Annotated in this window: 57 protein-coding genes, 2 tRNA genes and 1 other RNA gene (2 of these 60 cut by a window edge); 16 read left to right on the top strand and 44 right to left on the bottom strand. The window is 42.8% G+C overall.

The annotated features are described in order from the left end of the window. The 11 genes from I2F76_RS05345 to I2F76_RS05295 form a co-directional block, all read right to left on the bottom strand. Window positions 1–829: the 5' portion of a glycoside hydrolase family 1 protein gene (locus I2F76_RS05345; protein WP_195487397.1), read on the bottom strand. 557 nt of this gene lie to the left of the window's left edge; the window shows 829 of its 1,386 coding nt (coding positions 1–829); the start codon lies at window positions 827–829; its stop codon lies off the left edge, out of view. A gap of 134 nt (window positions 830–963) precedes the next feature. Continuing rightward, complete coding sequence (locus I2F76_RS05340; RefSeq protein WP_021154354.1) at window positions 964–1,659, bottom strand: gamma-glutamyl-gamma-aminobutyrate hydrolase family protein; 696 nt, start codon at window positions 1,657–1,659, stop codon at window positions 964–966. A gap of 178 nt (window positions 1,660–1,837) precedes the next feature. Further along, entirely contained in the window at window positions 1,838–3,358 is a 1,521-nt protein-coding gene (locus I2F76_RS05335) for an ABC transporter permease/substrate-binding protein (protein WP_195487396.1), read from the bottom strand. Then, window positions 3,351–4,079 carry an ABC transporter ATP-binding protein gene (locus I2F76_RS05330; protein WP_195487395.1) on the bottom strand — a complete coding sequence of 243 codons (729 nt, stop codon included), beginning with the start codon at window positions 4,077–4,079 and terminating at the stop codon, window positions 3,351–3,353. Before I2F76_RS05330 ends, I2F76_RS05335 begins: the two co-directional genes overlap by 8 nt. Beyond that, the gene (locus I2F76_RS05325; RefSeq protein ID WP_195487394.1) at window positions 4,072–4,926 is read right to left on the bottom strand and encodes an SDR family oxidoreductase; all 855 of its coding nucleotides are present in this window, start codon (window positions 4,924–4,926) and stop codon (window positions 4,072–4,074) included. Before I2F76_RS05325 ends, I2F76_RS05330 begins: the two co-directional genes overlap by 8 nt. Window positions 4,927–4,944: 18 nt before the next feature. Then, a complete protein-coding gene (locus tag I2F76_RS05320; protein WP_155169350.1) occupies window positions 4,945–5,394 on the bottom strand; it encodes a MarR family winged helix-turn-helix transcriptional regulator in 450 nt (149 codons plus the stop codon). A gap of 306 nt (window positions 5,395–5,700) precedes the next feature. Further along, window positions 5,701–6,114 carry a YjdF family protein gene (locus I2F76_RS05315; protein ID WP_070674722.1) on the bottom strand — a complete coding sequence of 138 codons (414 nt, stop codon included), beginning with the start codon at window positions 6,112–6,114 and terminating at the stop codon, window positions 5,701–5,703. A 141-nt stretch (window positions 6,115–6,255) separates the two neighbouring features. Then, window positions 6,256–7,488, bottom strand: a complete 1,233-nt coding sequence (locus tag I2F76_RS05310; protein ID WP_173018886.1) for an acyl-CoA thioesterase/bile acid-CoA:amino acid N-acyltransferase family protein — start codon at window positions 7,486–7,488, stop codon at window positions 6,256–6,258. A 56-nt stretch (window positions 7,489–7,544) separates the two neighbouring features. Further along, window positions 7,545–8,000: a MarR family winged helix-turn-helix transcriptional regulator gene (locus tag I2F76_RS05305; RefSeq protein WP_070674717.1), complete on the bottom strand. Its 456-nt coding sequence runs from the start codon at window positions 7,998–8,000 to the stop codon at window positions 7,545–7,547. A gap of 96 nt (window positions 8,001–8,096) precedes the next feature. Then, window positions 8,097–10,598 carry a leucine--tRNA ligase gene (leuS, locus tag I2F76_RS05300; protein WP_195487393.1) on the bottom strand — a complete coding sequence of 834 codons (2,502 nt, stop codon included), beginning with the start codon at window positions 10,596–10,598 and terminating at the stop codon, window positions 8,097–8,099. Window positions 10,599–10,721: 123 nt separating this feature from the next. Continuing rightward, a complete protein-coding gene (locus tag I2F76_RS05295) occupies window positions 10,722–12,698 on the bottom strand; it encodes a peptide ABC transporter substrate-binding protein (RefSeq protein WP_195487392.1) in 1,977 nt (658 codons plus the stop codon). A 165-nt stretch (window positions 12,699–12,863) separates the two neighbouring features. Between I2F76_RS05295 and I2F76_RS05290 the strand changes: the two genes are divergently transcribed. Continuing rightward, window positions 12,864–14,186 carry a DUF1958 domain-containing protein gene (locus I2F76_RS05290; RefSeq protein WP_195487391.1) on the top strand — a complete coding sequence of 441 codons (1,323 nt, stop codon included), beginning with the start codon at window positions 12,864–12,866 and terminating at the stop codon, window positions 14,184–14,186. 58 nt (window positions 14,187–14,244) lie between these two features. On the opposite strand, the gene I2F76_RS05285 is transcribed toward I2F76_RS05290, so the two are convergent. Both I2F76_RS05285 and I2F76_RS05280 read right to left on the bottom strand, forming a co-directional pair. Beyond that, window positions 14,245–15,336 carry a glycerol dehydrogenase gene (locus I2F76_RS05285; RefSeq protein ID WP_070674705.1) on the bottom strand — a complete coding sequence of 364 codons (1,092 nt, stop codon included), beginning with the start codon at window positions 15,334–15,336 and terminating at the stop codon, window positions 14,245–14,247. Between the two features lie 404 nt (window positions 15,337–15,740). Then, a complete protein-coding gene (locus I2F76_RS05280) occupies window positions 15,741–17,636 on the bottom strand; it encodes a M13 family metallopeptidase (protein WP_195487390.1) in 1,896 nt (631 codons plus the stop codon). Between the two features lie 148 nt (window positions 17,637–17,784). Between I2F76_RS05280 and I2F76_RS05275 the strand changes: the two genes are divergently transcribed. The 4 genes from I2F76_RS05275 (at window position 17,785) to tpx (ending at window position 20,869) form a co-directional block, all read left to right on the top strand. Continuing rightward, window positions 17,785–18,507: a metal ABC transporter ATP-binding protein gene (locus I2F76_RS05275; RefSeq protein ID WP_195487389.1), complete on the top strand. Its 723-nt coding sequence runs from the start codon at window positions 17,785–17,787 to the stop codon at window positions 18,505–18,507. Then, window positions 18,504–19,346 (top strand): metal ABC transporter permease, encoded by an 843-nt coding sequence (locus I2F76_RS05270; protein WP_195487388.1) that lies wholly within the window; start codon window positions 18,504–18,506, stop codon window positions 19,344–19,346. The genes I2F76_RS05275 and I2F76_RS05270 overlap by 4 nt, the downstream gene beginning before the upstream one ends. An 11-nt stretch (window positions 19,347–19,357) precedes the next feature. Then, window positions 19,358–20,287 (top strand): metal ABC transporter substrate-binding lipoprotein/fibrin-binding adhesin FimA, encoded by a 930-nt coding sequence (gene fimA / locus I2F76_RS05265; RefSeq protein ID WP_195487387.1) that lies wholly within the window; start codon window positions 19,358–19,360, stop codon window positions 20,285–20,287. Between the two features lie 87 nt (window positions 20,288–20,374). After that, the gene (gene tpx / locus I2F76_RS05260; protein WP_023027611.1) at window positions 20,375–20,869 is read left to right on the top strand and encodes a thiol peroxidase; all 495 of its coding nucleotides are present in this window, start codon (window positions 20,375–20,377) and stop codon (window positions 20,867–20,869) included. Window positions 20,870–20,978: 109 nt separating this feature from the next. Here tpx and I2F76_RS05255 read toward each other — a convergent pair whose 3' ends face one another. Beyond that, a complete protein-coding gene (locus tag I2F76_RS05255) occupies window positions 20,979–22,004 on the bottom strand; it encodes a DUF3114 domain-containing protein (protein WP_195487386.1) in 1,026 nt (341 codons plus the stop codon). A 140-nt stretch (window positions 22,005–22,144) separates the two neighbouring features. On the opposite strand from I2F76_RS05255, the gene I2F76_RS05250 reads away from it, so the two are divergent. Then, complete coding sequence (locus tag I2F76_RS05250) at window positions 22,145–22,798, top strand: metal-dependent transcriptional regulator (RefSeq protein ID WP_006595072.1); 654 nt, start codon at window positions 22,145–22,147, stop codon at window positions 22,796–22,798. A 293-nt stretch (window positions 22,799–23,091) separates the two neighbouring features. Here I2F76_RS05250 and dtd read toward each other — a convergent pair whose 3' ends face one another. The 8 genes from dtd to I2F76_RS05210 form a co-directional block, all read right to left on the bottom strand. Continuing rightward, window positions 23,092–23,535, bottom strand: a complete 444-nt coding sequence (gene dtd, locus I2F76_RS05245) for a D-aminoacyl-tRNA deacylase (protein ID WP_195487385.1) — start codon at window positions 23,533–23,535, stop codon at window positions 23,092–23,094. Between the two features lie 372 nt (window positions 23,536–23,907). After that, a complete protein-coding gene (locus I2F76_RS05240) occupies window positions 23,908–26,127 on the bottom strand; it encodes a RelA/SpoT family protein (RefSeq protein WP_061564675.1) in 2,220 nt (739 codons plus the stop codon). Between the two features lie 251 nt (window positions 26,128–26,378). Next, window positions 26,379–27,128 (bottom strand): 16S rRNA (uracil(1498)-N(3))-methyltransferase, encoded by a 750-nt coding sequence (locus tag I2F76_RS05235; protein WP_195487384.1) that lies wholly within the window; start codon window positions 27,126–27,128, stop codon window positions 26,379–26,381. A gap of 1 nt (window position 27,129) precedes the next feature. Further along, window positions 27,130–28,080 (bottom strand): 50S ribosomal protein L11 methyltransferase, encoded by a 951-nt coding sequence (gene prmA, locus I2F76_RS05230; protein ID WP_195487462.1) that lies wholly within the window; start codon window positions 28,078–28,080, stop codon window positions 27,130–27,132. A 137-nt stretch (window positions 28,081–28,217) separates the two neighbouring features. After that, window positions 28,218–28,691, bottom strand: coding sequence for a GNAT family N-acetyltransferase (locus tag I2F76_RS05225; RefSeq protein ID WP_195487383.1), 474 nt, complete (start codon window positions 28,689–28,691; stop codon window positions 28,218–28,220). Then, entirely contained in the window at window positions 28,688–29,122 is a 435-nt protein-coding gene (locus I2F76_RS05220; protein WP_195487382.1) for an NUDIX hydrolase, read from the bottom strand. Before I2F76_RS05220 ends, I2F76_RS05225 begins: the two co-directional genes overlap by 4 nt. A 49-nt stretch (window positions 29,123–29,171) precedes the next feature. Beyond that, window positions 29,172–29,714, bottom strand: a complete 543-nt coding sequence (locus tag I2F76_RS05215; protein WP_195487381.1) for a hypothetical protein — start codon at window positions 29,712–29,714, stop codon at window positions 29,172–29,174. A 53-nt stretch (window positions 29,715–29,767) separates the two neighbouring features. Next, complete coding sequence (locus I2F76_RS05210) at window positions 29,768–30,238, bottom strand: DUF3013 family protein (RefSeq protein WP_195487380.1); 471 nt, start codon at window positions 30,236–30,238, stop codon at window positions 29,768–29,770. A gap of 114 nt (window positions 30,239–30,352) precedes the next feature. On the opposite strand from I2F76_RS05210, the gene I2F76_RS05205 reads away from it, so the two are divergent. The 8 genes from I2F76_RS05205 (at window position 30,353) to I2F76_RS05170 (ending at window position 35,610) form a co-directional block, all read left to right on the top strand. Continuing rightward, the gene (locus I2F76_RS05205; RefSeq protein WP_070590342.1) at window positions 30,353–31,624 is read left to right on the top strand and encodes a replication-associated recombination protein A; all 1,272 of its coding nucleotides are present in this window, start codon (window positions 30,353–30,355) and stop codon (window positions 31,622–31,624) included. Between the two features lie 66 nt (window positions 31,625–31,690). Then, a non-coding RNA gene (gene ssrS / locus I2F76_RS05200) (6S RNA) lies at window positions 31,691–31,883 on the top strand. Between the two features lie 5 nt (window positions 31,884–31,888). Next, a tRNA-Lys gene (locus I2F76_RS05195) sits at window positions 31,889–31,961 on the top strand. Between the two features lie 96 nt (window positions 31,962–32,057). Next, entirely contained in the window at window positions 32,058–32,471 is a 414-nt protein-coding gene (locus I2F76_RS05190; RefSeq protein ID WP_081103087.1) for a helix-turn-helix domain-containing protein, read from the top strand. Between the two features lie 322 nt (window positions 32,472–32,793). Continuing rightward, a complete protein-coding gene (locus I2F76_RS05185) occupies window positions 32,794–33,804 on the top strand; it encodes a YeiH family protein (protein ID WP_031576934.1) in 1,011 nt (336 codons plus the stop codon). A 519-nt stretch (window positions 33,805–34,323) separates the two neighbouring features. Then, window positions 34,324–34,737: a helix-turn-helix domain-containing protein gene (locus tag I2F76_RS05180; RefSeq protein WP_227038370.1), complete on the top strand. Its 414-nt coding sequence runs from the start codon at window positions 34,324–34,326 to the stop codon at window positions 34,735–34,737. 222 nt (window positions 34,738–34,959) lie between these two features. Further along, complete coding sequence (locus tag I2F76_RS05175; RefSeq protein ID WP_042361342.1) at window positions 34,960–35,475, top strand: HdeD family acid-resistance protein; 516 nt, start codon at window positions 34,960–34,962, stop codon at window positions 35,473–35,475. A 62-nt stretch (window positions 35,476–35,537) separates the two neighbouring features. After that, a tRNA-Lys gene (locus I2F76_RS05170) sits at window positions 35,538–35,610 on the top strand. Window positions 35,611–35,747: 137 nt separating this feature from the next. On the opposite strand, the gene I2F76_RS05165 is transcribed toward I2F76_RS05170, so the two are convergent. The 3 genes from I2F76_RS05165 to I2F76_RS05155 form a co-directional block, all read right to left on the bottom strand. Next, window positions 35,748–36,836 carry an AI-2E family transporter gene (locus I2F76_RS05165; RefSeq protein ID WP_195487379.1) on the bottom strand — a complete coding sequence of 363 codons (1,089 nt, stop codon included), beginning with the start codon at window positions 36,834–36,836 and terminating at the stop codon, window positions 35,748–35,750. A gap of 9 nt (window positions 36,837–36,845) precedes the next feature. Further along, window positions 36,846–38,135 (bottom strand): DUF308 domain-containing protein, encoded by a 1,290-nt coding sequence (locus I2F76_RS05160; RefSeq protein WP_125330279.1) that lies wholly within the window; start codon window positions 38,133–38,135, stop codon window positions 36,846–36,848. A gap of 647 nt (window positions 38,136–38,782) precedes the next feature. Further along, window positions 38,783–39,442 carry a hypothetical protein gene (locus I2F76_RS05155; protein ID WP_195487378.1) on the bottom strand — a complete coding sequence of 220 codons (660 nt, stop codon included), beginning with the start codon at window positions 39,440–39,442 and terminating at the stop codon, window positions 38,783–38,785. 245 nt (window positions 39,443–39,687) lie between these two features. Here I2F76_RS05155 and I2F76_RS05150 point away from each other — a divergent pair, with 245 nt between their 5' ends. Next, window positions 39,688–40,218, top strand: a complete 531-nt coding sequence (locus I2F76_RS05150) for a hypothetical protein (RefSeq protein ID WP_195487377.1) — start codon at window positions 39,688–39,690, stop codon at window positions 40,216–40,218. 160 nt (window positions 40,219–40,378) lie between these two features. Here the strand turns inward: I2F76_RS05150 and I2F76_RS05145 are convergent, their stop codons facing one another. The 19 genes from I2F76_RS05145 to I2F76_RS05055 all read right to left on the bottom strand — a co-directional run bounded on the left by I2F76_RS05145 (window position 40,379) and on the right by I2F76_RS05055 (window position 56,621). Continuing rightward, window positions 40,379–41,086, bottom strand: coding sequence for an ABC transporter (locus I2F76_RS05145; protein WP_195487376.1), 708 nt, complete (start codon window positions 41,084–41,086; stop codon window positions 40,379–40,381). After that, window positions 41,083–41,763 (bottom strand): ABC transporter ATP-binding protein, encoded by a 681-nt coding sequence (locus I2F76_RS05140; RefSeq protein ID WP_195487375.1) that lies wholly within the window; start codon window positions 41,761–41,763, stop codon window positions 41,083–41,085. Before I2F76_RS05140 ends, I2F76_RS05145 begins: the two co-directional genes overlap by 4 nt. Window positions 41,764–42,052: 289 nt before the next feature. Then, window positions 42,053–43,339, bottom strand: coding sequence for a sensor histidine kinase (locus I2F76_RS05135; protein ID WP_229289690.1), 1,287 nt, complete (start codon window positions 43,337–43,339; stop codon window positions 42,053–42,055). Between the two features lie 31 nt (window positions 43,340–43,370). Beyond that, window positions 43,371–44,105: a response regulator transcription factor gene (locus I2F76_RS05130; RefSeq protein ID WP_195487373.1), complete on the bottom strand. Its 735-nt coding sequence runs from the start codon at window positions 44,103–44,105 to the stop codon at window positions 43,371–43,373. Window positions 44,106–45,134: 1,029 nt separating this feature from the next. Next, complete coding sequence (groL, locus tag I2F76_RS05125) at window positions 45,135–46,760, bottom strand: chaperonin GroEL (protein ID WP_003004647.1); 1,626 nt, start codon at window positions 46,758–46,760, stop codon at window positions 45,135–45,137. Between the two features lie 21 nt (window positions 46,761–46,781). After that, window positions 46,782–47,063, bottom strand: a complete 282-nt coding sequence (groES, locus tag I2F76_RS05120; protein ID WP_024055367.1) for a co-chaperone GroES — start codon at window positions 47,061–47,063, stop codon at window positions 46,782–46,784. A gap of 129 nt (window positions 47,064–47,192) precedes the next feature. Continuing rightward, window positions 47,193–47,486, bottom strand: a complete 294-nt coding sequence (locus tag I2F76_RS05115) for a hypothetical protein (RefSeq protein WP_003004348.1) — start codon at window positions 47,484–47,486, stop codon at window positions 47,193–47,195. A 101-nt stretch (window positions 47,487–47,587) separates the two neighbouring features. Continuing rightward, window positions 47,588–48,442, bottom strand: coding sequence for a PTS system mannose/fructose/sorbose family transporter subunit IID (locus I2F76_RS05110; RefSeq protein ID WP_037585172.1), 855 nt, complete (start codon window positions 48,440–48,442; stop codon window positions 47,588–47,590). After that, entirely contained in the window at window positions 48,426–49,268 is an 843-nt protein-coding gene (locus tag I2F76_RS05105; RefSeq protein ID WP_003004789.1) for a PTS mannose/fructose/sorbose/N-acetylgalactosamine transporter subunit IIC, read from the bottom strand. Before I2F76_RS05105 ends, I2F76_RS05110 begins: the two co-directional genes overlap by 17 nt. Before the next feature lie 56 nt (window positions 49,269–49,324). Then, window positions 49,325–49,819 (bottom strand): PTS system mannose/fructose/N-acetylgalactosamine-transporter subunit IIB, encoded by a 495-nt coding sequence (locus I2F76_RS05100; RefSeq protein WP_000261775.1) that lies wholly within the window; start codon window positions 49,817–49,819, stop codon window positions 49,325–49,327. Between the two features lie 14 nt (window positions 49,820–49,833). Next, entirely contained in the window at window positions 49,834–50,271 is a 438-nt protein-coding gene (locus I2F76_RS05095) for a PTS sugar transporter subunit IIA (protein ID WP_031572670.1), read from the bottom strand. A 140-nt stretch (window positions 50,272–50,411) separates the two neighbouring features. After that, entirely contained in the window at window positions 50,412–51,710 is a 1,299-nt protein-coding gene (locus tag I2F76_RS05090; protein WP_195487372.1) for an ABC transporter substrate-binding protein, read from the bottom strand. Beyond that, window positions 51,707–52,390: a response regulator transcription factor gene (locus I2F76_RS05085; RefSeq protein ID WP_070664840.1), complete on the bottom strand. Its 684-nt coding sequence runs from the start codon at window positions 52,388–52,390 to the stop codon at window positions 51,707–51,709. Before I2F76_RS05085 ends, I2F76_RS05090 begins: the two co-directional genes overlap by 4 nt. Continuing rightward, on the bottom strand, window positions 52,387–53,712 hold the full coding sequence (locus tag I2F76_RS05080; RefSeq protein ID WP_195487371.1) for a sensor histidine kinase: 1,326 nt from the start codon (window positions 53,710–53,712) through the stop codon (window positions 52,387–52,389). The genes I2F76_RS05085 and I2F76_RS05080 overlap by 4 nt, the downstream gene beginning before the upstream one ends. Further along, complete coding sequence (locus I2F76_RS05075; RefSeq protein WP_195487370.1) at window positions 53,712–54,695, bottom strand: substrate-binding domain-containing protein; 984 nt, start codon at window positions 54,693–54,695, stop codon at window positions 53,712–53,714. Before I2F76_RS05075 ends, I2F76_RS05080 begins: the two co-directional genes overlap by 1 nt. Window positions 54,696–54,883: 188 nt before the next feature. Further along, complete coding sequence (locus I2F76_RS05070) at window positions 54,884–55,279, bottom strand: single-stranded DNA-binding protein (protein ID WP_003004675.1); 396 nt, start codon at window positions 55,277–55,279, stop codon at window positions 54,884–54,886. A 101-nt stretch (window positions 55,280–55,380) separates the two neighbouring features. After that, window positions 55,381–56,007: a YtpR family tRNA-binding protein gene (gene ytpR / locus I2F76_RS05065; RefSeq protein ID WP_195487369.1), complete on the bottom strand. Its 627-nt coding sequence runs from the start codon at window positions 56,005–56,007 to the stop codon at window positions 55,381–55,383. Window positions 56,008–56,016: 9 nt separating this feature from the next. Then, window positions 56,017–56,334, bottom strand: coding sequence for a thioredoxin family protein (locus tag I2F76_RS05060; protein ID WP_013904499.1), 318 nt, complete (start codon window positions 56,332–56,334; stop codon window positions 56,017–56,019). After that, entirely contained in the window at window positions 56,331–56,621 is a 291-nt protein-coding gene (locus I2F76_RS05055) for a DUF4651 domain-containing protein (protein ID WP_003004245.1), read from the bottom strand. Before I2F76_RS05055 ends, I2F76_RS05060 begins: the two co-directional genes overlap by 4 nt. A gap of 142 nt (window positions 56,622–56,763) precedes the next feature. Between I2F76_RS05055 and pepA the strand changes: the two genes are divergently transcribed. After that, window positions 56,764–57,671, top strand: partial view of a glutamyl aminopeptidase gene (gene pepA / locus I2F76_RS05050; RefSeq protein WP_014712788.1) — the 5' portion only. 157 nt of this gene lie beyond the right edge of the window; the window shows 908 of its 1,065 coding nt (coding positions 1–908); it begins with the start codon at window positions 56,764–56,766; its stop codon lies off the right edge, out of view.

The following is a 57,671-nucleotide window of genomic DNA, read 5'->3' as shown; positions in this document are numbered from 1 at the left end:
CATAATCTGGCAAGAGATCACGCTCCCGCAAGATCTCCACTAATTCTTGAGGATAATGGCCAAGAACAGAAGGATCTAAAAAAGATTTGGCTTGGAAGAGCTCGGCGATACGAGCGGCTTTCACATCTTCTGGATGCTGGCTCCGAGGGTAGGCTGGTGTCAGATTGAGCACAATCCCGATCCGGGAATTGGGATCCACCTCGTGACAGGCCTTGACCGCTAGAGAGCTTGCTAACTGGGTGTGGTAGGCTACTTTTACAGCTGTAGCTGCATCTACCTTATGAGGAAAATGGGCATCATAAAAATAACCAAATTCTACAGGGACAATAGGTTCATTAAAGGTGATCCACTGATCGACCAGATCTCCATAGGTCTTGAAACAAAAACGCGCATATTCCTGGTAAGCATAGGCGGTTTCTTTATTTTCCCAACCATCCCCTTGCTCTTGAAGAGCCATCGGTAAATCAAAATGATAGAGGTTGACCAAGAGGTGAATCCCTTTTTCTTTAATCTTTTCAAAGACACGGCGGTAGAAATCAACACCTGCTTGATTGATCTCCCCTCGTCCTTCTGGGAAAATACGTGACCACTGGATAGAGGTTCGAAAGGCCGTGTGGCCGGTTTCTAACAAGAGGTCCAGATCTTCTTCCCAGTGTTCATAAAAAGTCGATGTTTTCTCTGGTCCTTGCCCTTGATAAAAGCGGTTGGGCTCGACCCTATACCAGTAATCCCAGAGATTGTCTCCCTTTCCATCCTGGGCTAGACGTCCTTCTGTTTGAGGCCCCGAGGTCGAACTCCCCCATAAAAAATCCTTTGGAAATTGATACATGTCCTAATCCTCCTCATTCTACTAGCTCTATTGTAGCGCATCCTCCTCCAAAACCTAGGCACAATTTACAGTCTTTCTTACGCAGATTAAAGAAAAAGCCCCTTAGGAAAAATTCCTAAGGGAGCTGGTCCTCTTTATAATTGAGTCACGACATATTCAAAGAGCTTGCGATCTGCTGGGCTCTTGTCAAAACGTAGTTCTGGATGCCACTGAACTCCGAGGAAACGGCTCTCATCTGTGGATTGAACGGCTTCTATGATGTCATCTTTAGGATCCCGCGCGATTACTTCTAAGCCATCTGCCAAGTCTTTAATACTTTGATGATGGAAAGAATTGATGCGACTGGTCTTACCATAGATCTCTTGCAGGACCGTCTGATCCTTGGTCACCAACTCTTGACTGGTGTACTGACCTGGATTGTCCTGCCAGTGGTGTTCAATATCTTGATACAGAGTTCCCCCTAGAGCGACATTATAGAGCTGGGTCCCACGGCAAACGGTAAAGATAGCTTTTTTAGCCGCACGCGCTTCTTCAATCAAGGCCAACTCAAAGAGATCGCGTTTCAAGAGGTAGTCATCACTGTCGATGGTGATTTCTTCTCCGTAAAACTTGGGCAAGACATTTTGTCCACCGGTGATGATGAGCTTATCAATCATCGATATGTAGTCTTTGGCCAAGGCCGCATCTCCAATCGGCAAGATCAAGGGAATCCCTCCTGCCTCTTTGACCGCTTCGACAAAACCAGTCGCCGCATAGCTCATGTTCGCGTCTGGATCATCTGGGAAGGGTCTTTCATTTCCTGTAATTCCAATCACTGGTCTTATTTTCATGCTTATTTCCATATTCTTTCATTCATCTTCAAGGCTTATTGTAACACAATTTTAAGCCAGACTCAATGGAGTTTTTTTGAAGAGAAGGTCTCTCCCTCTATAACAAAAGCTTGCTGAAAGGGGTTAAAATTGCTTTCTATCAAAAAATCCTCAAGTGCGAAGACTTGAGAATTGTTTGTTAATTTTTAATAAACCCTTCTTTTACCAAAAAGTCACGCGCCACTTGAGCAGCAGACTTGCCTTCTACTCCGACTTGGTAGTTCATTTGGCTCATTTGCTCTGCTGTGATTTTACCAGCTAACTGATTGAGAACAGCTTCCAATTCAGGGTGTTTCTTAAGAAGAGCTTCTTTCATGAGGGGAGCCCCTTGATAAGGTGGGAAGAGTTGCTTGTCATCTTCAAGGACCACCAGGTCATAACGAGCCAGCTCGGCATCTGTTGAGTAGGCATCCGTTATTTGAATATCCCCAGACTGGATCGCCTGGTAGCGAAGGGCTGGCTCCATGGTGGAGACTTGTAAGTTGAGACCATAGATCTTCTGCAAGCCTTTGTTTCCGTCCTCTCGGTCGTTAAACTCAAGCGTAAAGCCTGCCCTGAGTTGTCCTTCCACCTTTTTCAAATCTGAAATAGTCTTGAGTCCATACTCTTGGGCAATCTTTTTAGGGACTGCAACAGCATAGGTATTTTGATAAGCCATAGGTTTGAGCAAGGCCAGGTCGTCTTGTCGTTTGATCCCATCTCGGGCAGCTTTGTAGACTGTTTCTGGATCATGACTGACTTGTGGTGCTGGCTTGAGGAGACTTTCGGTCACCGTACCTGTAAACTCTGGATAGATAGCGATATCCCCTTTTTTCAGGGCTTCATAGAGGAAGGTGGTCTTGCCAAAATTCGGTTTGACAGTCACTGTCATGTCCGTATTTTCCTCGATCAAGATCTTATACATATTGGCGAGAATTTCAGGTTCAGGACCCAACTTCCCAGCAATGACCAGATTTTCTTTTTTCGGTTTGGGAAGTAGACTTGGCGTATAAGAAGCTCCTAATCCAATAACCATCACAGCAAAGGCTGCAAAGATGGTCCGCAATTTGGCCTTTTCCATCCATTTGAGAAGAAGGTTAAATGCGATGGCTAAGAAGGCAGAAGATAGGGCACCGATCAAAATCAGACTGGCATTATTGCGGTCAATCCCTAGGAGGATAAAGGAACCGAGTCCCCCAGCTCCAATCAAGGCAGCTAGGGTAGCTGTCCCAATAATCATCACGGCTGCCGTGCGAATCCCAGACATAATGACGGGCATGGCCAAGGGAATCTCGAACTTCTTGAGTCGCTCCCACTTGGTCATCCCAAAGGCGATTCCTGCTTCTTCAAGGCTTGGATCAATCCCCTGTAAACCGGTGATGGTATTTTGAAGGATGGGGAAAATGGCATAGATGACAAGAGCTGTTAAGGCCGGAAGCGTTCCGATTCCCATGATGGGTATGAAGAGGCCGAGAAGGGCCATGGAAGGAATGGTCTGGAAGATCCCAGCTAGCTGTAAAACCCAGTTGCTTGTTCTTTTGTGGATACTCAAATAAATAGCTAGAGGAACAGCCAGAAAAATCGCAAGGAGCAAGGTCAGTAATGACAGTTGCAAATGTTGCCCCAGTGCAGCGAGCCAGTCCCCAAAGCGTTCTTGAAAGGTTGCAAGTAGTTTAGACATGGTGAGCACCTCCAAATAGATCTGCAACAAAGTCGTTGGCTGGCTGGTCTAAAATGGACTCAGAATCCGCCACTTGTACAATCTCTCCTTCTTGCAGTACTGCAATCCGGTCGCCTAATTTCAAAGCCTCGTCTGTGTCATGGGTCACAAAAATAGTGATCATGCCGAATTCTTTATGCAATTCTTTTGTAAGAGCCTGCAACTGCTTGCGAGAGATGGCATCCAAGGCTGAAAAAGGTTCGTCCATCAATAGAATCTTTGGTTCCCCAATGATAGCCCGCACAATACCAATCCGCTGTTGCTCACCACCAGATAACTCGCTTGGTAAACGATGAGCATAATCTGCAGCAGGTAGCCCCACCTTGGCCAAGAGTTCTTCTGTTTTAGAAGCAATTTGTTCTTTAGTCCAGCCCTTCATCTCAGGAATGAGAGCAATATTTTCCGCAACGGTCAAGTTTGGAAATAGGGCAATGGCTTGAAGGACATAGCCGGTACTGAGACGTAACTCCCGTTCATCATAGTCCTTGATACGTTTCCCATCCATATAGATATTGCCATCTGTCGGCTCCAAGAGACGGTTCACCATCTTGATCATGGTGGTCTTTCCAGATCCTGAAGGTCCCACAAGAACCATAAATTCTCCATTTTCAATGCGGAGATTGACATCTTTCAAAATGTCCTTTTCCGTGTAGCGCAAGGCTACATGTTTGTATTCAATCATATTTTTCCTCAATAAGTTTTCTGTCTCTAAGAATATCCAATAGACTACTTGCTGGATGCCCTAGGACTTTTTCGACATCTGTTGAAACCCCAGCTTGTTCACCAGCTTTAATCGCTGTATAGGTACTGACCCAGGCATCATACTCCCAAGTTTGTGCTGGCCATTTTTTCCGTGACTCATAGGCTTCTTCTACTGATTCATCCACATACGCGATGGTCTTACCGGTCTCTTTTGAGAGAAGCGCTACGATTTCTTCCATGGAAAGATCCTCTGGCCCTGTCAGATTCAAGGTTTGATTTTCCCACTCCTTAGGATTTAAAAGAATTTCTGCTGCAACCCTAGATGTGTCCTTACGGGCAACAGCTGACACCTGCCCACTGCCAGCCGGACCACGAATCTCTCCATTTTCAAGCGCCATATCAATCAAGAAGTCCAAGTAAAAATTATCTCTCAAAAAAGTGTAGGTGAATCCTAACTCCTTGATATAGGCTTCCGTCTGGGCATGATCTCGAGACAAGGTAAAAGTTGCCTTCTCATCTGCCCCATAAAAGGAGGTATAAACAATATGCTGCACCCCCGCCAGCTTTGCAGCATCTAAAAACTCCTTGTGCTCCTTGACACGCTCTGGATTTTCCCGAGTAGAGACCATCAATAAGACATCGATACCCTTTAAGGCCTCAACCACCTCTGGAGTATTGGCATACACCATCTTACGAAGTTCCGCTGACGCATAAACTTTTGCACGCTCTGGGCTTCTTGCCAGATGGACGGAAGCGATTCCTTTTTTATCGACAAGATCCGCCACATAGGAACCTAATTTCCCTGTTACACCTGTAATTCCAATCATAACTGTTGCCTCCTTTCCCTAGATGTCATTCTCTTTAGCTTTTAGATTTGAGATTATCCGCTCTTGATAGGCTTCAAATTCTCGAATTTCTTGATCCGAAAATCCTTGATAGAAAATCTCACCCAGTTCCTTACTAACACGATCCCCAATTTCCTTTTGTGCCCAACCGAGGTCTGTCAAAGAAATATATTTTTTCCTTTTATCCTGCGTACAAGGTTGAATCGTAACCAAGCCTTGTTCTTCCAATTTCTTAACCATGCTGGTCAATGTATTGTTGGCTAGACCCGTCGCAAGAGCGATATCGGTCGCAGTAGCGCACTCCAACTCTTGCTTCCACAAAATCGTTAAAATTTTCCCTTGTTCACTTCGGTATAGGGCATCTGGTTCCTTACTCAGCAGTTTTTGAAAGATACGCCCATTTAACAAGCGTATCTGTAAAGCTTGGTAGCCCCCTTGCATCTTGTCCATTTTGTCTCCTTTTTATTTCTATACCGAAATATCACAGTCATTGTATCACCGTTCGTTACATCTGTCAACTATTTCGATATCGAAATAAAAAATCTAAGAATATGTCCACAGAATCCTTGAGGAACTTCAAAATACCAGATTTTTTAATCCTTTTACACCATCTTCCTTGGAAGAAAAGCAACATTTATACTCCTTTTTGAACGACACTGAGTTTTACATCTCTTCACTATCATGCAGAATGAAATTTGTTAAAAAGCCTCGGTAGGGTTCTTCCTACCGAAGCTTTTTTGATGAAAGAGATAAGGGTTAATGTCCTTTATGCTTGTCTCTTCGTTTTTGCTGTTTGCGTTCAAATTTCTCTTGTTTGAGCAATTGCTTTTGGACACTAGATTGATGTTTTGAAATCTTTTTCCTTTCCTCATACTGCAACTGCAATAGTTCTTTCGACTTGGAAGAAACTTTTTGTTTTACTTGTTTCCTCACCATTCGCTGTAATCGTTTAGGATTCTTGATTTTTACATGTTGCTTAACTGTAGTTTCTGGACTAAAAGATAATTGAGTAAACTGAGTCTGTAAAATCTCTAGAATTTCATCATCTTTTGGCTCCTTACCAAATGTCACACGACAAACTTGATAAGTTTCTCGATACACTTGTTCGAACAAACCATGCCAAAATCCATCTTCAAAATAAACTGTCAATCCAATTGAAATTGTTTCCACGACAGCACCTCCTTAAATCTATCCCTAAGAATGGACAACCAAGGAGGAAGGTTACTGATAGGCTTGCCTACGTCTGGACTACCAACCAGAACTGTGTTTTTATCTTAGTTGGAACTATTATAGCATATTTATAATCTATTTTTATTTCTTCTTCAAATGCCTATCAAAAAAATGAATCGTAGCTAGCCAAGAATCCTTACTCTCTCTCATCAATAAACGCCAATCTTTTCGATAACGGTGATTTGGTTGATAAGCCACTGTCAACATGTGACCTGTTTCATGATATTTTTTAAATGTAATGTGGCGTCCTTTATAATCTGAGACAATATCATCAATTGCTGACGAGGCATCCCATATTTCATCAACAGTACTTCCGAGCAATAAGATTGGTGAATGCATTTGACCGATATCTATCTTAGCAGAACGATCTTTAGGGAAGCTTTTTCTAAAAAGTTTGCTGAACAGATAATCTCCAAGTCGAAACTTTTGATAGGGAAGTTCTTTTTTCAAATTTGTCCAAGAAGAAGTGTGAGAGTTCCATTTCCCTTTTATCCCTTCATATACCACATCAGAGGGTGAATTTAGTACCAAACATTGAACGTCATTAAAAAGGCTCTCCTCAGCTAAAACTAATTCTGCTCCCTTAGACCGTCCATAGATTCCAATTCTTTCACTATCTACTTGAGGATGCTGACGTAGATAATCCTTTGCTTCCACAAGGCACTCTAAAGGAATACGTTCCAAATATTTTGGCAACCCCTCTAAACCAAAGTAGGCAACTGCTAGGCAAATATAACCTCTAGAAGATAGAAGCTGAGCTATATTCTGTGCCTTTTCAATCCTTCCTTCACTGCCGCTCACAATAATCAATGCTGGTGTTTTTATTGCCTTTTGATCATAAAAAAGTCTCCCTTGAAAATGTTCCCCGTAAATATCTTGATGACTAATTTGCGAACTCATGTAATGTCTTGTGAAAGTTCTCTCTGCAATGACAGTATTTCCTTGCATAATTTTGATATCCACAAAAAAATGATCTAATATGGGAATTTCAGAAAGAGAGTTTGGAAGTTTCTTTCTCTGATTGGTCAAGGGCTTGGCATTAAAAAATAGTCCCATTGTTGAAATGCCTTCATAAGAGCCAGAACAAGATGGAGTTTGTGAAATATCAATAATACCATTCTTATCTGATACAAAAGTCCCTGTTGATCTCCATAAAACATCATGAGTTAAAAGCATGGGAGCATTGATACAATAATAATCAGATAGAAACATTTCGACTCGATATGTTTCTCTTGGTTTTAAGCCATCGATGACAATATTAAAAGATGCGTCTGCTAAATCATACTCTGAGATCAGTTCAATTTGTATATTCATATCTTCCTCTTTTTGTTAATACAATTAACAATATAGTCATAAAATTACCGTGATTTTTACCACGGTAATTCTTGCCAAACCTGTTCAACATCATCCATCAATTTCATAATCATTTGAAGATCCTCCTCATTATAGTTTTTTAAAACTGAAAAAATGGCTGTCTCAATATGTTCTTGCTGCTCTTTATGAATGTTAAAAACTTCAACCCCTTTTTTGGATAATATCAGATATTTATTTTTTTCATTATCCGGTGCAAATTCAAAAGCAACGAGGTCTTTCTTGGTTAAACGTCTAACACTCTGAGTAATGGCACTCCTAGACACTTCAAGTAACTCAGATAATTTCACTAGATTCACAGGCTGATTGCGGCCTATCAGGTCGATCAAATGGACTTCATTAATAGTGATTGATTTATCAATACTGTTCCTATGCTGAGCTTTTTTCAACTGTTCAAAAGCTAAAGCAAAGCTGTTAAAACGATTATTAAACTTATGCAGTTCTTTCTTATTCATGGTTTCCTTCTTTTTGTTAACCATATTAACAAAATACCAATTTCTTGTCAAGAAGAGTCAAAAATCCTCCAGAGCTGAACTCTGAAGGATTCATTTTTATTTCACAACAATATTTACAAGCTTGTTCGGTACCGCAATTACTTTCACGATTTCTTTGCCATCAATCTCTGCCTTGACTTTGTCGTCAGCTAGAGCGACTTCTTGCAATTCTTCACGAGAAAGGTCTTTTGCGACCATGAGTTTAGCACGGACTTTTCCTTTGATTTGGACAACGATCTCGATTTCGTCTTCAACCAATTTGCTTTCGTCCCATGTTGGCCAAGCTACATAAGAGATAGACTCACCTGTTGCTGCAACTGTTTGCCAGAGTTCTTCTGCCAAGTGAGGGGCAAATGGGGCAATCAATTGGATAAAGCCTTTGGCGTAATCCACATAGAGTTTGTCTTCCTTGTTAGCCGCATTGACAAAGACCATGAGCTGAGCAATGGCTGTGTTGAATTTCATCGACTCGATTTGCTCTGTAACAGCTTTAACAGTTTCGTTGTAAACCTTATCTAGAGCGCCATTGTTTTCCGCAACGATTTCTTTGGTAGTGATCAAACGGTAAACACGGTCGAGGAATTTACGGCTTCCTTCCAGACCTTCTTCTGACCAAGCGATAGAAGCATCGAGTGGTCCCATAAACATTTCATAGACACGAAGGGTATCCGCACCGTATTGTTCCACCACATCGTCTGGGTTCACCACGTTCTTGAGGGATTTAGACATCTTGGCTGGTGCTTGCTGCAATTCTTCCCCTGTTTCCACATGGAAGAAAGAACCATCACGTTTTTCAACCTTATCAGTTGCCACAAGAGCTCCACGGTGGTCACGGTAGCTAGTTCCCAAGATCATTCCTTGGTTAAAGAGTTTTTGGAATGGCTCCTTAGTTGGAACAACACCAAGGTCATAGAGGAATTTATGCCAGAAACGAGCGTAAAGCAAGTGGAGCACGGCGTGTTCTGCACCACCTACGTAGATATCTACTGGCAACCATTGTTTGAGGAGATCCTCATCAGCCAATTTCTCAGTGTTGTGTGGATCGATATAGCGGAGGTAGTACCAGCTTGAACCAGCCCATTGTGGCATCGTATTCGTCTCACGACGACCTTTGACACCATCTTCGCGGGTCACTTCCAGCCAGTCTGTCAAGTTAGCCAATGGGCTTTCACCAGTACCTGAAGGGCGAATGTCCTTGGTTACTGGCAAGACAAGTGGGAGTTCACTTTCTGGAACAGCTGTTGAAGTTCCATCTTCCCAATGAATGATTGGGATTGGTTCACCCCAGTAACGTTGACGGCTAAAGAGCCAGTCGCGGAGACGGTAGGTAACCTTTTCTTGACCAAAGCCTTTTTCTTCTAGCCAAGCCACGATTTTAGCAATCGCGTCTTCTTTGTTGAGACCGTTCAAGAAGTCAGAGTTGACGTGAAGGCCATCTTCTGTGTATGCAGCCTCTTCAACGTTTCCACCTTCCAAGACTTCTACGATTGGAAGACCAAACTGTTTTGCAAATTCCCAGTCACGCTCATCGTGGGCAGGTACAGCCATAACAGCACCTGTACCGTAGCTAGCAAGAACGTAGTCCGCAATCCAGATTGGGATTTCTTTGCCATTGACAGGGTTGATGGCATAAGCACCAGTCCAAACCCCTGTTTTTTCCTTAGCAAGGTCAGTACGAGCTAAGTCTGATTTAAGGCTAGCTTGGTGTTTGTAGTCAGCCACAGCTTGAGCCTGCTCTGGGCTTGTAATAGCGTCAACCAAGTCATGCTCAGGAGCTAAGACAGTGAAGGTCGCCCCGAAAAGGGTATCTGGACGAGTTGTAAAGACGGTGAATTCCTTGTCTGTTCCTTTTACTTTGAAGGTGACATTGGCACCAGTTGATTTCCCGATCCAGTTGCGCTGCATGTCCTTGATAGACTCTGGCCAGTCAAGGTCATCCAAGTCAGTCAGCAAACGTTCCGCATAGGCAGTGATTTTGAGCATCCATTGGCGCATTGGTTTACGGACAACTGGATAGCCTCCACGCTCAGACGTTCCATCAGGAAGGACTTCTTCGTTGGCGATGGCTGTTCCCAATTCTTCAACCCAGTTTACTGGCACTTCAGCTTCATAAGCCAAGCCTTTTTCGTAAAGCTTAGTGAAAATCCATTGCGTCCATTTGTAGTAGTTTGGATCTGTTGTGTTGACTTCGCGATCCCAGTCATAAGAGAATCCAAGCGCATTGATTTGACGTTTGAAGTTAGCAATGTTTTCTGCTGTGAATTCAGCTGGGTCATTCCCTGTATCCATCGCATATTGCTCTGCAGGCAAACCAAAGGCATCCCAGCCCATTGGGTGAAGGACGTTGTAGCCTTGCGCACGTTTGAAACGGCTGAGGATATCGGTCGCTGTATAGCCTTCTGGGTGTCCTACGTGTAGACCCGCTCCAGATGGGTAAGGGAACATGTCCAATGCATAAAACTTAGGTTTTGAAGCATCTGTTCCTGTCTTAAAAGTATGATGGTCAGCCCAGTATTTTTGCCACTTAGGCTCGATTTCTTTATGATCGTAAAAACTCATAGCGTCTCTCCAATTTTCGTGATGCTCCTATTATACCATTTTTAGGCGATTTTTAAAGGTTCAGACAAAGAAAAAGACAGGTCCCGTACGGGACCTGTCCATCCTGTTTTCTCTAAGAAAAGTCTATTTTACATGCTTTTCAAGTTCTTCTTGCGCTTTTTTATTGGATTTTTCTTTTTCTTTCTTCCATTGTTCACGCGCTTTGTCATAGTCTTTCGCCGCTACGACCTTGTCTTGAACTTCTAAATACTTATAGTTAAAGGTTTGACCCTTGTGGCCTGTCCAAGCAAAGGCTGCAGAGTATGGTACAGTCTTACGAACGACTGGAGAAGCTCCATCCGAATGAATCGGAATCAAGAGGGCGCTATCGGTCAACCAAGCCTGAGCCGCAGCATATTTTTCATAACGCTTGTTCACATCAGTGTTTTCTTTTTGAGCGTCCTCAATTAATTGATCGTACTCATCAAAGCCAGCTGCTTTTGCCGCAGCATTATCCGTACCAGCATCGAATCCAAAGTAAGAATTGGCATTTTCACCAGATTTACCACTGGTGATGTCGATGTAAGAAGATGGGTCCGTATAGTCTGGTCCCCAACCCAAGTTATTGTTCAAATCCCAGTCTTGTTGCGAAGCATTTTCAGCAAAGTAGGTCACCCGTTGAAGATCATCCTCAGAAACCATATTCAGGTCGATGACAATATTTTCTGCTCCCAATGTAGACTCAACTGATTGTTTAAAGGATTGGGCTTGTTTGATTCCTTCCGTAAAAGTCGAAGAAGTTGGAAGATCCAAATGAATTGGGAATTCAACTCCTTGAGCCTGCAAGTCTGCCTTAGCTTTGGCAAACTCTTCTTTGGCCTTGGTTGGATTGTAGAGGGTGTCTTTTCCATCTGCAACAGAGACCCCTTTCCATTCATCCCCATAAGCTTCCAAGTCTTTTTCTACTGCATCACCAAATTGTTTGCCATCGATTTGGACAAAGTTTGGTGGCGTAAAGGTATTACGGATGACCTTATTGGCACCCGCTTCCCCGTTAGCTTGCGCTACATAAGCCTTGCGGTTAAAGGCAAACATAATGGCTTGACGGAAGTCCTTGTTCAAGATTGCTTTCTTGGTAGAGGCCTTTTGAGCGTCCGTGGTCTTCTTTGTGATTTCATAGGCCTGACGGTCAATGTTGAAGGAAAGGTTATAGGTTGAGGAACCTTGATCAGTATAGACGATGTCGTCCTTATGCTTCTTCTCTACACTCTTATAGTTGGAACCATTTGGGAAAACACGGGCAACTGTATAGTCACCGTTATCAAATCCACGGATCAGAGACTCGGAGTCTTGACCATCATAATAAGTCAGTTTGACTTTACTGATCTTGACATTTTCCGCATCCCAGTAGGTTGGATTTTTTTCTAATATCGCAGAAGATTTCGAAGTGATTGATTTGATCAAATAAGGACCGCAGTAGAGGATACTAGACGGAGAGGTTCCTTGACCGTAATCATCTCCCTTGGATTTCAAGAATTCTTCGTTGACCGGCATCAGGATCCCCATCGTGGTCTTAGAATTCCAGAAGCTTTCTGGTTGGCTCAAGGTATATTGAATCGTGTAATCGTCAATCGCTTTCACACCAACGGTTGAGAAATCAGATGTTTTCCCTGAAACATAGTCATCCAAGCCTTTGACAGATTTTTGGACCAAGTAAATTGCTTGTGATTTCTTATCTGCCGCGTGCTTGAGACCTGTCACAAAGTCTTGGGCTTTGACTTCTCCATATTCTTCCCCTTCAGAAGTCATCCATTTGACCCCTTTACGGAGTTTATAAGTATAGGTCAAGCCATCCTTGGAAACAGTCCAGTCTTTAGCAAGCGATGGGATCAAGTTCCCGTACTTGTCCACTTCCAACAAGCCATCTATCGCATTTCCTGTAAACTCGGAAGTCGATTTTTTATTGGAAATCGAGTAGTCTAAGGTATCCGGATCCTGGGTATAGACATAGCTAAATGTCTGACCACCAGAGCTACTAGATTTCCCTCCTGAGCAGGCTGCCAGTACACCAGCTGATAAAAGCAGAGCGCTGGTAGCTAAGAGTACCTTCCCTTTGTTCATATAAATCACCTCATTGTAAAAAATGTTATACTCAATTTAAATTATAGCACTTTCTAGGGAAATGTAAACGCTTTTACTGCGAAATTATTCTATTTTTTCTTTATTTTTTCAATTTCTACTTTTTCTAGAATTTTTTCAAGTTGAATCTCTGGCCTGTATGATATAATGGAATCTATGAATTATGGGAGACATTTACACAAACGACTAAAACACAGCCTCTTGTCCCTCCTTGTAGGAGTCTTGACATTAGGCCCTATTTCCACTGCCTTTGCGGACGACATCTACCAGCAAGAAGATGTCATGAAAATCGCAGCTGATGCTGGACTGGTATTGGACGATTTTTACAAGCCTAAGGCTGACATCGTCATCGACGCCAATACTGGAGCTATATTGTACGGAGACAATATCGACACGGTCCGGGACTCAGGAAGCATGGCCAAGCTCATGAGTGCCTATGTGGTCTTTCGGGCCCTCAAGGAAGGCAAGATCAAGTACGATACCGTGGTCACAGCAACAGAGGCAGACCAAGCCATCTCGGAAAACAATCTTTTAAGTAACTCACCTATTGTAGCTGGTGTTGACTACAAAGTATCTGAATTGATCAAGATGCTCTTTGTTCCATCTTCCAGTGCGGCCGTGATTATGCTCGCCAACGCCGTCACTGACAATGATCCCGATAAGTTTTTGGACTTAATGAATCAGTACGCACAAGAAATGGGGATGAGCCATACCAAATGGCACAATCCAAATGGGGCAATGATTTCAGTCCTTCAGGGCTACTACAATCCTCAGCGCTACGATGTCAATGCGAATAACGAAATCACAGCGCGGGACATGTCTATTCTGGCTTATCACATCGTAAACGACCTGCCAGAAATGTTGGAATACACCAAGCAAGCTCACACTACGATCATGGAAGGAACACCCTACGAGCAAAGCTACGATAACTACAATACTTCCCTCGAAGGTGGAAAATTCGCCCTTAAAGGAACAGATGGACTCAAAACTGGATCCAGCCCGACTGCTGACTACAACTACACCGCGACAACCAAGCGGGGTAAACAGCGGATTATCGAAGTCATTTTGGGGGTTGGAAACTACGATGTCGAGATCGCCGAAAGTTACCGCAATCAAATCGGGAATACCTTGGCTGAGAAAATGTTCGCAGACTACCAGTATAAAAAAGTCCTCTCTGCAGGTGAGCATACCATCGACGGGAAGACCATTCACTTGAAGCAAGACTTCTATGCGACTGTTAAGAAGGGGACGAAGCCAGCGCTAAAACTCGAAAATAACCGCCTAGTCGTTCAGAACGGCTTGCAACAGGTATCTCCAAGCATTAAACCTGGGGTGGCCGTCAGTGAGTCTAAAGCAACGACCTCTAGCAGTAAAAGCAAGGGACTCGATGTCATGTGGCTCTTCTGCTTCCTGCCTGCCGGAATTTTATACCTGATCTTTAAACAAACCGATCCAAAAAGAAGAAAATAGAAAAAGAACTCCCATTACCATAAGGTATGGGAGTTCTTGGTTTGTCGACAAAGTCATCTTAGGCCAAACCTTGAACGTAGGCATCTACTGCTACGATGGCTTGGGCAATATCAGAAGCCTTCACTTCAAATGGCATTTGATGGATGGTTTCTCCTTCGATGGTGGCCTGTTGGCCAACCTTGAGAAGATCTTCATAACTTGCAGTTTCAAGATGCATTTCTTTCAGAGTAGTTGGCATACCGATTTGTTGATAGAAACGAATGTATTTATTCAATTCTTCCTTCGGACGGTTTTCCAAGAACAATTGAACGAGCGTTCCGTAGGCTACTTTTTCACCGTGAGTTAAATGGTGGATGTCCCCAGTAAGGGCTGTAAAGCCATTATGGATGGCATGGGCAGCAGCTAATCCCCCACTTTCAAATCCAATACCACTGAGAAGGGTATTAGCTTCAATAATGTTTTCAAGAGCAGGGGTTACAACTTTGGCTTCACAAGCAGCCATGGCTTGAAGACCGTCTGCAAATAAGGTTTCTTCACAACGTTGTGCAATGGCGACACCCGCTAAGGTTTGTCGTTGACCCAACATGGTTTTTCCATTCGCTTGCATCACCGCACGCGCTTCGACCCAAGTTGCTAGACCATCTGCGATACCAGAAGCGAGCAAGCGTTTTGGTGCTTGAGAGATCACTTTACTATCCACCAAGACTAATTCTGGGTTTTTAGAGTAGAAAATATAGCGCTCAAAGGCACCCTCATCTGTATAGATAACAGATAAGGCGGAAACAGGAGCATCTGTAGAGGCAATGGTAGGGGCAATCACAACTGGTGATTTTAAAAGATCAGCAATAGCTTTAGCACTATCAATGGTCTTTCCTCCACCAAGTCCAATGACCAAATCACAGCCATTTTCTTCTGCCAAACTAACCACACGATTGATTTCGTTATCAGAAGCTTCTCCATTAAAGAAGACTGGCAAAACCGTAAGCCCATTTTGACCAAGGTATTCTTCAAAACGTTTCCCTACGATATCATAAACCACTGAATCACATAGTAAAACAGGGTGAGTCCCTAATTCTGAAATAGATTGCGCATTTTCAAACAAGGCATTTTCCCCTTGAATGTAACGTGACGGACTTGCAAAATTTCTCATAGTCTGCTCCTTTAAAATTTATTTAGTTCACACCCATAGTAGCATTTATTTCTATGAAATTCAAAGAATTATACAAGGCTCCAATCAATTAAATTTATCTGTTCACGCAGTCATTGGAAGCGTTTCATTTTCATTTGATGAATCTTATTATCAAAAATCCCCAAAGCTAGTTTCAGTAGATTGAAACTTGGCTTTTGGGATTTTTATTTTTTTACAAGCATTGAGAAAATCAATCAATGGCTTAACTGAAGTCGAGACTACTTCCTTTGATCAACAAAACTAGTATCGCGAAATTGAACTCGCCCTAAAAGCGTCGAGAAAAAGAGAGATTGACTGGTGGGCCTGGCCCACATGGTCAATCTCCTATTTTCTTCTCGCTTTTTTTACGGGCTTAGTATCTTAGACTACCAAATGATCACACGGTCTTCTGGTGCACGCCACATGCCGTCGCCTTCTTTGACATCAAAGGTTTCAAAGAATTCGTCAAAGTTTGGTAATTGGACATTGGTACGGAGTTTTCCTGGTGCGTGGACATCGACACTTGCGAGGAGTTGCATGTACTCTGTCCGGGCTTTCATGCGCCAGATGCGAGCAAAGTTGGTGAAGAATTCTTCTGCTGAGAAATGTTCCTCTTTCTTAGCGGCTTCAAGGGCTGCAGCGATCCCGCCGAGGTCTGCTACGTTTTCAGAAACGGTCAATTTCCCGTTGATCTTGGCACCGTAGGAGTCTTGTCCTTCAAACTGATCGATGACTTTTTGCGTGCGAGCGGTAAAGGCTTCGTAATCTTCTGGCTTCCACCAGTCTTTCAAGCTACCGTGCTCATCAAAGGAAGCACCATTGGTGTCAAAGGCGTGGGAGATTTCATGGGCAATGACTGCACCGATTCCACCGTAGTTGGCTGATGACGATTGGTGAAGGTCATAGAAAGGTGCTTGCAGAATTGCTGCTGGGAAGACGATTTGGTTTTGTTGCGGATCATAGTAGGCATTGACCATATTAGCTGGCATGTGCCATTCGCTCCGATCAACTGGTTGGTTCCACTTGCTCCAAGTATGGGCAATGGAAATTTCGTAAAGAGCTTGAGCATTTTCAACCAAGGTCTTGCTCTCGTCGATGATCTTTTTGGCGTATGTTTCTGGTAATTTTTCAGGGTAGCCAATATGCGGTGTAATGACATTAAGTTTGACAATGGCTTTTTCGCGAGTTTCAGGAGCGAGCCAGTCTGCTTTTTCTAAGCGCTCCTTGTAGACGTCAATCATGGTCGCTACTTTATGCTCTACATCTGCTTTTGCTTCTGGTGAAAATTTTTCTCCCGCATACCAGAGTCCAAGCGCTTGGCTATATGGTACTTCTGCTAATGACAAGGCCGCCTTTTCTTTTGGACGAGGTTCTGGAACACCTGCAATCGTACGACTATATTCACCAGCCAAGACACGGATTTCTTCGGTCAAGAATAAAGTCCAATCTACGGCTGCACCGAGTTTCAATCTTGCATGAATAGTTTCCCAGTTGGCTGCTGAATAGAATGTTGGTGCGAATTCCTTCCAGAAACGCTCTTCTGGAACGATGATTTTATCCGGAGTTTGTCCGATCACTTCTGTAAAGAAAGTATCGAGTGGCAATTCTGGAACCAAGGCCTTGAAATCTGCCCACTCATAAGGATGGTAGAGTTTGTTGTACTCGGATCTTTCTTCATTTGACAAGATATATTTGGCCAATTCTGCATCCGACGCAATGACCTTATCCAGGATATCTTTGATTTCTGCCTCTGAGAATTCAAATTTAGGTAAGAGTTTTTCCATCATTTGGCGCCAGATAGCCAGCAATTCTGGTCCTTTTTCGTTGCCTTCTTCATAGTAGGTCGTATCTGGCAAGATATGAGCCGGCGCTTCTCCCCACAAGACATTCATTTGAGCATTCATATAGTCTGGTGACACGCTAAATGGCATGAGATTTGGTTTGCCAGCTAGTTCATAGGTACCCAACTTGCTGGTATAGTCTTCAAAAGAAGACAGAGCCTTAATTTCATTGATCAAAGGCATAGCTGGAGCGACACCGGCTGCTTCTCGCGCATCAAAATCTGCCACCATTTTGTGGTATTTGACGAAGTTTTGCAGAATGCTGTCTTCAGGCAGCTCTTCTCCCCGTTGCCATTTTCCAGTGATATCCAACATCAAGTTTTCGATATCTTGGATCAAGTCCATAAAACCACCAGTTGACGGTTTGTCATCAGGAATCACAGCTGTCTCAGCCCATTCCCCATTGACGTAATCATAAAAATCATCTTGTAAACGTACCATGATCTTCTCGCTTTCATTCTTTTCTAATAACCTTATCAAAAATAGGAACTTTTTTCAATGATTACAAGTAAGTTAATCTAAATCATTTTAAAAATTAACTTGACTTAATTTTTTTATTTATGTATATTAATAGTAAAGGAGCAAAATCATGATTCAAATTGAACATCTAAGTGTTGCTTACCAGCAAACACTGGCCTTGGAGGATCTTTCCCTCACCATCCAGGGTCCAACCATCCTAGGCATTCTTGGGCCCAACGGAGCAGGAAAATCAACCCTGATCAAGGCCATGCTAGGACTTCTCCCTCATTCGGGAAAGGTCCTGCTCGATCAAAAAGATCTCGGCCAAGCTCTTCAACGAGTGGCCTACGTCGAACAGAAATCCGCTATTGATTTCCACTTCCCCATCACGGTGCGGGAGTGTGTCTCACTGGGTCTCTATCCCCATCTTTCTATCTTCAAGCGAAAAAGTAAAGAAGATCTCCAAAAAGTGGAAAATGCCTTGAAACTTGTCAATCTTCTTGATCTAGCAGATCGCCAGATCGGCCAGCTTTCGGGAGGGCAATTCCAACGGGTGCTAATCGCCCGCTGCTTGGTCCAAGAAGCAGATGTCATCTTTTTGGATGAGCCCTTCGCAGGGATTGACTCCGTCAGCGAAGACATTATCATGCAGACCCTTCAGACCTTGAAACAAGAAGGCAAGACCATTCTGATCGTCCATCACGATCTCAGCAAGGTCCCAGCTTATTTCGACCAGGTCCTCCTCCTTCACCGCAAGCTGATCGCTTTTGGAAAAACAGAGGAAACCTTTACCAAGGAGAATCTGCATGCAGCCTATGGGCATGAACTCTTTATAGGAGGTGGCGTCGGATGATTACAGAATTTATCGATGGATTACAACAATTCCACTTCTTACAGAATGCCCTGATTACAGCCATTGCCATCGGGATTGTCGCTGGAGCTGTTGGCTGCTTCATCATTTTGCGAGGCCTGTCTCTCATGGGAGATGCTATCTCGCACGCAGTCCTTCCAGGGGTGGCCCTGTCCTTTATCCTTGGCATCAATTTCTTTATTGGCGCCATTGTCTTTGGACTTTTAGCTTCTATCCTCATCACCTATATCAAGAGCAACTCCATTATCAAAAGCGACACCGCGATTGGGATTACCTTCTCTTCTTTCCTCGCCTTAGGAGTCATTCTGATTGGAGTCGCTAAAAGTTCCACCGACCTCTTCCACATTCTCTTTGGGAATATCTTGGCCGTGCAAGACCAGGATATGTGGATGACCATCGGTGTTGGGGTGGCGGTCTTGCTGGTAATTGTCCTGCTCTTTCGTCCCTTGCTGCTCACTTCTTTTGATCCCGTTCTGGCTCAATCCATGGGCGTTCGGGTCAAGATCTATCACTACCTCCTCATGGTGCTCTTGACTTTGGTTTCTGTCACTGCTATGCAAAGTGTCGGGACCATTCTGATCGTCGCCATGCTCATCACACCTGCTGCGACAGCCTATCTCTATGCCAATAGCCTCTGGTCCATGATGCTCTTGTCCTCTAGCCTAGGCGCTCTTGCATCCGTTCTGGGACTCTTTATTGGCTATAGTTTGAACATCGCCGTTGGGTCTTGTATTGTCCTCACTTCTGCCGTCTTCTTTCTCATCAGCTTTTTTATCGCTCCTAAGCAGAGAAAGAACAAGCACGCTCTTTCATCTCATTAAAGGAGAAACACATGAAAAAAATCGCTTCTGTCCTCGCCCTCTTTGTGGCGCTCTTATTCGGTCTTCTAGCCTGTAGCAAGGGTTCTTCTTCTGGAGCTTCTGGTAAATTGAAAGTGGTCACCACCAATTCGATCCTTGCAGATATGACCAAAAATATTGCTGGGGATAAGATCGAACTGCACAGTATCGTTCCCGTCGGCAAAGATCCCCACGAATACGAACCACTACCAGAAGATGTCAAAAAAACTTCGCAAGCAGACCTGATCTTCTACAACGGGATCAATCTCGAAACCGGTGGCAATGCTTGGTTTACCAAGTTGGTCAAAAATGCCAATAAAGTTGAAAACAAGGACTATTTCGCAGTTAGCGAGGGAGTCGATGTCATCTATCTAGAAGGCCAAAACCAAGCTGGAAAAGAAGACCCACACGCTTGGCTCAATCTCGAAAACGGGATCCTCTACGCTAAAAACATTGCCAAACAATTGATCGCCAAAGATCCGAAAAACAAGGACTTCTACGAAAAGAATCTAGCTGCTTATACTGAAAAACTCAGTAAGCTCGACCAAAAAGCCAAACAAGCATTCAATAACATCCCAGCAGACAAGAAGATGATCGTAACCAGCGAAGGTTGCTTCAAGTACTTCTCAAAAGCCTATGGCGTCCCATCTGCCTATATCTGGGAAATCAACACTGAAGAAGAAGGGACTCCCGAACAAATCAAAACACTGGTAGAGAAATTGCGTCAAACTAAGGTACCGTCCCTCTTTGTCGAATCCAGTGTCGATGAACGCCCTATGAAAACTGTGTCTAAGGATACCAATATCCCTATCTTTTCAAAAATCTTTACTGACTCGATCGCTAAAGAAGGCGAAGAAGGCGACAGCTACTACAGCATGATGAAATGGAATTTGGAGAAAATCGCAGAAGGTTTGAACAAATAAGATTCCAAACTGATTAGATTCTCAAACAAATCAGTGGCTCTTCCCCCTTCATTGATGTACAATGAAAAGAAAAAAGGAGTCTTTGCTATGACAACATTTTTAGGAAACCCTGTTACCTTTACCGGATCTCAACTTCAAGTTGGCGATACTGCTCATGACTTTTCACTGACCACTCCTAACTTGGAGAAAAAATCTTTGGCTGATTTTGCTGGGAAGAAAAAAGTTCTTAGTGTGATCCCATCTATTGACACAGGTATCTGTTCTACTCAAACACGTCACTTCAACCAGGCCCTCTCTGACATGGAGGACACTGTGGTCTTGACGGTTTCCGTCGACCTTCCTTTCGCCCAAGGTAAATGGTGTGCTGCTGAAGGGATAGAAAATGCCATCATGCTCTCAGACTACTTCGACCATTCCTTCGGAAAAGCCTACGGCCTCTTGATCAATGAATGGCACTTGCTCGCGCGCGCTGTCTTGGTCTTAGATGCGGATAACAAGGTCACTTACGTTGAATACCTAGACAATATCAACAGTGAACCAAATTACGACGCTGCAATCGAAGCCGTCAAAGCACTTGGATAAAGTAAAAAGAGGTCTAGGACCTCTTTTTACTTTATCTATAAAATCTGTTCAGAGACTTTCCTTAGGTGAGTTTCTAAGAGGCCTTTGTCTTCAATCCGAAAGAGGACTACTATAAAATCCGATGGAGTCCATTCTGGAAGAGGACTCGCCAGCGTAAGCGTGGGATGCCTCTGAGGAAACTCCGCACGCGCCGTGCTACCTGTTGCTTGTAGCTCTTACCACCTTGTGCAAAGGTTCCCTTCCGGCTCCAATAGCCCTGCTCTCCGCGGTCATTCTTCGGAGCTAGATAGCGAATCCCCTGCTGATAGAGAACCTTCTTGCGAAAAGCTGGATCCCACAGTTTAACGGGATCGATATCCAAGTCCTTATGGGTATGGCCTTTGGCTAAGCCATAGTTGAAACTGGCTCCATTGACAATGCCATTTTCAGAAATCTGATACGGATCCACTTCGTTGAGAAAGTGGCCACCCTGATCCAGGATATACTCTGTATGAAAGTTGAGCAAGACCTTAAAATTCAACTGGGCCTGAGCACGAGATGGGAAGGCGAGTTGGCCGTCTTGATCTACATATACCTTATTATGGAGACGAGCTGCCGCATAAGCATCGATTTTGATCCCTTTTGTCTCCTGCAAGTAAGCTTGTAGCGCCTCTTCATCAGTCTGCCCCGCTCTGGCATAATGCTCCCGAATCCACTGGGCCTGGTAGGCAGAGAGCAGATAGCGAAACTGGTGAACCTGTCGTTTTAAGAGCTGATCTCCTGCTTTGCTGGCTAATGGATCCTGAGCAAATGCTACTCGAACCACTCTTGAAAAAGAGGACCAAAAAGACGAATGAGGCGGGCAAGCTAGCCAGAACCGCTTCAGTAAGAAGGCGGTCTCCTCACAGGTTCCCGATAAATCCCGTGGCATGAGACAGAGGTGCATGACCCCTCTTAAGAGGGCCTGGGCACGGCCTTCCGTCAACCCTTGCAGTTCTCTCTGCCACATCTCTTGGAAAAGAGGGCTGGCAAAGACGAAGACAGAGCGGTAAGAGTCTTGCCTTCTTGCTTCATCTTCGCAAGACTGCAGTCGTTTTTCTAAGTAGCTGAGACCTCTGGTCGTCCAGCCCAGTTTTTCCAATTCCTGTCGCTGCATTTGCACCCTCCTTTCCACATTGCTCTTGTTTTATGCTTCTATACTATCATCTTTCGCCCTCCCAGACAATTCCTATCCACTGGCCAAGCCATTTTGCGCTTTTTTTGATATACTAGAAGGAGCGAAGAAAAGAGGACCCTATGACACCAAATAAAGAAGATTACCTCAAGTGCATCTATGAAATCGGCACGCAACATGAAAAAATTAGTAACAAAGAGATTGCGGCCCGGATGCAGGTTTCGCCTCCAGCCGTGACTGAGATGGTCAAGCGAATGATCTCGGAGAATCTCCTCATCAAGGATAAGACCCACGGCTATCTGCTTACCGAGCTCGGCCTTCAAACAGTTTCCGATCTCTTTCGCAAGCACCGATTGATTGAAGTGTTCTTGCTCAAAAAACTGGGCTATACAACTGAAGAAGTCCATGAAGAGGCTGAGGTGCTCGAGCATACTGTCTCCGACCGCTTTATCGATAAACTTGACCAGATGTTAGACACTCCTAGGACCTGCCCCCACGGAGGAACTATTCCACCTAAAGGACAACTCCTCATCGAGGCTTACCAGGACCGTTTGAGTGATGTCAGCGAACTGGGAACCTATCGTTTGCGAAGAGTCCAGGATAGCTTTGAATTGCTGAATTTTTTAGACCAGATCCAACTGACCATTGGAGATGACATTCTCTTCAAAGGATACGACGATTACACTGGCCTCTATAAGCTCCAGATTAAAGACCAAGACATCCAGATCAATCATCTGATTGCCCAACAACTTTACATAGAAAAACATGCCCTCTGATTAAGAGCATGTCAGATTGAAGAAATAGTATTCCTAGAAACTTTCCTTAGGTGAGTACGGACGTCAGCGAACTTCTACGAAGTTCCATGACTTAGTTTTGAACCTAAGGTTTCAAAACTCCCAAGTGCTTGAAACAACAATGTTTCAAGCATTTTTCTCACGGCGGAAAGTTTCGGATTTACTTCGACAACTCAAAGTAATATAAGGATTTTTTTGAAAAGTTATCCAGCTATCCTAAGTAAAAAGTAATTTGTCTACATTCAAACAAGCCCTTTAATCAAGGGCTTGTTTTTCTATGGATTTTTCGTATTGAGGATGATAGTCACTGGGCCATCATTAATGAGTTCGATTGCCATTTCTGCAGCGAAGATCCCACGTTTGACAGGGACTTCCTTTTCTAACAAATCATTGAAGTCATCGTAGAGCTGGCTGGCCATCTCTGGATTGGCTGCCCCGATAAAGGCTGGACGATTGCCTTTTTTTGTCTGGGCAAAGAGGGTAAACTGCGAAACAGATAGGATTTCCCCTTGAATATCCTTGACAGATAAGTTCATCTTCCCTTCTTCATCCGAGAAAATCCGCATTTGCGTGACCTTCCGCACCGCGTACTCCAAATCCTTCTGGTCATCCTCAGGTCCCACTCCCACTAAGAGCAGAAGCCCATCCTGAATCTGACTATAGACTTGACCATCAATAGAAACCGAGGCCCTTTTGACCCGTTGAATCACTAATTTCATCTTATTATCCTATTTAAACAATCTATTGGGCTCACCACTAAGCTTCAAAGAACATCGACTTCAAACAAGACGATGAAAAGCAGGCAACTATTTTAAAAAACAGAGGCTATTCAGTTGCTTTTAGGGCAAGGCAGCGAGACGAAGACAGTACTGAAGTACGGCGAGGCGAGCTAACGAAGCAATAAAAGAGTTCTGACCACGCTCCTCAATCTTCAAAGAAAATCGACATCAGACAAGGCAGTGAGACGCAGGCAGACTATCCGAAAACCAAAGGCTGTTCAGTTACTTTTAGGGCAAGGCAGCGAGACGAAGACAGTACTGAAGTACGGCGAGTCGAGCTAACGAAGCAATAAAAGATAACTGAGCAGCCGACTAGCCGTTGGTACGCTTAACAGAGTATACCTCCGGCACACTCTTAATCTTATCCACAACCGTTGTCAACATAGACAGGTTTGGAATCCCGAAGGAAATGTGGATATTGGCAAATTTCATATCTTTGGTTGGTTGGGCATTGACAGTTGAGATCATCTTAGCCGTATTAGAGAGGACTTGAAGGACATCATTGAGAAGGCCTGCACGGTTGAGGCCGTAGATATCGATATGGGCGATGTAATCCTTGGTCGTGTTATTGTCTTCCCACTCGACGTCTATCAAGCGTTGCTCGTAGTTGTCTTGGGCCCGCAGGTTCATACAATCTTGACGGTGAATGGCAACCCCACGTCCTTTGGTAATGTAGCCGACAATTGTATCTCCTGGCACAGGATTGCAACACTTGGCAATCCGGATCAAGAGACCAGAAGCGCCTTGGATGACGACACCACCTTCGTGACGGACCTTGAGGGTATCTTTTTTATTTTCAACCTTGACTTCGCCACCCTTGACCAGCTCTTCTGCTTCCGCGCGCGCCTTGGCTTTTTCCTCTTCGCGGCGCTCTTCTTCCGTCAAACGGTTAAAGACAGAGATGGCTCCGACTTCTCCAAAACCGATGGCTGCAAACAAGGCCTCTTCGGTCTTGTAGCTAGTCTTTTGCAAGACCTTGTCCATGTGCTTCTTGTCCATGAACTTGTTGGCAATCATATCATGCTCATGGAATTGAGCCATGAGCAACTCTCGTCCACGGTTGATCGAGAGTTCCTTGTCTTGGTTCTTAAAGAATTGGCGGATCTTATTACGCGCCTTGCTGGTCTTGACGATATTGAGCCAGTCACGGCTTGGACCAAAGGAGTTGGCATTGGTAATGATCTCCACCTGATCCCCTGTCCGTAGCTTGGTATTGAGAGGCACCATCCGGCCATTGACCTTGGCTCCGACAGCCTTTTCCCCTACCTTGGTATGGATCTCATAGGCAAAATCGATCGGTCCAGAATCCTTTGGAAGGGAACGGACAGTTCCATCCGGCGTAAAGACATAAATCTCTTCAGCCAGATAGTTTTCCTTGACCGTATCGACAAATTCCTTGGCATCATCTGCCTGGTCTTGGAGCTCCATCATCTCCTTGATCCAGTTCATCCCAATAGCTGATTCTTTGCTATTGACTTGGCCCTTGATCCCTTTCTTATAGGCCCAGTGCGCCGCAACCCCGTACTCAGCAACCTCGTGCATTTCCTTGGTACGGATCTGGAACTCGATGGGACCTTTTGGACCGTAGACAGTCGTATGGATAGACTGGTAACCATTGGCCTTGCGGTTGGCGATATAGTCCTTGAAGCGTCCTGGCATGGGCTTCCAAAGCTCATGAATATAACCCAGCATGGCATAGACGTCACTTGGTGACTCTAGGATACAGCGGATAGCAATCAAGTCATAGATTTCATCAAAGCGCTTCTTCTTATCCTGCATCTTGCGGTAGATGGAGTAGATATGCTTAGGACGACCATAGATTTTCCCGTAGAGGTGGCGTTCCGCCGCATAGGACTCGATCTTTTGGACGACTTCTTCTACCAAGGCTTCCCGCTCGCGACGCTTCTCCTTCATCATATGGGAAATCTTGTAGAATTCGACTTCATTGAGATAACGGAAGGATAGATCTTCCAATTCCCACTTGACGCTGGAAATCCCGAGACGATGGGCTAGCGGCGCATAGATTTCCATGGTTTCTTGAGAAATCCGCTCTTGCTTGTCCTTGCGCAAATGCTTCAAAGTCCGCATGTTGTGCAAGCGGTCTGCTAGCTTGACCAAGATGACACGGATGTCCTGAGACATGGCCATGAGCATCTTGCGGTGGTTCTCTGCCAACTGCTCTTCATGGGACTTGTATTTGACCTTCCCGAGCTTGGTCACTCCATCAACAATCACTCGGACATCATGTCCAAATTCGCGTTCTAGATCATCTAGGGTCGCGTCTGTATCCTCGACAACGTCGTGCAAAAAACCACAGGCAACCGTCACAGCATCCAACTTCAATTTTGCCAAAATGCCGGCAACTTGAATAGGGTGGATGATATAGGGTTCACCTGATTTACGGAATTGCCCACTATGGCAGTCGACTGCATAAAGGAGAGCTTTTTCTACAAATGCAACATCCTCTCCCGACAAGTATTTTTTGGTAAGGGCAATAACCTGGCCCCCTGTTAAAGGTTCTTCTTTCGGCATCTAGTTTTCTCCACTTTCTTGCCTTCTATTCTATCACTTTTAGCTCTATATGAAAACTAGTCCGATTGACTTTCATGCTATTTGAAGAGCTTTCCAGCACTATCAGCCAGAAATCCCGAACGTAGGTTCCCTTTTTATACAAATACTCCATTTTTTATAAAAAATTCATTAATTTGTAATATATAAAAAATAATAAAACGAATAAATTCTGAACAAAATAAGATATAAAAGAAACGCGTGAAGGTCTACCTTCACGCGTTTTTCATTAATTCCGTGACAACACTCACTGCACTAAGGGCATAGAGTGGGGCGGTTTCTGCACGGAGAATCCGAGGGCCAAGGCCTGCAAGGACTGCTCCTTTAGCTGTAAAACTTTCAATTTCAGCAGGTGAGAGACCTCCTTCTGGACCAAAGATAAAGAGAATCTTGCTCCCTTTTTTAAGACCACTTACAGCTTGTACAAGAGCAGCGCTTTCGCCTTCTTTGGCCGACTCTTCATAGGCCACCACGATGCGGTCAAACTGGTCGAGTTGGGCTAGAAAGTCTGCCTTTTTCTCAAAAAGGGTAATGCTTGGAACAAGATTCCGCTTGCTTTGCTCTGCTGCTCCAAGGGCGATTTTTTCTAGTTTTTCAACCTTTTTACCCAATTTCTTGCCATCCCACTTGGCAACTGACCAATCGGCAGGAAAGGCCCAAATTTGACTAGCACCTAGCTCTGTTACTTTTTGAGTGATAAACTCCAGCTTGTCTCCCTTGGGAAAGCCTGAAGCGATGGTCACTTGAATAGGTAGTTCCACATTGTCAGCTAATTCTTTGATTAGCTCCAACTGACGAGCCTCCACATTGACCACGCGCGCCAAACGCTTGATCCCATCATCAAAGACTAGGGTCACCTGGTCATCTTCTTTCAATCGCATGACCTGAAACATGTGCTTGCTAGTTTCCTTATCCTCGATAGTGACAGGTGAGCTAGCCAAACCTTTTACAAAATACTGTTGCATGCTAGCCTCCAATCACACCAGAAATATCCTTAGTTTTTTTGAAGACACAGGCATTCCACTCACCTTGGATCATGTGGGTTTCAAGGAAAAATCCAGCTGCTTCTGCTGACTCACGGACCATGTCCCACTTGTCCTTAATAATGCCACTCATGATGAGGTAGCCTTCATCCTTGACCAAGCGATAAGCATCATCCGTCAGATGAATGAGGATATCCGCCAAGATATTGGCCACGATAACATCTGCCTCAATCTCCACACCTTTGAGCAAATCACCTGGGGCTACATGGATATTTTCCATGCTAGGATTGAGCTCAATATTTTCTTGAGCGACTCGAACCGCTACATCATCCAGGTCATAGGCAAAGATTTCCTTAGCGCCAAGAAGCGAGCTAGCAATGGAAAGGACACCTGAACCTGTCCCTACATCTAATACCGTTTCCCCACCACGAAGAACCTGCTCCAAGGCAAAGAGGCTCATCTTGGTCGTCGGGTGGGTCCCTGTCCCAAAGGCCATACCAGGATCTAGCTTGATAATCTTTTCTCCAGCCGTCGCCTCATAGTCCGTCCATGACGGCACGATGGTTAGGTCATGAGTGATGCGAGCTGGTTCATAGTATTTCTTCCAGTTGTCGGCCCAGTCTTCCTCAGCCAAGGAAGTCGTTCCCATCTTGACCTCTCCCAGATCCATAAAGTCTGTCAATTCTGCTAAGCGAGCCTGCAAGTCAGCCTCAACCACTGCTACATCAACCGTATCCGGATAGTAGGCTGTCACCACGATTTCTTCTTGTTGCTCGACCTCAGGGAAAATCTCACCGAAGCGGTCCACATTTCCAACATAGTCCATGCTGTCTTCAATTGCTACCCCTTGGGCACCTAACTCAATCAAGAGATTGGAAACTAATTCCTCTCCCTCACGCTTGACTGTAATTTTTAATTCTTGCCATGTTTCCATCATTAAGATACCAAGCCCGTAAAACACAAAGCCAAAATAGGAAACTCTCTGAAGACACTTATGTCTAGGAGAAGTTTAGCTTTTTGGCACCGTGTTTAGGGCGGGTTCAGTTTAAAAATTTAACCGAACCATCCTTTCTATTTCTCTATCAATTTTTTCATGTAGACCATATCCATGCCTTCTTTTTCAGGCTCGATATGGGTTTGATGGTAGCCATTCTTCTCGTAGAACGCGACCATGCCTGCATCCTGTAACACCGTACACAAATCCCATTGTCTAACGGTTGAAAATTCCTCTTCTAGCAAGCACAATCCTTCAGATCCATACCCTTTTCCCTGATAGGGAGGTAAAATCGCTGCCGTTCCTAACCAAGCTTTCGTTAACTCGTCATTGGTCTGAATTCGTAAAAAACCAATCTTCTCTTCGTTTTCTTTCACAAAGTAGTAATAGCTATTGGGACGCTCGACTAGTTTCCACTTAATTCGTTCACGGTCCTCCAGATAAGGATCGTATTCATCTTGGTATTTGTCATAGACAGCCTTAAAGCTAGCTCTTTGAATCGCAATGATGGTCTTCAAATCCTCTGCTCCTGCTCGTTCAAGTCTTATCATAAACTTCCCTCCAAATAATCCCTCAATCTACCCTGTAGCTGAGGAACTGCCTGTTTAGACTTCAAAAACTCCTCAATAGGCATCAGTTTATAGGCCTGTCCTTCATCACCAAAGGTAATATTGTCAAATTGTTCTTGTCTTAGCTGACCAACCATAAATACTGACTGTCTACCTTCATAGAGCATGCTGGGATAGACTTTGCTCCAGAGCAAACAATCTTCATTTAAATGAATTCCCAGTTCCTCATAAACTTCACGCGCCGCGCAATCAAATGGGCTTTCGTCCCCTTCACGACCACCACCCGGTAACTCCCACATATTGGGCCAAGGGATATTTTCCTTATCATCACGTAAGATAGTCAAGACCTTATCCCCACAAATCAAGGCAATCTTGCAACCTTGGAAATCCATTCTGCTATCCAATAATTCCATGATGATGACCTTTTCTTATCATAACTACTACTCTATAGAAAACCCCTAGCTAGCTTTCTTCAATCACCTTTTGGCACTCTGCATCCCAGTACGCCTGCCATCTACCATGTTTTTTCGCAAAATAAACCGTAAACTCATCATTTACATAATCGGCAACATAGCGAAGATTAGGCGGGTTTTCCTCAAAACTTAATATCCAAGGATGGAAGTAAAAGGTTTTCTCCCACCTCTTCTGAGTATAGCCTAGATCCTTAGCATACTGAGGGATGGGTTGTTGCAACTCGCTTTCCAAATGGGACTGAATGGCATTATCAATACTATTTAAACGAGCTAATAGTTGCTGAAACTGGTCTTCCTCTTCCGTATTAAAACCAACTAGAAATTCAAATTCCGCAAAGTCTTCAGGAAATTCAAGTTCTGTGACTGTGCCATCTTCTGCATAGCGCCCTTCCTCATCGACAAGGCGACGAGTTCCAGACTTTAACATTCTCTCGAAATCTAAATTCGCAAAGCGATTGCGGGGCAGAATGCAAACTGATTGCTCAGATTTATCTGACCTTCTCCTGAAAAACTGTTTGACTTTTTCTAGCATAGTTTTCCCCTTCTCCTTGAATCCAGTATTCAAAAAAACACTTAGAATCTTTTCTAATATCTCGGATAGGGATAAAAGGTGCTTTCTTCTAGGCCAATCTTGCCTTCTTCAAAAACTTCTTGGTTCCAGACGATCTTAAAGCTCTCTGCTTCTTCGTCTGCTAAGAAATCCATGAGCTCATCCAAGGCCAACTCAGCTGTATCTCGGAGGAAAGTCGCAAAATAGGCTAGAAACTCACGAGACAAGCCTTTTTTAGGCTCATAAGGAATCGCCGTTAAATAGGCATCTTCCTCCACATGAGACTTGGCTGGATTGTAGAAGATGACAGCTTCTTCAAAGAAAATATCCTCATCAGATTCTTCGCCAGCTTCATCAACCAGTGCAACCCCTCCCGTATTCTGCGCTTCCAAGAGAAAAGCCACTTCTACCGCATGGTTTTTCTTATCCCAATTGATCTCAAAATCAAAAGGAAAAACCTTGTCCATCTCCTCTTCTAAAACATCCAAAAATCCGTATTTAGACATAGCGTCCTCTTTCTAATTTCCCACTCTTAGAGCGGAATATGATACAATAGTTACTACAATCTTACCATAAAAAACGCCTCTTTGAAAGGAGACAAAGCTAGAAAGGAGAAGGAAATGCCCGACAATCTCGCACTCCGTATGCGACCACGAACGATCGATCAAGTCATCGGTCAACAGCACCTGGTCGGAGAAGGCAAAATCATTCGTCGCATGGTCGAAGCCAATCGTCTGTCCTCTATGATTCTCTATGGACCTCCGGGCATCGGAAAGACCAGTATCGCTTCTGCAATCGCAGGAACCACCAAGTATGCCTTTCGGACCTTTAATGCAACAGTTGACAGTAAAAAACGCCTACAAGAAATCGCAGAGGAGGCCAAATTTTCTGGTGGCTTGGTCCTGCTCTTGGACGAGATCCATCGCCTCGATAAAACCAAGCAAGATTTTCTCCTGCCTTTGCTCGAAAGTGGTCTTGTCATCATGATCGGTGCAACGACTGAAAATCCCTTTTTCTCTGTCACACCCGCTATTCGTAGCCGCGTACAAATCTTTGAGCTGGAACCGTTGACGACGGAGGAGGTCAAGCAAGCTCTAAAAACGGCGCTGGATGATCCCGACCGTGGCTTTGATTTTCCAGTCGTGCTCGATGAGGACGCTTTGGATTTCATCGCTACCTCAACCAATGGAGATCTTCGCTCTGCCTTTAATTCTCTCGATCTGGCGGTGCTGTCGACCTCTGAAAATGCAGAAGGAATTCGCCATATTACGCTAGAGATCATGGAAAACAGTCTCCAGCGCAGCTACATCACCATGGACAAAGATGGAGACGGCCACTACGACGTGCTCTCTGCTCTGCAAAAATCTATCCGTGGTTCGGATGTCGATGCTAGTCTCCACTATGCAGCTCGTTTGATCGAAGCCGGAGATCTACCCAGCCTAGCTCGTCGCTTGACTGTCATCGCTTATGAGGATATCGGTCTGGCCAATCCAGATGCGCAGATTCATACCGTGACAGCGTTACAAGCAGCTGAGCGCATCGGCTTTCCTGAGGCCCGCATTCTCATCGCCAACATCGTCATCGATCTAGCCCTTTCGCCGAAATCCAACTCAGCCTACGTTGCCATGGACAAGGCGCTGGCTGATCTTAGAAGTTCTGGCAACCTTCCTATTCCTCGCCACCTCCGCGATGGTCATTATGCTGGAAGCAAGGAACTGGGAAATGCGCAAAACTATAAATACCCTCACAACTACCCTGGCAACTGGGTCAAGCAGGACTACCTGCCAGACAAGCTCAAACACGCGTCCTACTTTATTCCCAATGAAAATGGCAAGTACGAGCGTGCTCTCGGAGCCACCAAGGAGAAGATTGATCAATTCAAGAAAAAGTGACATCGGTTTCAAAAAATTGAGATTTTCCCTTGAAATATTTTCAAAATGTGGTATCATATACATATAGAAACGCTGTGGTGTACGACTTCACACTTAAGTGTTGACCGACTATTTTTTGTATTATTAGGGAAACAAAAGACTTCTGGCAGTATGCAGGCCGTTTCACGCGGAAGCAGCTAAGTCAGAGCGAGTTGCCCACCTGCTTAATTGCGCGGGTTCAATACAAATCGTGAAGTTTCGGCACCAATACAGCTTTTTATATTTGCCTCCTTAGCTCAGTTGGTAGAGCAGTAGACTCTTAATCTATGGGTCACAGGTTCGAGCCCTGTAGGGGGCATCTACATACAACAGGAAAAAGCCTTGATTTACAAGGCTTTTTTGTTTGTCTATAACTGATTTGCCCCATCATTTGCCCCACATTTTTTTATGAGCAATCTTTCCAGACATCTCTGACTACGAAAAACAAAAAAGCTATCCTACCTTTGCAAATTTAGATAAGATAGCAGAATATTTTAATGCAACTCCAACTCAACTTTTTGGAACAAGTAAGGAGATTGAATTAGAAAAGAGTGTTCTTGAATCGAATGAATACTCTGATAAAGTAAGTGAGATCTTAAAGGCTGTCAAATACATCGAACATTTTCTAGAAACTGATGGACAGTACTTAGAGGATTTACTTTACCTAACAAGAGGCAACCAACTATACACAGAAGATGGAGATGAGTTGTATATTGATCCAACTTCTCAGAAAAGAACATTTCATAACCAATATGAACCTGGTTTTATTGTAGCAAGAGATAAATCCCCACTAGAACTCTTAATTGAAAATAAGGACCTATTAGATTAAAAAAGCGAGGATATGTACTGATCCCAAAAGTTAGACAGAAAAAAATCTAACTTTTGGGATCAGTACATTTTCAACTCTCTTATTTATTTTCTTATCTCACATAATTACTTCACATGTCCAGGCTCATCAAATTCATTTTTTTCAATAACATATGCCACATTTGCATCCTTATTGATCAAAGAACATATATCTATTATATTACAAAAAGCTCTCTGACCGCAAAATTCCGTTAATTTACTACCTTATTCCTACTTTCTATTTTCTATTTTACTTTTCTGATAAATAAGATTATAATAAGGGGTATTTATTTTCGGAGGTTTTTATGTCATTTCTATCAAAAAATTGGGCAGGACTGTTAGCCTGTCTGATCATTTCTATCATCTCTTGGGTTTTAGGAGGCTTTCTGCCTGTTGTGGGAGCACCTGTTTTCGCCATTTTTATCGGAATGATTCTCTACCCCTTTCTCACTCCCTATAAACAACTGGATGCTGGTTTGACTTATAGCTCCAAAAAATTGCTTCAGTATGCTGTTATCTTACTTGGTTTTGGACTCAATATCTCTCAAGTTTTCGCAGTTGGAAAATCTTCCCTTCCTGTCATCCTTTCGACTATTTCTATCGCTTTAATTATTGCTTTCTTTTTCCAACGATTTTTTAACATGGATACAAAGCTAGCTACCTTGATTGGGGTAGGCTCTTCTATCTGTGGCGGTTCTGCCATTGCAGCGACTGCTCCTGTTATTCACGCCAAGGAAAAAGAAGTAGCCCAAGCCATTTCTGTTATCTTTTTCTTCAATGTCTTGGCAGCTCTTATCTTTCCAACTCTAGGTTCTTGGCTCCATCTCTCCAACGAAGGTTTTGCTCTCTTTGCGGGTACTGCGGTCAACGATACTTCCTCTGTAACAGCCACAGCTAGCGCCTGGGATAGTCTGTATCATACCAATACTCTAGAATCTGCAACCATTGTCAAACTGACTCGTACCTTAGCTATTATCCCTATTACTCTCTTCCTCTCCTATTGGCAAAGCCGTCAACAAGACAACAACCAAGGAGTAAAGCTTAAAAAAATCTTCCCCGTTTTCATTCTCTACTTCATCCTAGCTTCTCTGCTAACTACCGTCCTTACTTCTTTTGGTGTTAGCAATAGCTTCTTTTCACCTCTCAAACAGCTCTCCAAATTCCTCATCATCATGGCTATGAGTGCTATTGGTCTCAAAACTAACCTCGTTGCTATGATCAAATCCAGTGGAAAATCCATTCTTCTTGGAGCCCTTTGCTGGATTGCTATCATCCTGACTAGTCTTGGCATGCAATTACTCATCGGTATTTTCTAAGAAAAAAGGGAGCCTAAAGGCTACCTCAGAACGTAGACAGACGTCATTTTTGGCGTTTGTCTTTTTGTATGTTCAAAGATATTTTGTCTTATCATCTACTATTCCATCCAAAAATCTGATTTAAAGCAAAATAAAAAGGGATATTCCCTATCCATTTCGATAATTTTTTCATTAATTTGTTTTTCCATTTTATCCTCCGATTAGTCTCGCACTGATATTTATTGATAACAACACTATATTTCTAGTATAGCATAATCATTAGATATTATAGGTTTTCAAACCAAATGAGAGTCATTCGTTTTTGCCCCATTTTTAAATCATGACATTGGAAATACCTAAAAGTACTTCCCTAAAATCACTTATATTTCAATATTTTTAATTACTCTCAATATGAAAATCCTTTCCAAATCCATGCAGGGGGCATCTAAATCAACAGGAAAAAGCCTTTATTTATAAGGCTTTTTTGCTTGTCTATAACTGATTTGCCCCATCATTTGCCCCACATTTTTTTTATGAGCAATCTTTCCAGACATCTCTGATTATGAAAAACAAAAAAGCTATCCTACCTTTGCAAATTTGGATAAGATAGCAGAATATTTTAATGCAACTCCAACCCAACTCTTTGGAACGAGTAAAGAGATTGAGTTAGAAAAGAGTGTTCTTGAATCTAATGAATACTCTGATAAAGTAAGTGAAATCTTAAAAGCTGTCAAATACATCGAGCATTTCCTACATACTGATGGACAGTACTTAGAGGATTTACTTTACTTAACAAGAGGCAACCAACTATACACAGAAGATGGAGATGAGTTGTATATTGATCCAACTTCTCAGAAAAGAACACTTCATAACCAATATGAACCTGGTTTTATTGAAGCAAGGGATAAATCTCCACTAGAGCTCTTAATTGAAAATAAGGAGCTATTAGATTAAATAAAAAAAGCGAGGATATCCTCGCTTCAGATTGAAGTTAAAATCTTTAGAAGACACTTTTATAAGGACTTTGTCTTAAATCTGTGAAAAGGAGTGAAAACTCCTTTTCTTTTTGTAAGTCAGACTGAAACTTCCAAATTGTTTATTTATTTTATTGACATTTTCTATAAAAATAAGTATAATAGTTTTATTAGAAAACTATACTATATAGGGGGTATTGAAATGAAATTTTCTAATCGTTTACTGCTATTCCTTGCAGGAGTTGTTTTTGTCCTTTTAGGACTTTTCCTATTTACAAACCCAGTAGCTAATCTTGTTGCTTACAGCTGGTGGATTTCATTTGGTTTACTGGTTTCTTCTATAGCAGCTATTTTAGGCTATTTCTCTGCACCAAAAGAGCTTCGCTCACCTGTTTATCTTTTCCAAGGATTTGTTAGTCTTCTCTTAGCTCTTTACCTCGTTGCTTATGGCTTTGTGACCCTGCCGGTCGTCATTCCGACCATTGTAGGAATTTGGTTAATTGTAGAAGCCATTATTGCTTTCTTTAAAGGCAATCGTCTAAGATTGAATTTCCCTATTATTGGTAGCAATATCACGTGGGTAGCCTTGCTTGAATTTTTACTAGGTCTAGTGATTCTGTTCAATCCAGTGGCTACAGGTGTCTTTGTCGTTTATGTCATTGCCTTTTCAGTTTTAGTTACTGGCTTCACCTACATTATTGAGGCCTTTCGTAAATAGTCTAGTTGCTATTTTGGGCATATTAAAATAGCTGGGAAGTTACATTCTCAGCTTTTTCTGTTGCCTCCTTAGCTCAGTTGGTAGAGCAGTAGACTCTTAATCTATGGGGCGCAGGTTCGAGCCCTGCAGGGGGCATCTAAATCAACAGGAATAAGCCTTGAAACCAAGAATTTTTTGACGTCCAATAGCTTTTTGTAGAAAAGTATTTAAAAATAAAAGAGAAGAGAATCTCTCACTCTCTTCTCAGTATATCTTATTAAATTTAGTTTTTCTTAATCTACCTGATTTTCCTTTGCAACGACAAATTCTTTAACCAGTCGATAGATAACAGCAAATACGGGGGTAAAGAATATCATTCCAAGTAGTCCGAAAAGATTCCCTCCGATACTAGCAGCCGCAAGCGTGAAAAGGGCTGGTAAGCCAATAGATTGACCCACAACTCTAGGATAAATAAGGTTTCCTTCAATCAGCTGTATAACTTGATATAGAAGAAGAGAAAGTAAGGCTTGAGTAGGACTCACTGTGAAGATAAAAATCGCTCCCACAACACAAGCAATCATAGGCCCTACATAAGGAATGAACGATAGCACTCCTGCAAAGATACCTGTCATTACTCCATAGGGTATCCCAAACACGCTGTAACCAACCGCTATCATAACTCCTATGATAACTGCTTCAATCAGCTGACTCATCAAAAATTGGTCATAAGTCTCTAGTGCTACTTGTCCAATGTAAGTCAACTTTATCACCACCTTCTCTGGAAGAAAAACTTTTAGAAGTCGACTCGTCATCGCTGCCAAATGTTCCTTACTGGATAAAAATAAAAAGGTGAAGACTATAATCAAAAAGGCATTCATCAAACTTGAAAAAATATTGCCGATATTACTAGTCAGACCTGATAAAAAACCTATCAAAGCTTGGCTAATAGAACTAGATTGTCCCTGTATGCCTGATACGATAGTTGACAACATGTCTTTGGTTACAAATTCCGAGCTGCCTAGCAATTTCCCAAGTTGAGTAAGGACTGTTGAAAGGACTGTTCCCAGCTGACTAATAGTCTGAGCTAGGGTTGGCAGCACCAAAACCAAAAGAGCAATCACGATTAAGATAAGAGCTAGGAAAACAAGTACCATGGCAATCGGACGACGCAACTCTGCCTTTACCTTCAATTTAACTAAGTACTGTTCAATTTTTTTCATAGGAACATTAAGCACAAAAGCAATAACAGCACCATAAATCAAGGTTGATGTTACATCAAAGAGAGAGATTGCTCCTGATATAAAGCTCGATGCATTCAGAATTACAAGAGCAACCAGCCCTATAAAAAGGATTAACGGGGTATATTTTTTAACTAAGTTCATAAATTCTCCTTAATAAACATGTTTAGATACGACTATACTATTTGGTTTTTCAAACTCTCGATCAAGGTAGGCTTGGTAAGTTCCTGGAGCGATAAATCCTTTTGGTGAGAGGATATCTGTTCCAGCTTGACCGACTATGGTATCAGCCAAGAGCACACAGTTTGTGGACAAGACAAAGTAGGATTTAAACTTAGATTTGATAAATTTATAAAGTTCCCCATCCGTCTCATGTCTGATTTTATAAGCGTAGGTGTAGTCTTCCTTACCATCTTCCGTTTTAATTTTATCTGCGCTTGGCTCCCAAGGAATCGTTAGTTGTTTTAATTCAGCTAATTTTTCCTGAACCGCTTCTTCCATTTCCGGTGTCAAATCTATTCCGTAACCAAATAGCGTTTTTTGACTCTCCCGTTTACATAAGTCAATGTACTTATCACGGTCACAGAAATATAAGACACCATCTCCTACCATACCAAATAAGGTCTCAGATGACGGATCATAGTTGCCATAAGAAATAACACGGCCCTGATAGCAGATATCCACATGACCAATAGCTGAAAACAGGGAGGTCTCAGCTGTATGAACAAAAATTTCTAGCTCTGCTGTCTTACCAGACTTCACTATTCCAAGATGGATATCTTCTTCCTCATCAGCATTTTCCAGCATAAATTTGTTAATTTTTGCTAAAGTTCTTGCAGGGATGAGAGCGGCTAGGACAATAGGTAAGCTAATTCTAATGCGACGTTTGAGATGGTTTTTCCCAATTTCCCCTTCAAATAAGAAACCGTCACGGATATTGGACAGACCATAAAGGAAAAAATAAGCCCCTAAAACAAAGAGTTGAAAGACAGAATTTCCCGTAGAGGACAAAAGACTAGCTCCACCAAGAAAAACTAGTAGAATACCATCTAGTAAGAGACGAAAACGAGGTCGAATATTATTTTTACGGTAGAGAACATAGGTGACAAGATTAATCGTTGCCCTAAAAATCTGATAAACTCCAATCACAAGAGCCAGAACATAAATCGGTATATCAGTCGCAAGATTAGAACCTAGCAAATATCCCAGCACTAACAATTTAACCAGTGCAACTCCCAAGGTATCCGTTGACTGGCTTTTTTTGAAAACTCTTAATAGCAAATCTACGACCGTTGCTATCCAAGCTAAAAACAGAACCAGGCGAATAACTGTTACTGGCAACCAAGTCCCCGTGACCATCAAGATGAGACCTAGCAGAACAAACAAGAACCCCTGAGCAAGTAATTTCTTACCTGTCAGACCTAAAGATAGAATTTTCGCCATATAAAAACCTTTCAACAATAAAAATTAAACACTCCGATTAAACTGACTAGTAAATAGCCAACACTACAAACAGCCTGTGCCAGCAAGACATGGCGACTGACTGTAGCAATGTCACCATCTTGTCTTTTGCACTTCTGAAATTTGTTTTATTGAGTCGAAATCAGAGCTTTTAAAAACTAGCTAAACTTGAAAGCTAACCATAATTGCTAGATAAAAAAGGTGCAACCAATCCTTCTTGTAAAGGTAGGAAAGAATTATATCCATTCCATTAATTATTTATATATTACCTATTGTGACACAATACTCACTATAATTCAACTTTTTACCTATTTAAAACCATAAAGCCTACATAACTCTTTGAAGAGAACAAAAATCTGAATGTAATAAGATAGTACCCATTACCCATATTATAATTAGATTATGAATTGAAGCTTTTTGGAACTAAAATTAGGAATAATTGAGAAAGTAGGGAGGGAAATTTTGCTTTTACCCCATTTTGAAATAATTTCATTTTAGATTTTTCTAAGTTTCTTTCAAAGAGCCTGCAGGGGGCATCTAAACAACAGGAAAAAGCCTTGATTTACAAGGCTTTTTTGTTTTTCTAAAAGATTTTCTCTAGATATTTAGCAGAATCCCAAGATAGTTTCTCAATGTTCCACTTCTTCCTTAAATCGTACTTTTCCTTGGCTGTATAATCTCATAATCTTCACAAAGCGAACTGGATTGTTTTGGTTATACAAAAGAAATACTGAAAAGAATAACAAGCCAGCAAACCACAAACCATAGCCTTCATCACCAATCGGTTGGCCAAATTTTAGAGGAAGAATCAAGAAATACAAAAAGTAATAGATAGACACTATATTTACTACAAAGCGGGCAAATCGATAAGGTAAAGCAGACAGTTGTCTAGGATCAAACTGGTTTTTTACAAACAAATTATGAGATGCTGCAAAGAAAAAGACTTTCTCTGTCGTTGGCTGGGCCTTTCGAACATTTTTATAAAGTGCTCGTTCAAGTATAGCAACCAACAAGAAAAACTGCATCAACCAAAATAGAAGAATACAGGCTAGACTGAACCAGTTATAGACACCAATAAACTTGAGGGAAAAGAAGCCCGAAATTGCAGGCCCACCTGCTAGTAAGAGAATTACCAATTGAGGAATAAAGGAATTCGTGTCACCAGCTTTTTCAGTATTGAGCAACCTACTCTTTGGAGCAGCTAGAGCCTCTCCTGTCTTTTGGTCATAATAGACCGCCTGACCATCACATTCGCCAATAAAGACACGACGGCGTCTAAGAAAAAACATCTTTACCTCTTTCTATTTATGAAAAATATACTTACTTATCTAGTCTGAATGATATTTTAATAATAGTATACCACAAACCAAGTTGCTAGTTCATAGGATAACTAAGGTTGGGAGATTGCTAAAAGGTTGACAGAACTTCGCTACATAGGATATGATGGGAATACCTAGAAATTTTACTCTCCACGACCTATACTACTTCTACTGAAAAAGCGTTGGCGAGTTCAATTCTATATCTGGAGGTTTCTATGAAAATCTATTATTCAAAAATTGTCGGTGTCGGCTATCTAGTCTTTGCGACGGGTGTATTCTTTCAATTTTTCTTTTTTCTCGCGCATGGATTGATCGACTTTTCCCAGCTTAGTCTTCTTACTGTGCTTCCAACCATACTCTTTTTCGCTGCTATCTATTCAACGATTGCAGGCATCAAAAGACTGACTAGTCGTCAGATCGCCTTTGAGCTGACTTCTGATGGGATTCATGCTTATCAGGGAGTGATTCTGACAAAAGACATCTTTATCCCCAAGGAAGATTTGGTAAGTGCAGCTTATAAAGAGGTCGACGTCAGTGACCCAGATCACCAGAATAGTAAGAGTTATTTTATCGAATTTCAACTGAGGGACAATACAGCACTAGAAAATCTCTCAAAACCGAATGTCATCATTAACACAGAGCACCATACCGTAAAACTCTTCGTCAATCTTTGTAAATTTAAGGAAGAAGATTGGCAAGATTTGTCCAAGTACTTGACGGACGAATACCGAATAACCGTTTTATAGCAAAGAAAAGAGAGTGGGACAGAAATCGGTAATTCGTTAGAATTCGATTTCGTCGTCCCACCTCCGCACAGTAGAGCCCACTCAACCACTGCGTCTTGCTCGACAATCCAAAAACAATTGAGAGGCTAGGACTTTTGTCCCAGCCTCTTTTTAACTGCTCCTAGTTCCCCATTTTTCCTTTGGGTACGAGCAGATAGAAAAATAGCAAATTCAATCCAAATACGGCAACAAAGAGCGCCAATTGAGAGACATCGATCGTTTGTTTCTCGGTCAAATCTTGGATCAGCTTTGTATAATAATAGCCTGGGAAAGCCCGTTGTAGCTTGCCAACTAAGTCCATAAATGCTCCACTTGCGCCAAGCGTATCAAAAGGAATAATGGTCATGGCGGCCAAAATAATAACAGGAAAGCCAATGGTATCAATCGTCTTGGCATCTACCCTGACCCCAAGTACAAAGCCAATCACACTAAAGTAGATCCCCATCAAGGATAAGAGGAAAAATTGTACCAACAGGCTAGTCGTCACTGGAAAGTGAAAACCTAGAACAGCAACTACTAGCACTGCTAAAAAGATCAAGCTGTTCAGAATCAGTTGCACGATCGATTGATCCCATAAATAGTTCTTGACACTATAGCTTGTAAAGTGGGATTCAAAAGAATAAAACCCAATATCTGAGGCGATACGCTTACTAAAAGTTGCAAGGCTATTGCCAATGACCCCGATAAATACGGCAATACCTAATAAAATACTTGGCGAAACTCCTTTTTGAAGCTGATCAAAGAAGATATACCAGCCTATGGGTAAAATAATGGTGAATAATACAAAGCGCTTATTTCGTAAAACTTGTTTTAATTGAATCTTTTTCATGCTTGTTCCCCTCCTTTATTCATCTCTTCTCGGAAATACTGCTCAATGGTTTGACCAGCCTGGTGAATGTCCTCAACAGCCTTTGTTGCAGCAATTCGACCCTCTTTTAAAATCAGGACTTTTGTAAAAAAGGCATCAATTTGGTTAAAATCATGGGTCACCACAACAGATGTAAATTCTTGCTGCTCCAGCAATTTCCAAAAATTATCCACTGCTTCCAAGTCCATGCCAGTCGTTGGCTCATCTAAAAAAATCAACTTTGGATGATTCAAAATGGTTAACAACAAGGACAAGCGCCTCTTTTGACCACCAGAAAGACTTCCCACCATCTGCTCTCTTGATTCTCTCAATTCAACCATTTCTAAGAGTCCATTGATATCAGCCTGCTTCTGCTGATTCATCCGGCTTTTTAATTCGACGAATTCAGCAAGGGTTAGATCCTCGATAAGCAGATCCCCCTGAGGCATCATCCCAATTTCTCTTTGAAAATTAAGCGAAGTCTTTATCGTTCCCGAATCGGCCTGGAGCTGCCCAGCGATAATGTTGAACAGGGTGCTTTTACCTGCTCCATTATTTCCCAGCAAGGCAATTTTGTCTCCTTCTTCTATCGAAAAAGATACCCCCTTTAATACAGCTTTCTCCTTAAATGATTTTGTAATAGATGCTACCTGAAACATACGATCCCTCTTTTCTTATTGATCTTGTGTCCATTATACGTCAAAGAGAAAGCCTTGGAGGCTCTCTGTCAGAATCGGTCAAAAAATCGTCGTGAATGGTCAAAAAAGAGGCTGGGACAAAAGTCCTAGCCTCTCAATTATTTTTGGATTGTCGAGCAAGACGCAGTGGTTGAGTGGGCTCTACTACGCTGATTTCATCAGCTTTTACAGCCCTACTCAACTGTGCGGAGGTGGGACGACGAAATCGAATTCTAACGAATGACCGATTTCTGTCCCACTCTCTCTTCCATTATTCCTTCCAAAAGGTCAGACTCTGGGTAAATCGGTAATTTGAACTCTTGGTAGACACTGTCGTTTTGGGATACTTTTCCAGTAATTGTTGGATCTTGTACAAGCCAAGACCGCGGCCATCTCCTTTACTTGAGTAGTCCCTTTCAAAAATTCTCGCCAGATCTATTTTTTCAGCTTTTGTACTATTTTCAACTATTAAGGTGAGGGAGTTTCCCTCCTGAAGCATGACAAGAGTCAGCTGTGGGTCATCTGATTCAAGACTCGCTTCGATAGCATTGTCACAAAGGATGGATAAGAAGGTGATGAAATCTAAAACCTCGATGAATAGATTACGAACAGGTTCATCGATCTCGACAGAGATCCCAATCCCTTTATTTTGAGCTTCCAACAATTTTGCGGACAGAACACTTTTTACAGCTGGATTTTCGATGTGACTGAGTTTGGCAATATCAAACTTGCTATCGTAAAATTGTTGGCCACTCTCTCGGAGAACATTCTCATAGACTTCCCTGATCGCATTGAGGTCTTCGTGCTCAATACTTAATTTGAGACTGGTTAAAATATTCAGGTAATCATGACGAAAGGCACGAATCTCCCCGTAGAGCATTTCGACGTGTTGGCTATAGGTGGCTAACTCCTGCAGTTGCCTATCTTTTTGTTCCAGAATCTCTTGTTTCAATCGTTCTTTGGACACTGCATTGAAATACAAGAGCATCACAAAAAACAAAATCAAATAAATACTATTTAACTGTTTCCGCAAAGCATCTGCATGCGGAATAATATCCTCAAAAACCACCAGACCTACAACACTGAGCAAATACACAAACATGGAAAGATCCATTGGGAGTAAGAAACGATTAAAATACTGCCGTTGAAAGCCTACTTTTAGATCTGTAAAATCTAGTTTTAACAATTTAGTGATTCCTATATAAACAGGAAAGACCAGCAATTCAAGTAGAGCATCATACCAGCTGACAGATGCCTCACGAACAAGTACAATCCCTAGCATCGGAAAGACATAAAAGGCTAAGAGACGCCCAATGAGACTCTCCATGACAACCGGGTAGAGCCCATAAAAAATGTTCAAGAGGTGTCGTATGTTACGATTTCGATAGAAACTATAGGCAATAAATACTAAGAAATAGCCAAAAAAGCCTACCGGTGGCACAAGGGTAAAGATAATTGCAAAGAAGAAAGGGCACAAAAAGAGCCAGCGCCAAGCGAACTCTTGTCTACTGATATGACGATAGATCAGCATGCTGACGAAGAACTTTAGGTAAGACATTAGAATATCTAACAGCAATTCCTTCTCCCTTCTATTTTTTCAAAGCTTCCAGTAAGCCTCTATACTTGGTCCGTGAGATCAAGCAATTGTCCCCATTTTCAAAAAAAGCTTTCTTGGCTTCCTTATCAATCTTCGTAATATTTTGTGGATTCACCACAAAGGAGCGGTGGCACCGATACAAGCGGGGATCTGCTTTTTCGATATCGGCAATACTAGCGTAAAATTCCAAGCGCTCATCCTGGGTGTGTAAAATGACCTTGTGAATAGTTGGAGACGTTTCAACATACAAAATCTTATTAAAGGGAACTTGTACACGCGCCATCGCACTCTCAAATGTAAAAGCATCTTGTGCAATCGTGGTCCCAGCTTGCTCCAAGGTATAATCGATGGCTGAGCTGATTCTCTCTCTGAACTCTTCCTCACCCAGCGTTTTATCGATAAAATCCAAGGCGGCTACTTTGTACTGAAAGGTAATGGGCATGAATTCAGAGTGAGTGGTGACAAAGACAATGGTCGCATGGGGGTCTTTCTTACGAATCTCTTTTGCAATCTCCAGACCTTTTTTCTCCTCACCTTTAATCTCGATATCTAAAAAGAATAGGTGATGAGCGCCTCTCTCTGTGATAGCATCTAGCAACTGGCTTGATTTCCCAAACACTTCTGGCGCTTTGCATTGCAAGGATTTATGAGCAATCAGTTCCTGCAAGACCGATTCGATTCGTGATTGCTGGATCCACTCATCTTCTAACACAAAAATCTTCAACAAAGTCTTCACTCCTTCCCCTCGACGAATATGTTCTATTTTACCATAAATAATAGCTGCTGAGCCACTCTTTCAAAGTAGACTCAAAAGGCATTCTATCTTTTTCTCCTTAACAAGAAAAAACTCTCCCGGAGGAATCCGGAAGAGCTTGCGCAAGGGGAATTTGAAAAATATTTTTTAATATGAAAAAGGTCGATAAAATCTACACTATGTTCAAACTCTCATTTTACTAACAGCGATATTACGATCAAGTTTTATTGTCAATAGACATGTATGTGGGAAGTTCTCCCCTTGCAACAATGTAGACCTGTGATCTACTCTTAATAGTATACACTAGAATTATTACAAAATCAGTTAATTTGTATTGCAATTTGTTGGCAAATATTCCTCCGCCTGAAAACACAACAAACGCTTGATTCCCAAGCATCTACGCAAGTCCTCTTTAACTAGTATTTATCATTTCTGTTACAAAATTTAAAATAAAAATATTATTCCATAACAAATGAAAATCCCAAAGCACGATAAAAAGAGGCTAGGACAAAAGTCCTAGCCCCTCAATTATTTTTGGATTGTCGAGCAAGACACAGTGGTTGAGTGGGCTCTACTACGCTGATTTTATCAGTTTTTACAGCCCTACTCAACTGTGCGGAGGTGGGACGACGAAATCGAATTCTAACGAATTACCGATTTATGTCCCACTCTCTTTGAGCTAGTAAGACGATTAGCCAGACCGCACAATAGCGGCTGGCGTCAAATGATGAGAGTCATAGCCTCAATCATTTGTAGCGGTTACGACGCGAAAAAGGGAGGAACGATACTTTCCTCCCTTTGAGCTAGTAAGACACTTCGGCAAGGCACCATGGTGCTTGCCATAACAATAAATGCACCTGATAAATTAACCAAGGGGTTACGACGTGAAAAGGGAGGAACGATATTTTCCTCCCTTTGAGCTAGTAAGATGATTAGGTAGGCCGCAACATAGCGGCTACCGTCCAATGATTCGGTGCTTTAGCACCAATCATTGGTATCAGGTTACATCATCCCACCCATCATGCTTGGATCCATTCCTGGTCCTGCTGGGGCTGCTGGTTCTGGTTTGTTGGCTACGACTGCTTCGGTTGTCAAGATCAGACTCGCTACGGAAGCGGCGTTTTGAAGGGCTGAACGGCTCACTTTAACTGGGTCGATGATTCCTGCATCAATCATATTCACCCATTCACCTGTTGCGGCATTGAAACCTGTTCCGACTTCGGCATTTTTCAAGCGATCAATCACAATAGATCCTTCGTAACCGGCATTGTGGGCAATTTGGCGCACCGGTTCTTCCAAAGCACGAAGAACGATATTGCGTCCGGTCGCTTCATCTCCTTCTAATTCAAGGGCTGCGACTGCAGAGATGACATTGACAAGGGCTGTACCACCTCCGGCAACGATCCCTTCTTCAACGGCTGCGCGAGTCGCATTAAGGGCATCTTCGATACGAAGTTTCATTTCTTTCAATTCTGTTTCTGTTGCAGCACCGACCTTGATTACGGCAACACCACCAGACAATTTAGCCAAACGTTCTTGTAATTTTTCACGGTCAAACTCAGAGGTTGTGGTTTCGATTTGTGACTTGATAACAGCGACACGGTTAGCGATCGCTTCTGGGTTACCAGAACCTTCGACAATGACAGTACTGTCTTTATCGACTGAAACTTTAGCTGCTTGACCAAGTGCTTCAATGGTTGCATCTTTCAATTCCAAACCAAGATCGTCTGTAATGACTGTACCACCTGTCAAGATGGCAATGTCTTCTAACATGGCTTTGCGGCGATCTCCAAATCCTGGTGCCTTGACAGCTACGACATTAAAGGTACCGCGGATCTTGTTCAAGACAAGTGTTGGAAGAGCTTCGCCATCGACATCATCAGCGATGATCAAGAGTGGACGGTTGCTTTGAAGAATGCTTTCCAACAATGGCAAGATTTCTTGGATATTTGAAATCTTCTTGTCAGTGATCAAAATGTATGGATTTTCAAGGTCTGCTACCATTTTTTCATTATCAGTGACCATGTATTGTGAAAGGTAACCACGGTCAAACTGCATTCCTTCAACGACTTCCAGTTCTGTCTCCATTCCACGAGATTCTTCAATCGTGATAACCCCATCTTTGCCAACTTTTTCCATGGCTTCAGAGATGTACTCACCAACTTTTTCAGAACGAGAAGACACAGCAGCTACTTGAGCAATCGCTTCCTTGCTCGATACTGGGATCGCATTGTTTTTCAAAGCTTCTACTGCTGTTGCAACAGCGGTCTCAATCCCACGACGTATGCCAATTGGGTTAGCACCTGCAGTGACGTTTTTGATCCCTTCACGGACGATGGCTTGAGTCAAAACCGTTGCGGTCGTTGTACCGTCACCTGCGATATCATTGGTCTTAGAAGCCACTTCTGACACCAATTTAGCACCCATATTTTCAAAATGGTCTTCCAATTCGATTTCTTTTGCGATGGTCACCCCGTCATTTGTGATCAAGGGTGAACCAAATGATTTTTCAAGAACCACATTGCGACCTTTAGGGCCCAACGTAACTTTCACTGTATCTGCTAAGACATCGACACCACGGACCATTGCAGAACGTGCATCAGATGAAAATTTAATATCTTTTGCCATTTCTCTTACCTCTTTCTTCTCTTACTCTACAATTGCAAGAATGTTCGCTGTTCCAACGATGGTGTAGGTTTCTTCCCCATCTTTCACTTCAATTCCTGCATGGCTTTCAACCAAAACGTGATCTCCTGCTTTTACAGCTGGGGCGATGAGTTCGCCACTTAGGGTACGCACACCTTCACCAACGGCCACTACTTCAGCTGTTTTTGTATCAGCCTTGCTCGCACCGGCGAGGACAAAACCTCCAACAGTCTGTTCTTTTTCTTCTACTTTTAAGACCACACGGTCTCCTAATGGTTTTAACATGTTCATTCCTCCATACGTGTTTTTAGCACTCTCTATACGTAAGTGCTAACTTATGTTTCTATTGTATCACTTGGTCAGAAATAGTCAAGAAAAAAACACCTCAAAAATAGATGAGATGTTTCTAAAATATCAATTTAAAATTGTCAATTTTTGATTGAAATCGTCGATCACTTTTTGAAGATTGATCCGCCCGCGGTAGATGCCATATCCAAAAACAATCATGCCTAAAATTCCAACCAAGGCTAGTAAAATCCCGAGGATCAAGAGTGGGAGGAAACTTTTGTGAAAGAGATAGATCAATACCACACCAATACTGGCAATGATAAAGAGTAAGCTGAACCAACGACCAAGGTTTTCAAGCATGTGGCGTTGGTACTTGATTTCTGTTTCATATCCATTGACAAGTTCTTGTTTTGTAACCATGGGATTCCTCCTGATAAAAATTGAGAATGAAGTGCAAGTAAAGGAGGTCAATTCACTTCATTCTCAAAAACTCCTACTAGCAAATTCGTTTTTTCTTTTCCTTAGTATTTAAGATGTGGGTCGAAGATACCAAGGGCAACACCGATCAAAGCAACTACAACGAGAAGTAACATAACTTTGTTTGGTGAAATTTTTTTCTTAGACATCAACCACCAGCAAAGAGTGATGAAGGCTGCTGTCAAGAGACCTGGATAAACACCATCGATCTTTTCTTGGATGTTCAAGAAGACTTTTCCTTCAGAATTCTTGAATTGAAGGGCTGTTGTAACAGATACCCAAGTAGCTGCTACGGCACCGATAACCATACCACCGACAACGCTGATCGCTTTACGAAGAGCTTGTCCTTTTGGTCCTACAAGGAATTCAACGGCTTTATCCCCTAATTGGTAACCTTTGAAGAAGGCAAAGCGCATACCAAAGTAGACTAAGAGGTTCCATACGACGATGTAGAAGAGGGCACCAGCGACGTTACCACCTTTAGAAAGGCCAAGGGCAATCCCCAAGAGAACTGGAATCAAGGTACCAACGACCAATGAGTCACCAATACCAGCGATTGGTCCCATCAAACCGGCACGCATACCGTTGATGGTTTCGCCATCCACTGCATCTCCGTTTGCACGCGCTTCTTCCAAACCAGCTGTGATCCCTACAACAAGAGATCCAAGTTGTGGTTCAGTGTTGAAGAAGGCCGTATAGGTTTGCATAGCATCCTTTTGTTCTTCTTTTGTGTCATACATTTCTTCTACGATTGGAAGCATAGAAGTCAAGTACCCGAAGGTTTGCATATGTTCTTGAGAGAAACAAGTCAAATGACCATAATACCAATGATGGAATGCTTTTGCTAATGTTTTCTTTGAAATTTTCTTTCTATCAGCCATTTTAAATATCCTCCTCATCATCGTCTTGGTCCACCACTCCGGCTGGAGCAGCTTTCATCGATTTGATCACTTCAAGTTCATAGTAGATTACTGCAAAGATTAATGAAACAACGGCACTGGATACCAAGTTCAATCCGAGAGATTTCGCCAAGGTAAATCCAACAAAGAATGGAATGAAGTCAGTTGCTTCTGTAACAATTTGTTTCAACAAGATGGCAATACCGACACATGGGAGAAGAGCACCGACTGTAAAGAGGGCTTTCATCCAGTAACCATCCATAGGAAGGTATTGTTTCATCAAATCAACCATGTTTTCACCGTATTTGGTGATAATCATTGTTGGAAGGAAAGAGAAGAGGAAATGAGAGATCCAAGGGTAAACCCAGTCAACTGCGTAGAGTTTTTTGAAGTTTCCTTCTTCAACGGCTTTCCAACCAATGTGTTGCCATACCAAGTTCATAGTAGCGGTACCGTAGAAAAGAACTGTACCGATTGTCCCAACGGCTGCACCGATTGGAGCTGCAGCTGCGGCGATTCCTGCTTCATCTGTGATGTTATTGGCATGCACAAACAAGATAGCAAGAGGAACACCGATGTAAGAGATGGCACGCACATCGGCAGATACGGTACCACCAGGTGTTACCAAGGCGATATAAACGACTTGAAGGGCAACCCCGACCATAATACCGGTTGTCACATCTCCAAGAATTAAACCTGAAATCAACCCACCGATCAAAGGACGACCGAGTGTATAGTTCCCGATACTGGAACCCCCCATACCAGGCATTGAAGACAAGCTGGCGAAAATACCAAGCAAGATTGCTTGAATCCATGAAATTGTCATAACAAACGCTCCTTTTGTTTGTAAATTTATTTACCTAACAGATAGGACTGTTAGTTTTAAAAACCAAATTTTGATTTGAAATCATCCCAATACCCGATGGAAACATCTGGCAACAATTGGAATTTCACCTTGTAGCCTGCTGCTTGAATAGCTTGGAAGGCTTCTGCTTCTTCCTGAGTGATGGATTGGTTATTTCCCAATTTTACAGCTCCAGGACGATCATTTGCAGGGCCTACGATGATTTCTTTAACATCACCTGGGACAAACCCTTGGTCGACCAAAATTTCCTTCATATCGATTGGATTTTTGGTGATCAAGAAGTAACGACTATCTGATTCTGTTACTTTTGCTGATTTTTCTTTAAAGGCTTCCTTTGTCCATACAAAGGTTTTCTTGTCTGATGCGCCTTTGTAAGCTTGAATCAAAACCTTGTTTGATGCTGCTGCATCGTTTACGGCAATCAAACCATCACATGGTTTTTCCTTTGCCCAGCGTGTGACTGTCTGACCGTGAATCATGCGGTCATCAATCCGTACAAATGTTACTACCATAAGGTACCTCCCTATTAAATATCGTCATCATCTTCTTCAGCACCAGTGGCTGAAACTTCAAAAGGCTGTAGTGCAGATCGTGCTTCTGATAAGATGGTGGCTGACAAATCGTCTCCATCCAACACATCCTTCATCACAACTGCCGTCAAAGCCATGGTGAGGTTCATCCCACCAAGGATCAAGGCTCCATCGAGCTTTCCAGCTTCTTCTAGAACCGTGGCTGCAGTGGTTAATGGACTACCACCTACGATATCTGCCAAGACCAAAACAGAATCATCAGCTGTCAATCCTGAAATGCTCTCTCTGAAATCAACTGCGAAGTCATCGACCGATTTTCCTTCTTTGAGTCCAACTGCGATGACCTGATCCATCTTATCACCAGCAAACATGGCTAGTGATGTTTTTAGACCTTCTGCCAGTCCACCATGACTGACCAAAACGAGGTATTTCATTTTTCTACGCCTCCTTTATTTGACTCTATTGTAGATTATTTGAAAGCGGTTTTACATTGTCAAATGTCACATTCCTAATATGACATTTAGCAATAAAAAAATGACATCTGTCACTTGACAAAATGCCATCTTATTTTACTCTAAACTCCTACCTGTAGACTACTTTCAATCTCCCTCTGAATTTGAGGCAAACGGTTCTCGACATCCTGATCGCGCAATGCATTACCAATCAAGTAGTCTAGCTTTTCTAACACCTCTTTTGAGACATTTTTCGGACTACTTTCAACAGCTTGTTCCATGATGCGGTTCAAGGTCTGATTGGTCAAGGAATCTGTTCCAAAATCATCCACCTGCAGAAGGTCTTTACTAGAGCGACTCTTGACGACCTGTGGCATGAAAGAGATCCCTTGGGATTGGGCAAAGAGGGTTTGTTGAATGTCTGGATCCTCTGTTAAGAGTTGCATCAATTCCCAAGCCAACTTGGAATGAGAACTTCGAGCCGACATAGCAAAAGAAGTCGTCGTGACCAAGGTTGCCTTGGTCGTTTTTGACTTAGCAGGCATTGGAATACAGGTCCAGGTAAAGTTTGAATATTTAGAAACGTGGTAGGGATAAGGTTTATAGGTCCGATATTGAGCCAAGGTCATGGGATAGAAGGCGACTTTCCCCTGGTCAAAATCTTTAGAGCTCACCTTGTAATTTTTATTTAGATCTTCCAATTTTTGCAGAAAAGTCAAAGACTCTTTCACTTCTGGAGCTGTCAGCTTGAGCATGCCTCCTTGGAAAAGATGACCTCCATTTGCCGCCAAGGCTTCTTTCCAGGTGTATTCTGTACTCCCAAATTGGTCCAGTTGCCCATCCCCATTGGTATCTTTGGTTAGTTTCTTGCAAATCGTATAGAACTCTTCAAGGGTCCAACCTTCTTTGGGAACCGCGATGCCTTCTTTATCCAAGAGATCTTTATTGACACACATCAAAATCGGATTGCTTTCATAAGGTAAGGCATAGGTTTGCCCCTGATAGACACCCGATTCAAAGGCAACGGGATAAAAGGCAGCTTGATCTTTTCGATCCATATAGCCGTTTAACTTTTCTAGCACCCCTCGCGCCGCTAATAAGGAAAGATCTTGCTCAGAGACCATAAACACATCTGGCGTCTTTCCTGAGACAATCTTTTCGGAGAGCCAGTCAGAATAATCCGACTGAGGAATCCCATTTTCATACTCTACACGAACGTGGGGATGGGATTTTTCAAATTTTTGAATCGCACGATCCAAGGCATGGGAACGTTGACTGGTCGGCACATCCCAGCTAGAACCTGCATAAACGCCGATATGGAGTACGGTCGGTTGCTGTTTCCACCAATAAAAACCTGCGCTCACACAGAGCACAACAAGGAGACCAATCCCCCAACAAAGATGCTTTCGCTTCAATTTCATTCTGTATTTCCTTTAGAAAAATCACGTCTCGTCACTCCTGTTTGGACTGACCAGATCGCTAATTGCGTTCGATCTCGTAGGTTTAATTTCGCCAAAATCGTTGATAAGTAATTGCGCACGGTTCCTTCTGATAAGAAAAGTTTGGCTGCAATTTCTTTATTGGACTCCCCATAGCCGACTTCTTGGATAATGCGCCATTCCGTCGTGCTCAAATCCTTGACATTGTCCTCATCTACAGCAATAGAGAAGTTGGTTTTGGCCATTTGTGAGAAAATTTGAAAGACTTTACTAGCGATATTCGGGTTGATCATAGCTCCGCCTTGATGCACCACCTTAATCGCTTCATAGAGTTCCTCTGTCGAGGCTCCCTTTAAAAGATAACCTGAAGCACCATACTTGAGTGCACTATAGATAAATTCATCATCATCAAAGGTTGTTAAAATAATAATTTTGATATCTGGGTAGTGTTCTTTGACCTCTTTTGTGGCTAAAACTCCATCCATGCCTGGCATCCGAATATCCATCAAGATCAGGTCAGGATGTGTCTGCGGAATGCTAGACAGGACGTGATTGCCGTCTTCCACTGTGGCCACCACTTCGATATCGGGGTGGGCTGACAAAATAATTTTCAGAGATTCTCGAATCAAGGCCTGGTCATCTGCCACCATTACTTTTATCACCATCTATATCTCCCTTCTTTATATTTCGGTAAACTGACGCGCGTGAAAAATCCATCGCGGCTTTCAAATTGAAGCTGTCCTCCTAGGATGGAAATTCGTTCCATCATCTGCTTGAGTCCATAGCCATAGGTCAAGGTTTCAAACCCAACCCCGTTGTCCTGCAACTCGATCAGGTAATCTTCTTCATCCTCAAAAAAATGAAGGCTCATCTGACTGGCATGACCGTGGCGAACCGCATTAGTCATAGACTCTTGGATCACACGAAAGATCGTATCTTCAATCATGACGTCCATATCGACATCGACCCATTCATAGTGTAAATCAACCTGCAAATTGGAAAGTGTCTGGTACTCGCGGATCATCTTTTCCAAAGCATCTTTGAGAGTTCGTCCCTCAAGGGCACCTGGACGGAGGCGATTGAGAGAGCCCCTCACATCCTGGATCCCTTCACGAACCACTTCTGATACACTTTTCACCTGCTCTTTTGCCCGATTGGGATCGATATCAATCAAGACCCCAACAGCATCTAAGCCGGCCGAGATCCCTGTTAGCGCGTGTCCCAAGGTATCGTGAATCTCCCGAGCAATCCGCTTGCGCTCTCGATCCTCTGCAATTTTCTCAGACAAGGCCATATAGTTGTTCAACTCCGTATTGACCTTCGAAACCATGGCCAACTCTTCTTCCACTTCGTGGTTTTCCGCAAGAACATTCATAATATAGAACAAAAGCGAAATAATGAAGAGCACCATATTCAAGGCATAGAGGGAATTCTTTAAGAAAAAGGCCAGAATCCGAATGGAGGCAGGATAAAAATGAATATAGACATCAAGAGAAGGTATCGGAAAGAAAAGCGAAAAGACGTCTGAATTGGTCACAAGAAGCATCAAGAAACTCACTAGGATAAACGCAAACCAATACCTGCGGTCTCGCTTGGTATTCAACTCTTTGGAACCATAGAAGATATCTGCAAAAACCAAGAGAATGAGCCCGTTATAAGCAACATTTTGAACCCACATCAAGAGCAACATCAGGAGGATCTCCAGAATGTTCCACTTATCAAAAATGGACCATCGACTCGTTTGAGACCGATAACGACTCATGGAGATCAAGGCAATTCCAGCAAATAAGAGCGCAGACAACCAAAAAGTTGTAGAGGGCGCAAAAGGAATGCGCTCTAAGCGTTCTACCAATAGAGAAGCTTGTCGTTGGGCAATGATATAGTTGGTTGCTTGAAGATAGATGATGCTGTTGAGCATCACAGCGATAAAATTCACGACCATCAGGATGGCCAAACTGTATCTCACACCTCTAAATTTTCTCATTACTGCCACCCATTCACATCAAAGTGATCGATGTTTTCCTTTGTCATCATTTGAACCGGAATGGTTATCTCTTTTTGGTAGCTCTTCCCATCAGCCATATCTTGGATGACCTCCATCACGCGGTCTCCCATCTTCAACGGAGACTGGGCAACGGTTCCTACGACATCATCTGTCGAGTGCAGCAAGGCTTTCATATCTGGTGAGCCATCAATCCCATAAATCGCAATGGAATGGGTGATTCCTTGCTCCTTGATCGCCGCTAAAGCTCCTATAGCCGATCGGTCATTCAGGGCAACTAGGGTATCAACATTCCCCCCTGACTGCAAGAACTTACGGACAGCGGGCATGGCGATCTCCGTCTGACCCTTGGTTTCTAGTTCCGAGATGATCTCATAAGATCCATGTCCTTTGATGGTATCCTTAAATCCCTGAATCCGCGTATCTGCTGAAACAGTCCCTTTGTGCTCCAAGAGAAGGATCCGAGCATTTGAAGAGCGTTTCATCAACTCTTTCGCAATCAAGACTCCTGCTTGGTAGTTATCAGAGACAATGCTGGCATCTGGCTTAAAATGCTTGAGCTGGGTATCAACTGCAATGATCTTAATTCCTTGTTTTCTAGCTTTTTTAAGAGCCCTTAAAATAGGCTGACTATCCCCTTTGACCGGATTAATCACAATCACATTTACCTTTTGAGCGCAAAAATCATCGATCTGCTGGCTCTGCCTTTTTTCATCCAATTCTGGATCTCGGACATAAACAAGAGCCCCTTTCTCATCGGCAATTCGACTAATTTCCGAATGAATACTTTTATAGAACTCATTGTTCATGGTCATATAGGTAACACCGATCTTGGTCTGTCCCTTCATGCTACTGGTTTGACAAATCGCATAGATCCATAAGAGGATGCAGGCCACTGGAATCAACAGTAGAACCCGTTTTATCAGCCATTTCAACCGTTCTTTTCTCTCTTTTTTTCCTTTCAAACTCCGTTCCTTTTCTGAAATTTTTGAATATATATTAGTTTATTTTACTACTTTTTCAAAAAAAGTGCTTGTTTTTATTGTACAGATGTATTTATTTGATTCATTTTAAAAAGAGTCGTTCCCGATTAAAATCCCTCATAAGTAAAAAAGAAAGCTAGTCTATGACGAACTAGCTTTCTTTTTTACTTCTAAAAGGGAAGATCTTCCTCTTCTAAGATAATATCGGCTAAATCTCCCGTTCCACCATTTTCGCGCATCGCTCGCTGAGCGCGGCTCTCTAGTAATTGAAAACTTTGACAGAGGACCTCTGTCACATACTGCATGACGCCATTTTTCTCGTAGCGGCGCGTCCGAATCTCTCCATCCAAAGAGATCAAGCTCCCTTTGCTGGCATAACTAGCCATGGTTTCTGCCAATTTCCCCCAGACAACCACATTGACAAAATCAGTCTCTCGCTCCCCGTTTTGATCCTTATAACGACGATTGACCGCAACGGTCACTCGGGCAACGGATTTGTCTGTGCTGGTTTTATGCAATTCTGGGGCCGCCACTAGGCGACCGATTAAAATAACTTTATTATACATCATTTACCTCCTATCTATTTATTCGAAAAAATTTCAAAAAATGGAGGTAACAAACCAAAATCAAAAAAATCTAGAATCCAAAACATCCTAGATTCTTCTCTTTATTCGTGCCAGTGACGAACAGGATCAAAAGGTGTCCCTGCTACTTCTGCGTCATCCAATTCAATAATGCCTCGTTTTTGAGGAGCATTTGGCAAGTGCAATTCGCGCGGACTGCACATCATACCATAACTTTTTTCTCCACGAAGAGCCCCTGGGAAAATCAAGCTACCATCCGGCATCATGGCACCTGGAAGAGCGACAATGGTCTTTATACCCACCCGCGCATTTGGAGCTCCTGCTACGATCTGAACCGTCTTGTCTGCCCCAACTGCTACTTGGCAGATATTCAAGTGGTCACTATCTGGATGGGCCACCATTTCAAGGATTTCTCCGACCACAAATTTTGGTTCCCGATCGTTGACCAAACGTTCTGAAAAACCTTCTCTTTCCAATTCTTGGTTCAAATGAGCTACTTGCTCATCTGTCAAAAAGACTTGGCCCTTGCCTTCGATGGCGAAGAAAGATGAGGCGTCAAAAATATTCCAGGCAACGGTTTCTTGCTTGTCCTCACGGTAAACGCGAGCCACCTTTCCTTTTCTCTCCACCGCTAGCTTTGCTTCCCCACTATTTTTCAGGGTCAGCATCAATACATCGCCGACTTGTTCTTTGTTGTATGTTACAATCATGATTTTCTCCTATTTTAATCCTGCTAAGAATGCTGTAATCTGCGCTTTAGTTTTCCGATCCCGATTGACAAACCGACCGATTTCCTTATCCTTTTCCAGAACCACCAAACTTGGGATCCCATAAACATCCCAGACTTTCGCCAGATCCATATAGGCATCGCGGTCAATCAAGATAAAGGTAAATTCGGGATTTTCAGCCTCAATCTCCGGCAAAAAAGGTTTGAGGTAACGGCAATCCCCACACCAATCTGCTGAAAAGACAAACACTTTCTTGCCCTCTTGCTCTACATAAGAAGCAATTTCTTCTAGAGAATTTGGTGTAATCATAGTTTTTCCTCTTCGTAATGCAAGAGACCATCCTCATAGACAAAGCGGTAATGGCGCTCATCTTCAAAAATGACACCACCTACTAAGCGCTCTTCACTAGACTCGTAGAGTTCCACATACAGAGTCGCAATCGTCCCCATGGCTTCCATTTGCTCCCGTACTTCTGCTACCAACTCTTCTTGGGTACGGAGACGCTTTTGATCTTTGGCAATTTTATAGACACCGGCCGCAAGAGCTCCTGCACTTGCTACAGCCAGACTAGACAAAATAATTTTTTTAGCTTTCATAGTGCCTATTGTAACACAAAATAAGCAGAGGGACAACGGTCTAAGCTGGATCTCTCCCTCCGATTTTAGAGACTGATTTCCATAATAACGCTACCATCCTTGTAGAAAAAGTGTTAAAATAGCATCAGAAAGAAGGTAACCTATGACTGATTTATTTTCTAAAATCAAAGAAGTAACTGAAATCCCTGCTATCTCAGGTCATGAAGCTCCTGTACGGGATTATTTGCGCCAACAATTGACCCCTCATGTGGACGAAATCGTGACAGATGGTCTCGGTGGGATCTTTGGGGTCAAACATTCAACAGCTGCCGATGCTCCTCGTATCTTAGTAGCTGCTCACATGGACGAAGTTGGTTTTATGATCAGCGAAATCAAAGCTGACGGAACTTTCCGTGTTGTCCCAATCGGAGGTTGGAATCCGATGGTCGTCAGCAGCCAACGCTTCAAACTCTTTACACGTGACGGACGTGAATACCCTGCTATTTCAGGGTCTGTTCCTCCTCATTTGACACGTGGAACAGGTGGACCAACCGTACCTGCCATTAGCGACATCGTCTTTGATGCAGGATTTAGCTCTAAAGCCGAAGCTGAAAGTTATGGGGTTCGTCCTGGAGATACTTTGGTCCCAGATAGCTCTGCGATTCTCACTGCTAATGGTAAAAACGTCATCTCAAAAGCATGGGATAACCGCTACGGCGTCTTGATGGTCAGCGAATTGGCCAAGAGCCTTTCTGGACAAGCCTTAAACAACGAACTCTATGTAGGGGCCAACGTTCAAGAAGAAGTGGGACTGCGTGGAGCCCACACTTCAACCACTAAATTTGATCCTGAAATCTTCCTTGCTGTAGACTGTTCACCAGCAGCTGATGTCTTTGGAGACCAAGGGGCGATTGGGGAAGGAACACTGCTTCGTTTCTATGATCCAGGTCACATCATGCTACCAAATATGAAAGATTTCTTGCTCACTACTGCTGAAGAAGCGGGCATCAAATTCCAATACTATTGTGCCAAAGGTGGTACCGATGCAGGTGCAGCACACTTGAAGAACGG

The organism is Streptococcus parasanguinis (genome assembly GCF_015557775.1).
Taxonomy (GTDB): domain Bacteria; phylum Bacillota; class Bacilli; order Lactobacillales; family Streptococcaceae; genus Streptococcus; species Streptococcus parasanguinis_AA.
The sequence above is the reverse complement of the archived record's forward strand: the minus strand, read 5'-3'. Positions and strand labels throughout refer to the sequence as shown.

Coding starts and splice junctions, on each gene's coding strand:
- I2F76_RS05340 (WP_021154354.1), bottom strand. CDS start 1,659: ATGAAAATAAGACCAGTGATTGGAATTACAGGAAATGAAAGACCCTTC.
- I2F76_RS05335 (WP_195487396.1), bottom strand. CDS start 3,358: ATGTCTAAACTACTTGCAACCTTTCAAGAACGCTTTGGGGACTGGCTC.
- I2F76_RS05330 (WP_195487395.1), bottom strand. CDS start 4,079: ATGATTGAATACAAACATGTAGCCTTGCGCTACACGGAAAAGGACATT.
- I2F76_RS05325 (WP_195487394.1), bottom strand. CDS start 4,926: ATGATTGGAATTACAGGTGTAACAGGGAAATTAGGTTCCTATGTGGCG.
- I2F76_RS05320 (WP_155169350.1), bottom strand. CDS start 5,394: ATGGACAAGATGCAAGGGGGCTACCAAGCTTTACAGATACGCTTGTTA.
- I2F76_RS05310 (WP_173018886.1), bottom strand. CDS start 7,488: ATGAATATACAAATTGAACTGATCTCAGAGTATGATTTAGCAGACGCA.
- I2F76_RS05305 (WP_070674717.1), bottom strand. CDS start 8,000: ATGAATAAGAAAGAACTGCATAAGTTTAATAATCGTTTTAACAGCTTT.
- leuS (WP_195487393.1), bottom strand. CDS start 10,598: ATGAGTTTTTACGATCATAAAGAAATCGAGCCTAAGTGGCAAAAATAC.
- I2F76_RS05295 (WP_195487392.1), bottom strand. CDS start 12,698: ATGAACAAAGGGAAGGTACTCTTAGCTACCAGCGCTCTGCTTTTATCA.
- I2F76_RS05290 (WP_195487391.1), top strand. CDS start 12,864: ATGGAATCTATGAATTATGGGAGACATTTACACAAACGACTAAAACAC.
- I2F76_RS05285 (WP_070674705.1), bottom strand. CDS start 15,336: ATGAGAAATTTTGCAAGTCCGTCACGTTACATTCAAGGGGAAAATGCC.
- I2F76_RS05280 (WP_195487390.1), bottom strand. CDS start 17,636: ATGGTACGTTTACAAGATGATTTTTATGATTACGTCAATGGGGAATGG.
- I2F76_RS05275 (WP_195487389.1), top strand. CDS start 17,785: ATGATTCAAATTGAACATCTAAGTGTTGCTTACCAGCAAACACTGGCC.
- I2F76_RS05270 (WP_195487388.1), top strand. CDS start 18,504: ATGATTACAGAATTTATCGATGGATTACAACAATTCCACTTCTTACAG.
- fimA (WP_195487387.1), top strand. CDS start 19,358: ATGAAAAAAATCGCTTCTGTCCTCGCCCTCTTTGTGGCGCTCTTATTC.
- tpx (WP_023027611.1), top strand. CDS start 20,375: ATGACAACATTTTTAGGAAACCCTGTTACCTTTACCGGATCTCAACTT.
- I2F76_RS05255 (WP_195487386.1), bottom strand. CDS start 22,004: ATGCAGCGACAGGAATTGGAAAAACTGGGCTGGACGACCAGAGGTCTC.
- I2F76_RS05250 (WP_006595072.1), top strand. CDS start 22,145: ATGACACCAAATAAAGAAGATTACCTCAAGTGCATCTATGAAATCGGC.
- dtd (WP_195487385.1), bottom strand. CDS start 23,535: ATGAAATTAGTGATTCAACGGGTCAAAAGGGCCTCGGTTTCTATTGAT.
- I2F76_RS05240 (WP_061564675.1), bottom strand. CDS start 26,127: ATGCCGAAAGAAGAACCTTTAACAGGGGGCCAGGTTATTGCCCTTACC.
- I2F76_RS05235 (WP_195487384.1), bottom strand. CDS start 27,128: ATGCAACAGTATTTTGTAAAAGGTTTGGCTAGCTCACCTGTCACTATC.
- prmA (WP_195487462.1), bottom strand. CDS start 28,080: ATGGAAACATGGCAAGAATTAAAAATTACAGTCAAGCGTGAGGGAGAG.
- I2F76_RS05225 (WP_195487383.1), bottom strand. CDS start 28,691: ATGATAAGACTTGAACGAGCAGGAGCAGAGGATTTGAAGACCATCATT.
- I2F76_RS05220 (WP_195487382.1), bottom strand. CDS start 29,122: ATGGAATTATTGGATAGCAGAATGGATTTCCAAGGTTGCAAGATTGCC.
- I2F76_RS05215 (WP_195487381.1), bottom strand. CDS start 29,714: ATGCTAGAAAAAGTCAAACAGTTTTTCAGGAGAAGGTCAGATAAATCT.
- I2F76_RS05210 (WP_195487380.1), bottom strand. CDS start 30,238: ATGTCTAAATACGGATTTTTGGATGTTTTAGAAGAGGAGATGGACAAG.
- I2F76_RS05205 (WP_070590342.1), top strand. CDS start 30,353: ATGCCCGACAATCTCGCACTCCGTATGCGACCACGAACGATCGATCAA.
- I2F76_RS05185 (WP_031576934.1), top strand. CDS start 32,794: ATGTCATTTCTATCAAAAAATTGGGCAGGACTGTTAGCCTGTCTGATC.
- I2F76_RS05175 (WP_042361342.1), top strand. CDS start 34,960: ATGAAATTTTCTAATCGTTTACTGCTATTCCTTGCAGGAGTTGTTTTT.
- I2F76_RS05165 (WP_195487379.1), bottom strand. CDS start 36,836: ATGAACTTAGTTAAAAAATATACCCCGTTAATCCTTTTTATAGGGCTG.
- I2F76_RS05160 (WP_125330279.1), bottom strand. CDS start 38,135: ATGGCGAAAATTCTATCTTTAGGTCTGACAGGTAAGAAATTACTTGCT.
- I2F76_RS05155 (WP_195487378.1), bottom strand. CDS start 39,442: ATGTTTTTTCTTAGACGCCGTCGTGTCTTTATTGGCGAATGTGATGGT.
- I2F76_RS05150 (WP_195487377.1), top strand. CDS start 39,688: ATGAAAATCTATTATTCAAAAATTGTCGGTGTCGGCTATCTAGTCTTT.
- I2F76_RS05145 (WP_195487376.1), bottom strand. CDS start 41,086: ATGAAAAAGATTCAATTAAAACAAGTTTTACGAAATAAGCGCTTTGTA.
- I2F76_RS05140 (WP_195487375.1), bottom strand. CDS start 41,763: ATGTTTCAGGTAGCATCTATTACAAAATCATTTAAGGAGAAAGCTGTA.
- I2F76_RS05135 (WP_229289690.1), bottom strand. CDS start 43,339: ATGTCTTACCTAAAGTTCTTCGTCAGCATGCTGATCTATCGTCATATC.
- groL (WP_003004647.1), bottom strand. CDS start 46,760: ATGGCAAAAGATATTAAATTTTCATCTGATGCACGTTCTGCAATGGTC.
- groES (WP_024055367.1), bottom strand. CDS start 47,063: ATGTTAAAACCATTAGGAGACCGTGTGGTCTTAAAAGTAGAAGAAAAA.
- I2F76_RS05115 (WP_003004348.1), bottom strand. CDS start 47,486: ATGGTTACAAAACAAGAACTTGTCAATGGATATGAAACAGAAATCAAG.
- I2F76_RS05110 (WP_037585172.1), bottom strand. CDS start 48,442: ATGAGGAGGATATTTAAAATGGCTGATAGAAAGAAAATTTCAAAGAAA.
- I2F76_RS05105 (WP_003004789.1), bottom strand. CDS start 49,268: ATGACAATTTCATGGATTCAAGCAATCTTGCTTGGTATTTTCGCCAGC.
- I2F76_RS05100 (WP_000261775.1), bottom strand. CDS start 49,819: ATGGTAGTAACATTTGTACGGATTGATGACCGCATGATTCACGGTCAG.
- I2F76_RS05095 (WP_031572670.1), bottom strand. CDS start 50,271: ATGAAATACCTCGTTTTGGTCAGTCATGGTGGACTGGCAGAAGGTCTA.
- I2F76_RS05090 (WP_195487372.1), bottom strand. CDS start 51,710: ATGAAATTGAAGCGAAAGCATCTTTGTTGGGGGATTGGTCTCCTTGTT.
- I2F76_RS05080 (WP_195487371.1), bottom strand. CDS start 53,712: ATGAGAAAATTTAGAGGTGTGAGATACAGTTTGGCCATCCTGATGGTC.
- I2F76_RS05070 (WP_003004675.1), bottom strand. CDS start 55,279: ATGTATAATAAAGTTATTTTAATCGGTCGCCTAGTGGCGGCCCCAGAA.
- ytpR (WP_195487369.1), bottom strand. CDS start 56,007: ATGATTGTAACATACAACAAAGAACAAGTCGGCGATGTATTGATGCTG.
- I2F76_RS05060 (WP_013904499.1), bottom strand. CDS start 56,334: ATGATTACACCAAATTCTCTAGAAGAAATTGCTTCTTATGTAGAGCAA.
- I2F76_RS05055 (WP_003004245.1), bottom strand. CDS start 56,621: ATGAAAGCTAAAAAAATTATTTTGTCTAGTCTGGCTGTAGCAAGTGCA.